At 73.4% G+C, this 55,589-nt stretch carries 55 protein-coding genes and 3 pseudogenes (2 of these 58 running past the window's edge); 36 read left to right on the top strand and 22 right to left on the bottom strand.

Annotation, left to right across the window (positions count from 1 at the left end):
* The 7 genes from allB to FIV43_RS11810 form a co-directional block, all read right to left on the bottom strand.
* Positions 1-1,242, bottom strand: partial view of an allantoinase AllB gene (gene allB / locus FIV43_RS11840; protein ID WP_231123107.1) — the 5' portion only. 141 nt of this gene lie to the left of the window's left edge; the window shows 1,242 of its 1,383 coding nt (coding positions 1-1,242); the start codon lies at positions 1,240-1,242; its stop codon lies beyond the left edge, outside the window.
* Positions 1,239-2,126, bottom strand: coding sequence for a factor-independent urate hydroxylase (gene pucL, locus FIV43_RS11835; RefSeq protein ID WP_141014297.1), 888 nt, complete (start codon positions 2,124-2,126; stop codon positions 1,239-1,241). The genes allB and pucL overlap by 4 nt, the downstream gene beginning before the upstream one ends.
* The gene (locus FIV43_RS11830; protein ID WP_231123101.1) at positions 2,123-2,443 is read right to left on the bottom strand and encodes a hydroxyisourate hydrolase; all 321 of its coding nucleotides are present in this window, start codon (positions 2,441-2,443) and stop codon (positions 2,123-2,125) included. Before FIV43_RS11830 ends, pucL begins: the two co-directional genes overlap by 4 nt.
* The gene (gene uraD / locus FIV43_RS11825) at positions 2,440-2,976 is read right to left on the bottom strand and encodes a 2-oxo-4-hydroxy-4-carboxy-5-ureidoimidazoline decarboxylase (RefSeq protein ID WP_141014296.1); all 537 of its coding nucleotides are present in this window, start codon (positions 2,974-2,976) and stop codon (positions 2,440-2,442) included. Before uraD ends, FIV43_RS11830 begins: the two co-directional genes overlap by 4 nt.
* A gap of 105 nt (positions 2,977-3,081) precedes the next feature.
* Positions 3,082-4,176, bottom strand: a complete 1,095-nt coding sequence (locus FIV43_RS11820) for an amidase family protein (protein WP_231123958.1) — start codon at positions 4,174-4,176, stop codon at positions 3,082-3,084.
* A gap of 88 nt (positions 4,177-4,264) precedes the next feature.
* Positions 4,265-5,338: an acetamidase/formamidase family protein gene (locus tag FIV43_RS11815; RefSeq protein ID WP_141014295.1), complete on the bottom strand. Its 1,074-nt coding sequence runs from the start codon at positions 5,336-5,338 to the stop codon at positions 4,265-4,267.
* A gap of 76 nt (positions 5,339-5,414) precedes the next feature.
* Positions 5,415-6,455 carry a hypothetical protein gene (locus tag FIV43_RS11810; protein ID WP_141014294.1) on the bottom strand — a complete coding sequence of 347 codons (1,041 nt, stop codon included), beginning with the start codon at positions 6,453-6,455 and terminating at the stop codon, positions 5,415-5,417.
* Between the two features lie 41 nt (positions 6,456-6,496).
* Between FIV43_RS11810 and FIV43_RS11805 the strand changes: the two genes are divergently transcribed.
* The 7 genes from FIV43_RS11805 (at position 6,497) to FIV43_RS11775 (ending at position 12,615) form a co-directional block, all read left to right on the top strand.
* Positions 6,497-6,793, top strand: a complete 297-nt coding sequence (locus tag FIV43_RS11805; protein WP_141014293.1) for a hypothetical protein — start codon at positions 6,497-6,499, stop codon at positions 6,791-6,793.
* Positions 6,794-6,803: 10 nt separating this feature from the next.
* Positions 6,804-7,736, top strand: a complete 933-nt coding sequence (gene mshB / locus FIV43_RS11800; protein WP_141014292.1) for an N-acetyl-1-D-myo-inositol-2-amino-2-deoxy-alpha-D-glucopyranoside deacetylase — start codon at positions 6,804-6,806, stop codon at positions 7,734-7,736.
* A 14-nt stretch (positions 7,737-7,750) separates the two neighbouring features.
* The gene (locus tag FIV43_RS11795) at positions 7,751-8,338 is read left to right on the top strand and encodes a hypothetical protein (RefSeq protein ID WP_141014291.1); all 588 of its coding nucleotides are present in this window, start codon (positions 7,751-7,753) and stop codon (positions 8,336-8,338) included.
* Entirely contained in the window at positions 8,293-9,969 is a 1,677-nt protein-coding gene (locus FIV43_RS11790; RefSeq protein WP_181407464.1) for a VanW family protein, read from the top strand. Before FIV43_RS11795 ends, FIV43_RS11790 begins: the two co-directional genes overlap by 46 nt.
* A 46-nt stretch (positions 9,970-10,015) precedes the next feature.
* Positions 10,016-10,867: an esterase/lipase family protein gene (locus FIV43_RS11785; RefSeq protein WP_141014289.1), complete on the top strand. Its 852-nt coding sequence runs from the start codon at positions 10,016-10,018 to the stop codon at positions 10,865-10,867.
* 102 nt (positions 10,868-10,969) lie between these two features.
* The gene (locus tag FIV43_RS11780) at positions 10,970-11,425 is read left to right on the top strand and encodes a Zn-ribbon domain-containing OB-fold protein (protein ID WP_141014288.1); all 456 of its coding nucleotides are present in this window, start codon (positions 10,970-10,972) and stop codon (positions 11,423-11,425) included.
* Positions 11,425-12,615 carry a lipid-transfer protein gene (locus tag FIV43_RS11775; protein WP_141014287.1) on the top strand — a complete coding sequence of 397 codons (1,191 nt, stop codon included), beginning with the start codon at positions 11,425-11,427 and terminating at the stop codon, positions 12,613-12,615. The genes FIV43_RS11780 and FIV43_RS11775 overlap by 1 nt, the downstream gene beginning before the upstream one ends.
* Before the next feature lie 22 nt (positions 12,616-12,637).
* On the opposite strand, the gene FIV43_RS11770 is transcribed toward FIV43_RS11775, so the two are convergent.
* Complete coding sequence (locus FIV43_RS11770; RefSeq protein WP_141014286.1) at positions 12,638-13,456, bottom strand: DUF1206 domain-containing protein; 819 nt, start codon at positions 13,454-13,456, stop codon at positions 12,638-12,640.
* 164 nt (positions 13,457-13,620) lie between these two features.
* Here FIV43_RS11770 and FIV43_RS11765 point away from each other — a divergent pair, with 164 nt between their 5' ends.
* From FIV43_RS11765 to FIV43_RS22385, 4 genes and pseudogenes are all read left to right on the top strand, one after another.
* Positions 13,621-15,081, top strand: a complete 1,461-nt coding sequence (locus FIV43_RS11765) for a cytochrome ubiquinol oxidase subunit I (RefSeq protein WP_141014285.1) — start codon at positions 13,621-13,623, stop codon at positions 15,079-15,081.
* A gap of 24 nt (positions 15,082-15,105) precedes the next feature.
* Positions 15,106-16,140 carry a cytochrome d ubiquinol oxidase subunit II gene (gene cydB / locus FIV43_RS11760; protein WP_141014284.1) on the top strand — a complete coding sequence of 345 codons (1,035 nt, stop codon included), beginning with the start codon at positions 15,106-15,108 and terminating at the stop codon, positions 16,138-16,140.
* Between the two features lie 3 nt (positions 16,141-16,143).
* On the top strand, positions 16,144-17,328 hold the full coding sequence (locus FIV43_RS22390) for an ABC transporter transmembrane domain-containing protein (protein ID WP_231123099.1): 1,185 nt from the start codon (positions 16,144-16,146) through the stop codon (positions 17,326-17,328).
* A pseudogene (locus tag FIV43_RS22385) lies at positions 17,229-17,618 on the top strand (ATP-binding cassette domain-containing protein); the annotation flags it as partial. The gene FIV43_RS22390 and the pseudogene FIV43_RS22385, both read left to right, overlap by 100 nt.
* 140 nt (positions 17,619-17,758) lie before the next feature.
* Here FIV43_RS22385 and FIV43_RS22380 read toward each other — a convergent pair.
* On the bottom strand, positions 17,759-18,079 hold the full coding sequence (locus FIV43_RS22380; protein ID WP_231123097.1) for a hypothetical protein: 321 nt from the start codon (positions 18,077-18,079) through the stop codon (positions 17,759-17,761).
* Between FIV43_RS22380 and cydC the strand changes: the two are divergent.
* Positions 17,982-19,403 (top strand): annotated as a pseudogene (cydC, locus tag FIV43_RS22375) (thiol reductant ABC exporter subunit CydC); the annotation flags it as partial. The gene FIV43_RS22380 and the pseudogene cydC overlap by 98 nt on opposite strands.
* A gap of 142 nt (positions 19,404-19,545) precedes the next feature.
* Positions 19,546-20,193 (top strand): response regulator, encoded by a 648-nt coding sequence (locus FIV43_RS11750; protein ID WP_141014283.1) that lies wholly within the window; start codon positions 19,546-19,548, stop codon positions 20,191-20,193.
* Between the two features lie 21 nt (positions 20,194-20,214).
* Here FIV43_RS11750 and FIV43_RS11745 read toward each other — a convergent pair whose 3' ends face one another.
* Entirely contained in the window at positions 20,215-21,816 is a 1,602-nt protein-coding gene (locus FIV43_RS11745; protein ID WP_141014282.1) for a GAF domain-containing sensor histidine kinase, read from the bottom strand.
* Between the two features lie 46 nt (positions 21,817-21,862).
* Positions 21,863-22,240, bottom strand: a complete 378-nt coding sequence (locus tag FIV43_RS11740; protein ID WP_141014281.1) for a pyridoxamine 5'-phosphate oxidase family protein — start codon at positions 22,238-22,240, stop codon at positions 21,863-21,865.
* 129 nt (positions 22,241-22,369) lie between these two features.
* Here FIV43_RS11740 and FIV43_RS11735 point away from each other — a divergent pair, with 129 nt between their 5' ends.
* The 9 genes from FIV43_RS11735 (at position 22,370) to FIV43_RS11695 (ending at position 31,245) form a co-directional block, all read left to right on the top strand.
* Positions 22,370-23,821 (top strand): MoxR family ATPase, encoded by a 1,452-nt coding sequence (locus FIV43_RS11735; RefSeq protein WP_141014280.1) that lies wholly within the window; start codon positions 22,370-22,372, stop codon positions 23,819-23,821.
* A gap of 4 nt (positions 23,822-23,825) precedes the next feature.
* Positions 23,826-25,862 carry a vWA domain-containing protein gene (locus tag FIV43_RS11730; protein ID WP_141014279.1) on the top strand — a complete coding sequence of 679 codons (2,037 nt, stop codon included), beginning with the start codon at positions 23,826-23,828 and terminating at the stop codon, positions 25,860-25,862.
* Positions 25,863-25,925: 63 nt separating this feature from the next.
* Positions 25,926-26,465: a hypothetical protein gene (locus tag FIV43_RS11725; RefSeq protein WP_141014278.1), complete on the top strand. Its 540-nt coding sequence runs from the start codon at positions 25,926-25,928 to the stop codon at positions 26,463-26,465.
* Complete coding sequence (locus FIV43_RS11720; RefSeq protein WP_141014277.1) at positions 26,456-26,785, top strand: hypothetical protein; 330 nt, start codon at positions 26,456-26,458, stop codon at positions 26,783-26,785. Before FIV43_RS11725 ends, FIV43_RS11720 begins: the two co-directional genes overlap by 10 nt.
* Entirely contained in the window at positions 26,782-28,632 is a 1,851-nt protein-coding gene (locus FIV43_RS11715) for an alpha/beta hydrolase (RefSeq protein WP_141014276.1), read from the top strand. Before FIV43_RS11720 ends, FIV43_RS11715 begins: the two co-directional genes overlap by 4 nt.
* A complete protein-coding gene (locus FIV43_RS11710; RefSeq protein WP_141014275.1) occupies positions 28,625-29,404 on the top strand; it encodes a TSUP family transporter in 780 nt (259 codons plus the stop codon). The genes FIV43_RS11715 and FIV43_RS11710 overlap by 8 nt, the downstream gene beginning before the upstream one ends.
* Positions 29,405-29,463: 59 nt before the next feature.
* On the top strand, positions 29,464-30,225 hold the full coding sequence (locus FIV43_RS11705) for a VOC family protein (protein WP_141014274.1): 762 nt from the start codon (positions 29,464-29,466) through the stop codon (positions 30,223-30,225).
* On the top strand, positions 30,222-30,740 hold the full coding sequence (locus FIV43_RS11700) for a DinB family protein (protein ID WP_141014273.1): 519 nt from the start codon (positions 30,222-30,224) through the stop codon (positions 30,738-30,740). Before FIV43_RS11705 ends, FIV43_RS11700 begins: the two co-directional genes overlap by 4 nt.
* Before the next feature lie 160 nt (positions 30,741-30,900).
* Positions 30,901-31,245 (top strand): GNAT family N-acetyltransferase, encoded by a 345-nt coding sequence (locus FIV43_RS11695; protein WP_231123096.1) that lies wholly within the window; start codon positions 30,901-30,903, stop codon positions 31,243-31,245.
* On the opposite strand, the gene FIV43_RS11690 is transcribed toward FIV43_RS11695, so the two are convergent.
* Positions 31,229-32,587, bottom strand: coding sequence for an ABC1 kinase family protein (locus FIV43_RS11690; protein ID WP_141014271.1), 1,359 nt, complete (start codon positions 32,585-32,587; stop codon positions 31,229-31,231). The genes FIV43_RS11695 and FIV43_RS11690 overlap by 17 nt on opposite strands.
* Before the next feature lie 40 nt (positions 32,588-32,627).
* Positions 32,628-33,247, bottom strand: a pseudogene (msrA, locus tag FIV43_RS11685) (peptide-methionine (S)-S-oxide reductase MsrA).
* 69 nt (positions 33,248-33,316) lie between these two features.
* On the opposite strand from msrA, the gene FIV43_RS11680 reads away from it, so the two are divergent.
* The 4 genes from FIV43_RS11680 (at position 33,317) to ilvA (ending at position 38,656) form a co-directional block, all read left to right on the top strand.
* Entirely contained in the window at positions 33,317-34,489 is a 1,173-nt protein-coding gene (locus FIV43_RS11680) for a cystathionine gamma-synthase (RefSeq protein WP_231123095.1), read from the top strand.
* 73 nt (positions 34,490-34,562) lie between these two features.
* Positions 34,563-35,990, top strand: coding sequence for a glutamate mutase L (locus FIV43_RS11675; protein ID WP_141014270.1), 1,428 nt, complete (start codon positions 34,563-34,565; stop codon positions 35,988-35,990).
* 10 nt (positions 35,991-36,000) lie between these two features.
* Positions 36,001-37,434 carry an AI-2E family transporter gene (locus FIV43_RS11670; protein WP_231123091.1) on the top strand — a complete coding sequence of 478 codons (1,434 nt, stop codon included), beginning with the start codon at positions 36,001-36,003 and terminating at the stop codon, positions 37,432-37,434.
* Positions 37,427-38,656 carry a threonine ammonia-lyase gene (gene ilvA, locus FIV43_RS11665; protein WP_231123090.1) on the top strand — a complete coding sequence of 410 codons (1,230 nt, stop codon included), beginning with the start codon at positions 37,427-37,429 and terminating at the stop codon, positions 38,654-38,656. The genes FIV43_RS11670 and ilvA overlap by 8 nt, the downstream gene beginning before the upstream one ends.
* Before the next feature lie 39 nt (positions 38,657-38,695).
* Here ilvA and greA read toward each other — a convergent pair whose 3' ends face one another.
* Complete coding sequence (greA, locus tag FIV43_RS11660; protein WP_141014269.1) at positions 38,696-39,208, bottom strand: transcription elongation factor GreA; 513 nt, start codon at positions 39,206-39,208, stop codon at positions 38,696-38,698.
* A 260-nt stretch (positions 39,209-39,468) separates the two neighbouring features.
* Complete coding sequence (locus tag FIV43_RS11655; protein ID WP_181407463.1) at positions 39,469-39,879, bottom strand: DUF4307 domain-containing protein; 411 nt, start codon at positions 39,877-39,879, stop codon at positions 39,469-39,471.
* Between the two features lie 41 nt (positions 39,880-39,920).
* Between FIV43_RS11655 and mca the strand changes: the two genes are divergently transcribed.
* From mca to FIV43_RS11640, 3 genes are all read left to right on the top strand, one after another.
* The gene (gene mca / locus FIV43_RS11650) at positions 39,921-40,826 is read left to right on the top strand and encodes a mycothiol conjugate amidase Mca (RefSeq protein WP_141014267.1); all 906 of its coding nucleotides are present in this window, start codon (positions 39,921-39,923) and stop codon (positions 40,824-40,826) included.
* A 63-nt stretch (positions 40,827-40,889) separates the two neighbouring features.
* Positions 40,890-41,138: a hypothetical protein gene (locus tag FIV43_RS11645; protein WP_141014266.1), complete on the top strand. Its 249-nt coding sequence runs from the start codon at positions 40,890-40,892 to the stop codon at positions 41,136-41,138.
* Between the two features lie 10 nt (positions 41,139-41,148).
* A complete protein-coding gene (locus FIV43_RS11640) occupies positions 41,149-41,796 on the top strand; it encodes a LysE family translocator (RefSeq protein WP_141014265.1) in 648 nt (215 codons plus the stop codon).
* Here FIV43_RS11640 and FIV43_RS11635 read toward each other — a convergent pair.
* Complete coding sequence (locus FIV43_RS11635; RefSeq protein WP_231123087.1) at positions 41,781-42,389, bottom strand: TetR/AcrR family transcriptional regulator; 609 nt, start codon at positions 42,387-42,389, stop codon at positions 41,781-41,783. The two genes, FIV43_RS11640 and FIV43_RS11635, sit on opposite strands and share 16 nt — an antisense overlap.
* Positions 42,390-42,466: 77 nt before the next feature.
* Between FIV43_RS11635 and FIV43_RS11630 the strand changes: the two genes are divergently transcribed.
* A complete protein-coding gene (locus FIV43_RS11630; RefSeq protein ID WP_141014264.1) occupies positions 42,467-43,741 on the top strand; it encodes an oxygenase MpaB family protein in 1,275 nt (424 codons plus the stop codon).
* A 172-nt stretch (positions 43,742-43,913) separates the two neighbouring features.
* Here the strand turns inward: FIV43_RS11630 and FIV43_RS11625 are convergent, their stop codons facing one another.
* Positions 43,914-44,804: a 3-hydroxybutyryl-CoA dehydrogenase gene (locus FIV43_RS11625; protein ID WP_141014263.1), complete on the bottom strand. Its 891-nt coding sequence runs from the start codon at positions 44,802-44,804 to the stop codon at positions 43,914-43,916.
* A 127-nt stretch (positions 44,805-44,931) separates the two neighbouring features.
* A complete protein-coding gene (locus FIV43_RS11620) occupies positions 44,932-45,333 on the bottom strand; it encodes a hypothetical protein (RefSeq protein ID WP_141014262.1) in 402 nt (133 codons plus the stop codon).
* A 174-nt stretch (positions 45,334-45,507) separates the two neighbouring features.
* Between FIV43_RS11620 and FIV43_RS11615 the strand changes: the two genes are divergently transcribed.
* A complete protein-coding gene (locus tag FIV43_RS11615; RefSeq protein ID WP_141014261.1) occupies positions 45,508-45,885 on the top strand; it encodes an MmcQ/YjbR family DNA-binding protein in 378 nt (125 codons plus the stop codon).
* A 36-nt stretch (positions 45,886-45,921) separates the two neighbouring features.
* Here the strand turns inward: FIV43_RS11615 and FIV43_RS11610 are convergent, their stop codons facing one another.
* Positions 45,922-46,404, bottom strand: coding sequence for a MarR family winged helix-turn-helix transcriptional regulator (locus FIV43_RS11610; protein WP_141014260.1), 483 nt, complete (start codon positions 46,402-46,404; stop codon positions 45,922-45,924).
* Between the two features lie 26 nt (positions 46,405-46,430).
* Between FIV43_RS11610 and FIV43_RS11605 the strand changes: the two genes are divergently transcribed.
* The 3 genes from FIV43_RS11605 to FIV43_RS11595 all read left to right on the top strand — a co-directional run bounded on the left by FIV43_RS11605 (position 46,431) and on the right by FIV43_RS11595 (position 50,702).
* The gene (locus FIV43_RS11605) at positions 46,431-47,855 is read left to right on the top strand and encodes a chloride channel protein (RefSeq protein WP_231123084.1); all 1,425 of its coding nucleotides are present in this window, start codon (positions 46,431-46,433) and stop codon (positions 47,853-47,855) included.
* 74 nt (positions 47,856-47,929) lie between these two features.
* On the top strand, positions 47,930-49,960 hold the full coding sequence (locus tag FIV43_RS11600; RefSeq protein ID WP_141014259.1) for a thioredoxin domain-containing protein: 2,031 nt from the start codon (positions 47,930-47,932) through the stop codon (positions 49,958-49,960).
* Positions 49,953-50,702: a matrixin family metalloprotease gene (locus FIV43_RS11595; RefSeq protein WP_141014258.1), complete on the top strand. Its 750-nt coding sequence runs from the start codon at positions 49,953-49,955 to the stop codon at positions 50,700-50,702. The genes FIV43_RS11600 and FIV43_RS11595 overlap by 8 nt, the downstream gene beginning before the upstream one ends.
* Before the next feature lie 39 nt (positions 50,703-50,741).
* Here FIV43_RS11595 and FIV43_RS11590 read toward each other — a convergent pair whose 3' ends face one another.
* Complete coding sequence (locus FIV43_RS11590; protein WP_141014257.1) at positions 50,742-51,437, bottom strand: ZIP family metal transporter; 696 nt, start codon at positions 51,435-51,437, stop codon at positions 50,742-50,744.
* A gap of 47 nt (positions 51,438-51,484) precedes the next feature.
* Between FIV43_RS11590 and FIV43_RS11585 the strand changes: the two genes are divergently transcribed.
* Together FIV43_RS11585 and rlmC are read left to right on the top strand one after the other, a co-directional pair.
* A complete protein-coding gene (locus tag FIV43_RS11585; protein WP_141014256.1) occupies positions 51,485-52,987 on the top strand; it encodes an aldehyde dehydrogenase family protein in 1,503 nt (500 codons plus the stop codon).
* A complete protein-coding gene (gene rlmC / locus FIV43_RS11580) occupies positions 52,984-54,183 on the top strand; it encodes a 23S rRNA (uracil(747)-C(5))-methyltransferase RlmC (protein WP_141014255.1) in 1,200 nt (399 codons plus the stop codon). The genes FIV43_RS11585 and rlmC overlap by 4 nt, the downstream gene beginning before the upstream one ends.
* Positions 54,184-54,211: 28 nt before the next feature.
* Here the strand turns inward: rlmC and trhA are convergent, their stop codons facing one another.
* Together trhA and FIV43_RS11570 are read right to left on the bottom strand one after the other, a co-directional pair.
* Positions 54,212-54,940, bottom strand: a complete 729-nt coding sequence (gene trhA, locus FIV43_RS11575; RefSeq protein WP_141014254.1) for a PAQR family membrane homeostasis protein TrhA — start codon at positions 54,938-54,940, stop codon at positions 54,212-54,214.
* Between the two features lie 139 nt (positions 54,941-55,079).
* Positions 55,080-55,589: the 3' portion of an AIM24 family protein gene (locus FIV43_RS11570; protein WP_231123082.1), read on the bottom strand. 747 nt of this gene lie beyond the right edge of the window; 510 of the gene's 1,257 nt are visible here — the last part of the coding sequence; the start codon falls outside the window, past its right edge; it ends in the stop codon at positions 55,080-55,082.

Here is a 55,589-nt window from a genome sequence, read left to right as displayed (position 1 = left end):
GAGCGCCCGAGCGTCGACGCTCCAGGCCGCCGCCGTGTCGTAGACGGCGAGGTCCGCGTCCGCCCCGACCTCGATCCGGCCCTTGGCCGTGAGGCCGACGAGGTCCGCGGTGCGACGCGACATCCAGTCGCTCACGGCGTCCAGGCCGATGCCGCGCGCGGCGGCCTCGGCGGCGACCGCGGTGAAGCCGACCTGCAGCCCGGCGATGCCGCCCCAGGCCTGCTGCAGGTCGCCGTCGCCGGCCTGCTTCATCTCCGCGGTCGCCGGGGAGTGGTCGGAGACGACCACGTCGATGACGCCGTCGCGCAGGCCGTCCCAGAGCGCGTCGCGGTTGCCGGCGTCGCGGATCGGAGGACAGCACTTGAACTCCGGTGCCGCGTCGGGCACGTCCCCGGCGTCGAGGCAGAGGTAGTGCGGGCAGGTCTCCACGGTGACCGGCAGCCCCTCGGCCCGGGCCGCGGCCAGCGCCTCCAGCGGCCGGGCGCTGGAGAGGTGCAGCACGTGCACCCGGCACCCGGTCTCCTGGGCGCCGTCGAGCACGGACCGGATGGCTGCGCTCTCCGCCTCGGCGGGGCGGCTGAGCAGGAAGTCGGCGTAGGCCCGGCTCGGCGGGTGCGGCGCCGCCTCCAGCACCGCGGCGTCCTCCGCGTGCACGATCAGCAGGCCGTCGAACCCGGCGATCTCGGCCATCGCGGACCGCAGCTGCGGACCGTCGAGGTGACCGAACTCCGCCACGCCGGACGGTGCCAGGAAGCACTTGAAGCCGTAGACGCCGGCCAGCCACAACGCCTCCAGCGAGCCCAGGCTCTCCGGCACCGCCCCGCCCCAGAAGCCGACGTCCACGGCGAGCTTGCCGGCGGCCGCCCGCTGCTTGGCCTGCAGCGCGGCGACGGTGGTGGTCGCCGGCACCGAGTTGAGCGGCATGTCGATCAGCGTGGTGACCCCGCCCAGTGCGGCCGCGGCGGTGGCCGTGGCGAACCCCTCCCACTCGGTGCGTCCCGGCTCGTTGACATGGACGTGGGTGTCCACCACCCCGGGCACCAGGTGCGCGGTGTCGGGGAGGTCGAGGAGGTCGAGCGTGGGCACCTGCTGGTCGGGCCGGTACGGGTCGATCGCGGTGATCCGGCCCTCGCTGATGCGCAGCGTCGCCGGGGTGAAGGCGCCGTCGACCAGCACCCGGCGGGCGCGGACGGCGCTGGGTGTCGACGTCGCGGCGCGCGGCGTCGACGACACGGTGCTCACCCGATCCCCACCCAGGCGGCCGGCTCCGCCGCGTCCCGCGACACGGTGGCCGAGATCAGGCCGTAGGGACGGTCGGCGGCGACGAAGACCTCGCCGGGGTTGTCCAGGCCGAACGGCTCGAGATCGACCAGGAAGTGGTGCTTGTTGGGGCAGCTGATCCGGATCTCCGCCATCTCCGGCACCGCGTCCAGCGCGGCGGTGGCCATCGCCTGGATGGTCTGCTGCAGCGCGAGGCTGTGGGTGACGGCGAACGCCTCCACCATCGCCGCCCGGGCGGCGGCGTGCAGGGCGTCCCCGTCCGTGCCGGCCCGCTCCTCGGAGCCGGTCGCATACCGCCAGGTGGCGGTGACGCTGGTCGCCAGGATCCGGTCGTCGGTCTCGGCCAGCGTGGTGTAGCGGTCCCGGGGGAACCCGTGGAACTCGCTGCCGGTGGACTTCAGCACGACCAGGTCGGTCAACCCGGCCAGCACGAACGTGCGAGGTCCGTCGGTCTGCACCCAACAGGTCCGGGTCTCCGGACCGCTCCGGGAGAACGCGTGGCCGTCGGCGCCGATCCGCTGCCACCCGTGCTGCTCGGCGCTGAACCAGGTGCCGGTCACCCACGGCTGCTCGCGCCAGTGTGCGGCCAACCGCAGCAGGAACGCCTCCGGCGTGGCGACGCCGTGCTCCCGGGCGAGCGCGAACACGGTGTTCTTCTGGGTGTCGGTGGCGTGCACGTGGCCGTTGTCGCCGTCGGTGTAGGCCGCGGCGAAGTCGCCGCGCAGCCGGGTGCTCACCGTCAGGTCGTGCAGCACGTGCTCGGGTCCGTCGCGGTCCACCTTCACCAGGCGGCACTCGGCCTTCCCGTGCTCGAGGCCGGAGAGGACGTACGGCGTCTGCGTCATTCAGCTACCTCGGTAGGTGGTGTAGGAGAAGGGCTCAGCAGGAGTGCGACGTGGTAGTGCTCGTCGTCGGCGTCGATCGCGAAGGCGACCCGGATCTCGGGATAGAAGGTGGCCCGGCCCCGGTCGGCGAACCACGGCCCGGTCCGGAAGCTGATCGCACCGGTGCCGACCCCGACCGCCGACTCCAGGCGCAGGCGGCCGTCGACGTCGGTGGCTCCGGTCGTGGTGCTGCCGTCGGGCAGCTCGAAGGCGACCGCGATGCCGGCCGCGGGGCGGCCCCGCTCGGCGTCGAGGACGTGGGTGGACAGCGTGCTCATCGGGGCTCCTGCGGCGCGGTGGCCGGATCGGGTGCGGGGGCGGTGAGCAGGTCCTCCAGCCGCAGCAGGGCGATCTCGGCCAGCTGCTCGTGGGTGACCCGCTGCTCGGTGGCGGGGTCGTGCGAGAGCCGCTCCTCGAGCAGCCGCAGCAGCTCCGGGCCGCTGCGACCCTTGGCGCGCACCAGGTAGATCCGCCCGAAGCGCTCCTCGTAGCGCTCGTTGCCGGCCCGCAGCCGGGCGGCCAGGTCGGCGTCGGCCGGGTCCAGACCCGCCTGCTCGCGCGCGGAGTGCGCGGCGCCGGCCTGACCCCGGTCCGCACGCTCGCCGATCCGCGGATGACCGGCCAGCGCGTCGTCGACCTCCGCGGCCGACCAGGTGCGGGACTCGCCGCGTGCGGCGGCGCGCAGGGCGTCGGCGTCGCCGTACGGGCGGCCGGCGAGGAGGGCGGCCACCCAGGAGTCGATGTCGACGCAGGCGCGCAGGGCGGCGGCGGCCTCGGCCTCGGCGAGTGCGTCGAACTCCTCGATCGACATGGACGACGCCTCCCTCCTCCGGTTGCCGGCACCGGTCGACTGTCCCGGTGCCTGAAACCTAGGTGCCGGGTGTAACGGAGGACCGGAACTGCTGTTTCAAGGACATTAATCTCCGCAGCAGAGCTTTGTCGCCAGGTCGAGCAGTGCCCGGTCGTGTCCGGGGGCGGCGACCAGGCAGACACCGCAGGGCAGGCCGTCCGCGGTGCGCAGCGGGAGGGTGATCGCCGGCAGACCGCCGATGCCGGCGAGGCAGGTCAGGGTCAGCGTCGCCTCGCGGGTCGCCTGGAGCCGTGCGGCCAGGCCGGGGCCGAGGCGCGGGGGCACCGCCGGGGCGGCCGGGAGCGCCAGCACCTCGCCGCCGACCAGGTCGCGGATCTGCTCGCGCGCGTCCTGCAGCAGGGCCCGCGCGTGGTCGGCGTCCTCGGTGGTGATCGTGCGCGCCCGTTCGAACCGGGCCCGGACGTCCGGGCCCAGGATGTCGAGTCGCTGGCGCAGGCGCAGGCCGTGCTCCTGCCAGGCCTCCCACGCCTGCAGTACGACGAACGCCTCCCGCCAGTGCGGCAGGTCGGGCAGTCGCCGGTCCACCAGGTCGTGCTCGGCCGGCAGCCAGCCGGCGATCGCGGCGGCCACGTCCGGATCCGCCATCCCCACCAGCTCCGGTACGACGAACACCGACTCCCGCCCCAGCGCCGGCCGGTCCGCGTCCGCGGGCAGCAGCACGTCACCGACCCGCGCGAGCAGGTCGGGGTCCCGGGTCAGCCAGCCGACGGTGTCGAAGGTGGGCGCCAGCGGCACCAGGCCGTCGCGCGGCACCAGGTCGTGGGTGGTGCGGATGCCGAACAGCCCCTGGTAGGCGGCCGGGACCCGGATCGACCCGCCGGTGTCGGTGCCCAGCCCGATCGTCGCGGTCCCGTGGGCCACCGCGCTCGCCGAGCCGGAGGACGAGCCGCCGGGGATCCGGTCCGGCGCCGCCCGGTTCGGCGGAGTGCCGTAGTGGTGGTTGGTCCCGGCCAGTGAGTAGGCCAGCTCGTCGGTGTGGGCGATGCCCTGCACCGACGAGCCCGCCGCGACCAGCCGGGCCACCGCCCAGGCGTGCCGGGCGGCGGGGACCGCCTCGTCCAGCAGCTCCGGGTTGCCGGCGCCGACCGGGAAGCCGGCGACGTCGTAGAGGTCCTTGACGGCGGTGCTCTCGCCGAGCAGGCGGGCGTGCGGGCCCGGGGTCCGGGCGCGACCAGCGGCTCGCCCCAGGTGCGCCAGATCCGGGGGTCGGCGAGGCCGGTGGTGACGGTCATCGCGGCGCGGGCAGGTCGCTGGTCCGGATCCGCGCGTGCACGCCCTTGACCACGTCGACCACCTGCGAGATGTCGAAGTCGGTGGCGGCGCTGAGATACGCGTAGGCCAGGTGCGGTGCCATCCCGTAGCGCGCCCCGAGCAGCGCGATGGCGGCGCGCACACAGTTCTGCATCGCGACGTCGAGGTCGGGGTCGAGCCCGGTGGGCACCAGGTGCTCGGCGGTCTCGGCGAGCGGACCGGCCAGCTCGCCGAAGCGGCGTACCGCCTCCTCGCGGCCGACCACGTCGAGCCGGACGGTGGCCCGCAGCGGGGCCTCGAGCGCGGTGAGCGACACCTCGCCGCCGCCCTGGGCGAAGTGCGGATCGCCGACGTAGGCAAGGGCGCCGGCCACCTGCACCGGCAGGTAGAGGGTGGCGCCGACGGTCAGCAGGTTGATGTCGAGGTTGCCGCCGTGCGCGCCGGGCGGCACCGAGTGCGGCCGCTCCCGGGCGGCGGTCGCCACGCCCATCACGCCGAGGAACGGCGCGATCGGATAGCGCACCACCTGCTCGCCCCCCTCGACCAGCGGCAGGGTGGCGTGGCGGCCGTCCGCGGTGAGCCGGGAGAAGACCGAGACCGTGTGCTCGCCGGCCGGGTACTCGCCCGGCAGTGCGCCCTTGCCGTGCCGGTTCGAGATCACGCCGTAGGGGACCCGGGGCAGCGTCTCCAGCACCGTCATCGCGAGCAGGTCGCCGGGACGGGCGCCGCTCACGTGCACCGGCCGGGAGACCACGTGCGGGCCGTCGACGCCGAAGACGTGCGGCGTTGCCGAGGCGGCGAGTGCGACGGCGTCGTCGAGCACCTCCTCGGCCTCCACCCCGTGGCGGGCGAAGAAGGCGCGCGGGTCGCGACCCTGGTCCTCCAGGACGCCCTCGTGGCTGATCGTGTCGAAGGTGACCTCGGTCCCCGGGTCCACGGTCAGCACCGGCTCGTCGGCGGCGCTGGGGAGCCGGCCCCACAGCAGGTGGTCGGTCTCGGCGGTGAGGTAGTGCTTCGACCGGATCGGACCGGTCGCGGACTGCAGGATCACGCGGCGCAGCCTAGGAACGGGATGAGTCAGCCAGGTTTCGTCCCGGACACGGTTCAGGTCCCGCGGGAGGGGTGGGTCAGGCGCGGAACGAGCTCGGCCGCATCGAGAAGATCCACCGGCGCCGCGGGTGCTCGCTGACCGACCACAGCGACCCGGTCTCCGGCCACCAGACCAGGTCCTCGGGTCCGATCGGGGTGGCGAACCGGTGCTCGGTCAGGTCACCGGGCCGGCCGACGAAGACCGCGCCGGGCCGGCGGGCGCTGCGCGAGGAGGAGATGTAGTAGGTGCCGTCCACCACGGCGACCCCCTGCATCCGGTCCTCGCCGCGCTCGTCGACCTCGGGGACCGCCCGGCCCTGCTCGTCGCCGCTGGGCAGACCGGTCGCGGCGTCGATCGCGAGCCGCGCGATCCGCCGGGTCTGGCCGGGGGCGGCGTACTCGCCGACGAGCAGCGCCGGCTCCGGTCCGGAGCGGTCGAGGGTGAAGAAGGAGAACCGGAGCCGCTCCACGCCCTCGTCGCCGGCGCCCCGGTACGCGAACCGGACCGGCAGCACGTACCGGTGACCGAACGTCTCGAGCTCCGACCCGGCCGGCACCCGCAGCACGTCGTCGGTGCGGCAGGTGGCGAAGCCGCGGCCGGTGGCGGCCACGTGCAGGAAGTCACCGTGCCAGACGATCCCGCCCGCGTGCACCCGCAACGGCTCCAGCCCGGGGACGCCGTCGCGGAGGGTCGGCGTGACCAGCAGGACGTGCGCGTAGCGCTGCCGCACCAGGTCGACGACGCTGATCCGGGAGCCGGCGCCGGACCTGGCGTACCAGGAGGTCGCCAGCACGTCGTGGCCGTGGCGGTCGGCGAAGCCGGTCATCGCCGAGGTGGTGATGCCCTGCGGCCACCACTCGGGGTCGCGCCGGTCCGCGGCCTCCCAGGTGTAGGCGCGGTCGACCTTCAGGCCGAGCAGCCGCGGGTGCGGCGCCCGGGTGCGGCGCAGCTCGCAGGTGAGGTCGTCCATCACCGCGTCGACGCCGACCCGGCCCCCGCCGTCGGCGGCCAGGGCCGCGGCGAGCGCGTCGATCGCGGCGCCGTCCTCGGCGGTTCTCCTCAGGTGCAGGCCGACCACGGCGGTCACCGTAGCCGAGGGCCGTGCGCGATGATGGAGCCATGCGCGGGATCTTCTTCGACGAGGACGAGGCACGGATGGCGGCGCTCTCCCTGGTCCGCGGCGGGTTCGCCGCCGAGGTCGCCCGCGAGCGTCTCGCCGGGGAGGACGACGAGGAGGGCCACCCCTGGGCGGTCGTCACCGACGCCCCGCAGGTCGTCCTCGAGCTCCTCGTCGAGTCCTACGACGGCTGGCTGGACCTCGAGGAGCCGGACGCCACCCACGTCGAGCTGCCGCCCGCACCGATGCCGCTGCCCGAGCAGCCGAAGCGGATCAAGCGTCCCGGGGCGGGTCACTAGGCTGAGGCCCATGACTTCCACGCCGGGGCACCGGCTGCTCCTCGTGCACGCCCACCCCGACGACGAGTCCATCGGGCAGGGCGCCACGATGGCCAAGTACGTCGCCGAGGGGCGCGGCGTCACCCTGGTCACCTGCACCGCCGGGGAGATGGGCGAGATCCTGGTGCCCGAGCTGGTGCACCTCGCCGCCGACCGCGACGACAAGCTCGGCGAGCACCGGGCCGGGGAGATCGCCAACGCGATGGCCGCGCTCGGGGTCACCGACCACCGCTTCCTCGGCGGCCTCGGCACCTACCGCGACTCCGGGATGGCCTGGCACGCCGACGGGCACGCGGTCGGCGACCCGGAGGTCATCGCGAAGCACCCGAACGCCTTCTGGAACGCCGACCTGACCGAGGCCGCGTCGCACCTGGTCGCGGTGATCCGCGAGGTGCGGCCGCAGGTGCTGGTCACCTACGACGAGTTCGGCGGCTACGGCCACCCCGACCACATCCAGGCCCACCGGGTGGCGATGTACGCCGCGCAGCTGGCCGCCGCGCCGTCGTACCGGAGGGACCTGGGGGAGGCCTGGGAGATCGCGAAGATCTACTGGGGTGCCATCTCCGAGACCCGGATCCGCGACGGGCTGCGCAAGCTGCGCGAGGCCGGCGACACCACCAGCTTCGAGGGGATGGACCCCGACGGCGACCTGCCGCCGATGTTCCGGTCGGACGAGGACATCACCGCCGAGGTGGACGCCTGCGCCCACCTGGACGCCAAGATGGACGCGCTGCGCGCCTACCCCACCCAGATCACCACGGACGGCCCGTTCTTCGCGCTCTCCAACAACGTCGGCGCGGAGGCGTTCGGTCTCGAGCAGTTCACCCTGGTCAAGGGGGCCGCCGGGCCGACGGGCCCGAACGGCTGGGAGGACGACCTCTTCGCCGGCATCGCGCCGTCCTGAGGGCGGGCACGGACGTGGCCGGTCGGCTACTGGGGCGGGCGGTGATCGCCTGCCTGACCGCCCTCCTCGGCGTCGGGGTGGGCATCTGCACCGTCGGCGTGCACGCCACCGGCTGGGGCCTGGTGCTCGGCCTGGCCGCCACAGCGGCCACCCTGGTGGCCCTCGGTGGAGGCTGGTGGCGCCGGTTCGCCTTCGCGACCGGGTGGAGCGCGGCGGTCCTCGTGCTGTCGGCGTCGCGCACCGAGGGGGACTACCTGGTCGCCGGCGACCTGGTCGGCTACGGGCTGCTGATCGCGGTCCCGCTGGTCTTCGTGGGGGCCTGGTGGGGCTTCGGCACCGCCCCGACCCGGACCCGGTCGCCGGCGACCGTCGCGTTCACGATTCAGGGTCGGGGGCCCCGGTTTCCTAGGATGCCGGACGTGAGCTTCTGGCAGCAGGACGCAACCGAGTCCACGCGCGAACGACCCGGCGGTCGTCTCGTCGTCGTGCTCGTGGTCCTGCTCGTCCTGCTGCTGGCCGGCGCCTACGTCGGTGCCTACGCGCTCGCGGGGACAAGGTGCCCCGCGGCACCACGGTCTCCGGGGTGGAGATCGGCGCGATGACGCCGGACGAGGCGACCGAGGCGCTGCAGGACGAGTTCGAGCCGCGGGCCGAGGAGCCGATCGAGCTCTCCGTGGGCCGTGCCGACGGGGACCCCGACGACCGCACGGTGACGGTGGAGCCGGCCGACCTCGGCCTGGCCGTCGACTACGCGGCGACGGTCGACGAGGCGGGCGCGGAGCAGAGCTGGAGCCCGGCGCGCCAGTGGGACTACTTCACCGGCGGCGGCGAGGTCGACGCGGTGGTCGAGTACGACGAGGCCGCCCTCGACGACACGCTGACCGAGCTCTCCGACGGTCTCGGCACCCCGCCGGTCGACGGCGCGGTGCGGTTCACCCGCAGCGGCGTCGAGACCACCGACCCGGTCGCCGGGGAGGCGATCGACCCGGACGCCGCGCTGGACGCGATCGAGGCGGCGTTCCTGGGCGAGGAGGAGACCGCGGAGCTGACCGTGGTCGAGGCGGAGCCGGAGATCGACGACGCCGACCTCCAGGAAGGGCTCGACTCGTTCGCCAACCCGGCGATGAGCGCCGCGGTCACCCTGCGCTTCGGCAGGTCCGACGTCCGCCTGCAGCCCCGGCAGTACGGTCCGGCGCTCTCGATGGTGCCCGAGGACGGTGAGCTGGTCGGGCAGGTCGACCAGAAGAAGCTCGCCAAGCTGGTCCGTGGCGCCACCACCCGCGGGGAGCCGGTGGACGCGACGGTCGAGCTGGTCAACGGCAAGCCGAAGGTGGTCCCGGCGAAGCCGGGCGTCGAGTTCGACCCCGACGACGTGAGCGAGGTCTTCCTGGAGCTGGTCGCCGCTCCCGAGGGGCAGCGCTCGGGCAAGGTCGCCGCGACCGTGGTCGAGGCCGACTTCACCACGGCCGACGCCCGCGACCTCGGCGTGCGGCGCAAGGTCTCCTCGTTCACCACCTACTACCCGCACGCGGACTACCGCAACGTGAACATCGGGCGCGCCGCCGAGATCGTCGACGGCACCCTGCTCAAGCCGGGCGAGACCTTCTCCCTCAACGACACCGTGGGGGAGCGCACCGTCGAGAACGGGTTCACCAGCGGCTACATCATCTCCGACGGCATCCTCAAGCAGGACCTCGGCGGCGGCGTCTCGCAGATGGCGACGACGCTGTTCAACGCGATGTTCTTCGCCGGGCTGGAGGACGTCGAGCACAAGCCGCACTCGTTCTACATCGACCGCTACCCGGTCGGCCGCGAGGCGACGGTTGCCTGGCCGACGGTCGACCTGCGGTTCAAGAACGACACCGACCACGGCGTCCTGATCCACGCCAAGGTCACCCCGAGCACCTACTCCTCCCAGGGCGTCGTGCTGGTCGAGATGTACTCCACCAAGGTGTGGGACATCGAGTCGCGCCAGTCCGACCGCTACAACTACCGGTCCCCGGCGACCCGGACGCTCACCAGCCCGGACTGCGAGCCGCACACCGGGTGGTCCGGCTTCGACATCGACGTGACCCGGGTCTTCCGCGAGCCCGGTCAGGACGACGTCCACCACACCGAGAAGTTCCACACCGCCTACACCGCGTCCGACTCGGTGGTCTGCGAGCAGCCGAAGCCGGCCGGCGGCAACAACCGCAACAACCGCGGCGGCAACGGCGGCGCCGACAACGGCTGAGCACGACCACGCGTGACCGCGGTCATGCTCGGCCGTTGGGCAGGGCATGCGCCCCGTGATCGCCTGGCCGCTCGCCGTCCTCGCCTCGCTCGCCGTCCTGCTCTCCCTGGCCCCGGCGTCGCCGGCGGCGGCCGGTGAGACCGTCCTGCCCGAGCTGCCGACGGCCCCCGAGGGTGACGTCGCCGGCGTCAACGACTGGACGTGCGCCCCGACCGCCCGGCGCCCGACGCCGGTGGTGCTGGTGCACGGCACGTTCGGCGACCGGCGGCACCTGCTGGAGCCGTTGTCGGCCGCCCTGCTGGCGAAGGGCTTCTGCGTCTTCTCGCTCGACTACGGCAACCGGGGCACCGACGACGTGGTCGCCTCCGCCCGCCAGCTGAAGCGGTACGTCGCCCGCGTCCGCCGGGCAACCGGGGCCGCGAAGGTCTCCTTGGTCGGCCACTCCCAGGGCGGGATGATGCCGCGCTACTACCTGAAGTTCCTCGGCGGCACCCGGTACGTCGACGACCTGGTCGGCATCGCCCCGTCCAACCACGGCACCGCACTGCTCGCGCCGACCCAGGCGCTCACCGACCGGCTGATCGGCCTGATCTGCGTCTCCTGCCAGCAGCAGACGGCGGGCTCGGCGTTCCTGGAGCGGCTCAACGCCGGGGACGAGACGCCCGGGCGGGTCAGCTACACCCAGATCACCACGCGCTACGACGAGGTCGTCGTTCCGCACACCTCCGGCTATCTGAAGCCCGGCCCGCGGACCACCAACGTCACCATCCAGGACAAGTGCCCCGCGGCGTTCTCCGAGCACCTGCTGATCCCGACCGACCGGGTGACGATCGCCCTCACCCTCGGCGCGCTGACCCGACGCGGACCGGCGGCGAAGGCGTTCCGGCCGGCCTGCTGAGCGTGGTGCGGTCCGTGTCCGCTGGGCAGGACATCCGCCCACAGCGGCGCGGATTGGATCTACGGTGCAACGAGTTCTAGTCCGGGAGAGTCAGGGAGAGAGATGACCGCCACGCCCGCCGTCGACGGCTGGTTCACCACGGGGGAGGAGCCCACGCTCCTCGCGTCCCGCTGCACCGACTGCGCCAACCTGGTGTTTCCGCCGGTGTCCTCCGACGCCGCGAGCTTCTGCCGGAACCCGGCCTGCTCGGGGACCGAGAACGAGACCGTCCCGCTCTCCCGCCGGGGCGTGGTGTGGTCCTACACCGACGCCCAGTACCAGCCGCCGGCGCCGTTCGTCCCGGCCACCGATCCGTTCCAGCCCTTCGCGCTGGCCGCGGTCGAGCTGCCCGAGGGCCTCGTCGTCCTCGGCCAGGTCGCCGACGGCTTCGGCGTGGCCGACCTGAAGGTCGGCGACGAGGTCGAGGTGGTCGTGGAGACCCTGAACACCGACGAGACCGGCGAGCGCAGCATCTGGCGCTGGAAGCCGGTCTCGGACGAGCAGGCGGAGGTGGCCTGATGAGCAACGCGATCGCCGTGGCCGGCGCGGGCATGCACCCGTGGGGCAAGTGGGGCCGCAACTTCGTCGAGTACGGCGTGCACGCCGCCCGCGCGGCGTTGAGCGATGCCGGCGTGGCCTGGTCCGACGTCGACTTCGTGGTCGGCGGGGAGACCGTCCGCAACGGCTACGCGGGCTACGTCGCGGGCTCGACCTTCGCGCAGGCACTGGGCTGGAACGGCGCGCGGATCGCGACGTCGTACGCGGCCTGCGCGACGGGTGCGCAGGCCATCGACACCGCCCGCACCCGGATCCTGGCCGGGCTGAGCGACGTCGCGCTGGTGGTCGGGGCGGACACCACGCCCAAGGGCTTCCTGGCGCCGAACGCCGGTGAGCGGTGGAACGACCCGGACTGGCTGCGGTTCCGGCTGCTCGGGATGACCAACCCGGCGTACTTCGCGCTCTACGCGCGCCGCCGGATGGACCTCTACGGCGCGACCAGCGAGGACTTCGCCCAGGTGAAGGTGAAGAACGCGCGCCACGGCCTGGAGAACCCGAACGCGCGCTTCCGCAAGGAGTCGTCGGTCGAGGACGTCCTCGCCTCGCCGGTGGTCTCCGACCCGCTGCACCTGCTCGACATCTGCGCTACCTCCGACGGCGCGGCCGCGGTGGTGCTGACCAGCCTGGACTACGCCGAGAAGCACGGTCTGGTGGACCCGGTGCGGGTGGAGGCGGTCTCCACCGTCACCCCGACGTTCCCGAACACGGTGATCGACATGCCGTTGCTGTCCACCGACTGCTCGGCGGTCACCGGCGCGAACGACCTCACCTTCAAGGAGTCGATCGCCCGGGCCGCCTACGAGGAGGCCGGGATCGGGCCGACGGACGTGGACGTGGCGGAGGTCTACGACCTCTCCACCGCCCTCGAGCTGGACTGGATCGAGGATCTCGGGCTGTGCGGGCGCGGCGAGGCCGAGGCTCTGCTGCGCGCCGGCGAGACCACCATCGGTGGCCGGATCCCGATCAACCCCTCGGGTGGCCTGGCCTGCTTCGGCGAAGCGGTGCCCGCCCAGGCGATCGCGCAGGTCTGCGAGCTCACCTGGCAGCTGCGCGGGCAGGCGACGGGCCGTCAGGTGGAGGGGGCCAAGGTCGGCATCACCGCCAACCAGGGCCTCTTCGGGCACGGCTCGGCCGTGCTCCTGGCGCGCTGAGGCGAGCTGGAGCCCGGGCGCGCTACCGCGTGAAGTAGCGCGCCTGGGCCAGCGCGAAGAGACCGTAGGAGCCGATCCCGGCGGCGATCAGGCACAGCAGGGCCGGGCCGAACGGCTGGTCGAGCACCTCGCGCAGCGCCTGGTCCAGTCCGCCGGACTCCTTCGGCTGGTGCTGCACCGCCGCGTTGACGAAGAGCACCCCGACGATCCCGAAGGCGACACCCTTGGCGGTGTGGCCGACCCGGCCCAGGCCGACCGCGATCCGCCCCGCGGTGCGGGTGCCGGACGCGGAGAGGTCCTCGGGCACCTTGTCGGACCATCCCCGCCAGACCAGGTAGCCGCCGAACCCGATGATCGCGACGCCGACCGCCCCGACCATCAGCTGGCCGCCGGGGGCGTCCATCAGCTTCGCGGTCATCGAGTCGGTGCCGCCGCCACCACCCCCTCCGGAGCCGGACGCGATCTGCACCCCGGTGACGCCGAGGAACCCGTAGACCAGCGCCTTCCCCGCGGCCGCCACGCGGTGCCGGACGCGCTCCAGGCCGTCCTCGTCGCGGAAGCCGACAGCGGCCTCCAGCGCCTGCCAGAGCACGAGCAGGAACAGCCCGACGACGACGATCCACAGGATCAGCTTCCCGAAGGGCTGCTCGGCCAGCGCCTGCAACGCGCCGGTGGCGTCGGAGGAGCCGGAGCGGTCGCCGAACGCCAGCTGCACCGCCAGCACGCCGATCACCAGGTGGACGACGCCGTAGGCGACCAGCCCCGCCCGGGCGGCGCGATCGGTCCAGTCGCTGCGGTCTGCCTGCCGGCCGAGTCGCCCGGCCTCCTCGGAAACGCCCATCGATGCTCTCCCTCGTCCGGTGTGGTGGTGGCATCATCGCTGACGTTGATGCGTGGCGAAGAGTCCCGAGGGACTGCTGCAAGAGTCCCTGAGGGACCAAGGTCACACGACCACAGGTCCTGCGGACTTATGCACAAGCAGACTTTGAGAATAGATTCACAAAGGTGGATCCCTTGGACATCGCACGTTGGCAGTTCGCGATCACGACCGTCTACCACTTCCTCTTCGTCCCGATCACGATCGGGCTCTCGGCGATGGTGGCGGCCTACGAGACGGCATGGCTCCGCACGCGCAAGCAGGAGTACCTCCGCCTGACCAAGTTCTTCGGCAAGCTGTTCCTGATCAACTTCGCGATCGGCGTGGTGACCGGGATCGTGCAGGAGTTCCAGTTCGGGATGAACTGGAGCGACTACTCCCGCTTCGTCGGTGACGTCTTCGGGGCACCGCTGGCCATCGAGGGCCTGCTCGCCTTCTTCCTGGAGTCCACCTTCCTGGGCCTGTGGATCTTCGGGTGGGACCGGCTCCCCGGCAAGCTCCACGCCGCCTGCATGTGGATCGTCCACATCGGCACGCTGATGTCGGCGTACTTCATCCTGGCGGCCAACTCCTGGATGCAGCACCCGGTCGGCTACGCGTTCAACCCCGAGACCGGGCGCGCCGAGCTGACCGACATCGTCGCCGTGCTCACCAACAAGGTGCAGATGGTGACCTTCCCGCACACCCTCTTCGCCGCCTACATGACCGCCGGGGCGTTCGTGGTCGCGGTCGCCTTCTGGCAGCTGATCCGCAAGCGCGGTGCCGAGGCCCCGGCCACCCTCGACGAGGACGGCCCGATGTATCGCAAGGCGCTGCGCAGCGGTGCCTGGGTGGTGCTGATCGCCGGGCTGGGCGTCGCGGTCAGCGGCGACTTCCAGGGCAAGGTGATGACCGAGGTGCAGCCGATGAAGATGGCGGCCGCCGAGGCGCTCTACGAGACCGAGCAGCCGGCCTCGTTCTCCTGGCTGACCGTCGGTACGCCGGACGGCAGCGAGGAGAAGTGGGCGATCACCTCGCCGCACCTGCTCTCCTTCCTGGCCACCGGCACCTGGGACGGCGAGGTCGAGGGGATCAACGACCTGCGCGAGCAGTACATGGAGACCTACGGGCAGGATCCCGGGGCCACCTACTACTCGCCGGGTGACTACACCCCCTACATCCCGCTGACCTACTGGACGTTCCGCTGGATGATCGGCCTCGGCGTCGCCGGAGCCCTCGGTGCGGCGGCGATCCTCTGGGTGACCCGCAAGGGCCGGACCCCGAAGGGCAGGTTCTGGCTGCCGGTGGCGGTCGCGCTCCCGCTGATGCCGCTCTTCGCCAACTCGATGGGCTGGATCTTCACCGAGACCGGGCGCCAGCCGTGGGCGGTGTTCGGCCTGATGACCACCGAGCACGCCGTCTCGCCGGGCACCACGACCGCCGAGGTGCTCACCTCGCTGATCGTCTTCACCCTGCTCTACGGCGCCCTCGCGGTCGTCGAGCTGAAGCTGCTGTTCACCTACATCCGCAAGGGCGCGGAGCCGTTCGCCGAACCCGAACGACGCGACGACGACAGTGATCCCGACCGGCCGCTGGCCTTCGCCTACTGAGCCGACGGAACGGAGAAAATCACCATGGAACTCACCACTGTCTGGTTCATCGTCATCGCCTTCTTCTGGATCGGCTACTTCTGCCTGGAGGGCTTCGACTTCGGCGTCGGCATGCTGCTGCCGGTGCTCGGCGGCAAGAGCTCGGAAGCGCCCGAGCGCCGGGTCATGATCAACACCATCGGCCCGATCTGGGACGGCAACGAGGTCTGGCTGCTGGTCGCCGGCGGCGCGACCTTCGCGGCCTTCCCGGAGTGGTACGCCACGCTCTTCAGCGGCTTCTACCTGCCGCTGCTGCTCATCCTGGTGGCCCTGATCGTGCGCGGCCTGGCCTTCGAGTACCGCGCCAAGCGCGACGACCCGACCTGGCGCAAGCGCTGGGACATCGCGATCTTCTTCGGCTCCGTGGTCCCTGCGTTCCTGTGGGGCGTGGCCTTCGCCAACATCGTGCACGGCGTGAAGATCGACGCGGACCTGGAGTACGTCGGCGGCTTCTGGGAGCTGCTGAACCCCTACGCGCTGCTCGGCGGACTGACCACGCTCAGCCTCTTCCTGGTGCACGGCGCGCTGTTCGTGGGCCTCAAGACCGACGGACCGATCCGGCTCGAGGCGCGACGCCTGGCGTTGCGCCTGGGTGCGGTGGCCGCGGTGCTGGCCGTCGCGTTCCTGGTCTGGACCCAGGTGGACAGCGGCAGCGCCGGATCGGCGGTGCTCTTCGTGCTGGCCGCCCTGGCGCTGGTGGGCGGACTGCTCGCCGCGGCGCAGGGCAGGGAGGGCTGGGGCTTCCTGGGCACCTTCCTGGCGATCGGGATGGCCGTCGCGGGCCTCTTCGTGGCGCTCTTCCCGGACGTGATGCCGACGACGCTGGCCGACGGCACCTCGCTGACCACCACCAACGCCGCGGCGACCGCCTACACGCTGAAGATCATGACCTGGGTCGCGGTGGTCTTCACGCCGCTGGTGCTGCTGTACCAGGGCTGGACCTACTGGGTCTTCCGCAAGCGGATCGCGGTGCACCACATCCCGCAGGCCACCCTGGCCGCCGGCCCGGCCGACGGCTGAGGCGTGGCCGACAGCACGAGGTCGTCCAGCGGCGCCGTGCGTCCCACCGACCCGCGGGTGCTGCGCCAGCTGCGCAGCGCCCGCGGGGCGCTGGTCGCGCTGCTCGGGTCGGCGGTGGTCTCCGGGGTCCTGGTCATCGTCCAGGCCTGGGTGATCACCGGCCTGATCGTCGCTGCCCTCGACGACGCGACCGCGACCGGGACCGTCGGCGGCTGGGCGCTGGCGGTGGTGGCGCTGCTGGCCCTGCGGGCCGGTGCCGGAGCACTGACCGACACCGCTGCGGCCCGTGCGGCCGCCGCCGTCTCCGGTGACCTGCGCCGCCGCGGCGGGTCGGCGCTGGCCAGGCTGCGCGCGCACGGCGCCGACGTCGGCAGCACCGGTGCCGCCGCGACCCTGCTCGGCCGCGGCGTGGCCGCCGCCGAGCCCTACCTCACCCGCTACCTCCCGGCGCTGGTGCTGGCCGGGGTGGTGCCGGCCCTCACCGTGGTCGCGATCGCCACCCAGGACCTGCTCAGCGCGTTGATCGTGGTGCTCACCCTGCCGCTGGTCCCGGTCTTCGCGGCCCTGGTCGGACTGGCCACCCGGGACCGTGCCGCAGCGCAGTGGCGCGCGATGGAGTCGCTGTCGGGGCACTTCGTGGACGTCGTACGGGGTCTGCCGACGCTGGTCGGCTTCCGCCGCGCCCGCGCCCAGTCGCCCAGGATCGGCGCCCTGACCGACCGCTACCGGGTGGCCTCGCTGGGCACCTTGCGCACCGCCTTCGCCTCCTCGGCGGTGCTCGAGCTGGTCGCCACGCTGTCGGTGGCGCTGGTCGCCGTCACCGTCGGCGTCCGGCTCGCCGGTGGCGGGTTGGAACTCTCCACGGCTCTGGTGGTGCTGCTGCTCGCCCCGGAGGCCTACTGGCCGCTGCGCCGGGTCGGCGCCGAGTTCCACGCCAGCGCCGAGGGTGCCGAGACGTTCGCGGCGATCGGCGACCTGGAGGAGCGGGCGGCAGCGGTGACCGGCACCGGCGGTGCCGTCGGGGATCGGGGGATCCCACCGCCCCGCTGGCGGTCGACGGGGTGTCCGTGCTGCGCCCGGGACGGTCCGTGGCCGCGCTCGACGGCGTGCACGCGGTGGTGCCGGCCCGCGGGCTCACCGCCCTGGTGGGTCCGTCGGGGTGCGGCAAGTCGACCCTGCTCACCGTGATCGCCGGACTGCTCGAGCCGACCGGCGGACGGCTGCTGCGCGACGGCACCCCCGTCGGCGGCGAGGCCTGGCGCCGCGACATCGCCCTCCTCCCGCAGCGACCGGTCTTCCTCCCGGGCAGCATCGGCGCGAACCTGCGGGTGGCGGAGCCCGACGCGACGGACGAGCGGCTCTGGCAGGTGCTGGGGAGGGTCGCCCTCGCCGACCGGATCCGGGCGCTGCCCGCCGGCCTGGACGCACCCCTGGGGGAGGACGGTGCCGACCTGTCCGCGGGGGAGCGCGCCCGGCTGGCGCTGGCCCGGATCGTGCTCGCCGACCGCCCGTGGGTGCTGCTCGACGAGCCCACCGCGCACCTGGACGAGGAGACCTCCGCGGTGATCGCCGAGGTGGTCACCGGGCTGGCCGAGGACCGTGCGGTGGTCGTCGTGGCTCACCGGCCCGAGCTGGTCGACCGTGCCGACCACGTCCTGGAGCTGAGCCCGCACGCGCCCCTGCCGGCCGGTGCGGCCGGTGCCGCCGCTCCGGTTCCGGTGGCGGCGCCGGAGCGGGCGCGCACCGCGCAGGACCCGGACGAGCCGGACAGCACCGATCCGCGCCGCGGCCTGTGGGGCGCGACCGTGCTGGGCGGGCTGGCCTCGGTCTGCGGCGTCGCGCTGACCGCGACCGCCGGCTGGCTGATCGTGCAGGCGTCCACCCACCCGCCGGTGCTCACCCTGCTGGTCGCCGTGGTCAGCGTCCGCGCGTTCGGCATCGGCCGGCCGGTCCTGCGCTACGTCGAGCGGCTCTGGTCCCACGACGCCGCGCTGCGGCTGCTGGCCCGCCGCCGGGTGGAGATGTACGACGCCCTCGTGCCGCTCACCCCCGGCGCGCTCGGCCGACGCCGCGGCGACCTGCTGGCCGGGGTGGTCGACGACGTCGACGTGGTGGTGGACGAGGAGATCCGGGTGCGGATCCCGGTCCGCGGCTACCTGATCACGGTGGCCGTCGCGATCGCCTTCGCCGGGTGGGTGCTGCCCGCGGCGGCCGTCGTGGTGGCGGTGGGGGCCACGGTCCCGCCCGCGGCCGCCTACCTGCTGGCCCGGGCGGCCTCGGCCCGCGCCGAGCGGGACGCGGTCGCCGCGCGCGCCCGCGTCTCCGAGGCCGGGGTGACCCTGCTGGAGACGGCGAGCGAGCTGGAGATGTGGCAGCGCACCGACCTCGGTGTGCGCGCCGTCGCCCGGGCCGGGGACGCCTGGGCGGCTGCGGTCCGGTCGGCGACGCGCGGCCTGGCGGTGGGCCGGGCGCTGGTGCTGCTCGGCACCGGCGCCGCGGTGGCCGGCGTCGCGTTGATCGCCGGCGACGCCCACGCCGAGGGCACGCTGAGCGGACCCCTGGTCGGGTTGCTGGTGCTGCTGCCGTTGGCTCTGGGCGAGGTGGCCGCCGGGCTGCCCGAGGCCGGTGCGCTGGCCGCCCGCTGCGCCGCCGCCCGGGAGCGGCTGGCCGCGATCGAGCAGACCCCACCGCGGGTCACCGAGCCCGCCGAGCCGTCGCCGGCGCCGGACGGCAGCCGGCTCGACCTCGAGGACGTCGCCGTCGGGTGGGGGGAGCGACCGGCCGTGGTCGGCCTGGACCTCACCCTGGCGCCGGGCGAGCGGGTCGCCCTGGTCGGTCGCTCCGGGTCGGGGAAGAGCACGGTTGCCGCGGCGGCGATGCGCTACCTGCTGCCGGAGCAGGGCACGCTCAGGCTCGGCGGGGTCGACCTGGTACGGCTGCCGGGGGACGTCGTACGGGAGCGGGTGGGGCTGGTCGACGACGATCCGCACGTCTTCGCCAGCACCGTGGTCGAGAACGTCCGCCTGGCACGACCTTCCGCCACCGACGAGGAGGTCGCCGGCGCGCTGCGCTCGGCCCGGCTCGGCGACTGGTTGGACGCCCTCCCCGAGAGCCTGCACACCTGGGTCGGCGACGGTCATGCCGACGTCTCCGGCGGGGAGCGGGCACGACTGGCCATCGCCCGGTGCCTGTTGGCCGAGCAGCCGGTGCTGGTGCTCGACGAGCCGGTGGCCCACCTCGACCACGCCACCGCCGAGCAGATCGCGGCCGAGGTGCTCACCGGGCCGGCGGAGCGCGCCGTGCTGTGGATCACCCACGACCCGGTCGGGCTCGACCGGGTGGACCGGGTGGTGGACCTCGGCCCCGGCGCGGGGCCCTGGCCGGCGCCGGTGAGAGGGTGGGGAGATGAGCACGCCGATCACGGTCTTCCTGCTCGACGACCACGAGGTGGTCCGCCAGGGACTCCGGTTCCTGCTCGAGGCGGGCGGCGACATCGAGGTGGTGGGGGAGGCCGGCACCGCGGCCGAGGCACGCGCCCGGATCCCGGCGCTGCGGCCGGACGTGGCGGTGCTCGACGGTCGGCTCCCGGACGGCTCGGGCGTGGAGGTCTGCCGCGCGGTGCGCGCGGTCGATCCGGGGATCCAGGCGCTCATCCTGACCTCCTACGACGACGACGAGGCGCTCTTCGCCGCGATCATGGCCGGCGCCGCGGGCTACGTGCTCAAGGAGATCAAGGGCAACGACCTGGTGAACGCGATCCGCCAGGTCGCCGCCGGTCATTCCCTGATCGACCCGGCGCTGACCGCCCGGGTGCTCGACCGGGTGCGCAACCCGACGAGCCGCGCCCCCGAGCTCGCCGCCCTGACCGAGCAGGAGCTGACCCTGCTCGGCCTGATCGCCGAGGGCCTGACCAACCGGCAGATCGGGGAGCGGATGTTCCTGGCGGAGAAGACCGTCAAGAACTACGTCTCGGTGCTGCTGGCCAAGCTCGGGCTGGAGCGGCGCACCCAGGCCGCGGTGCTCGCCACCAGGCTGCTCGGCCCCGGCCACTGAGGCCGGGCGGGCGGCACCACCTCACCGCAGCGGCACCCACCAGCGCAGCACGGTGCCGCCGCCGTCGGCCGGGCCGACGGTGCAGGCACCGGCCAGCGCGTCGGCCCGTCTGCGGGCATTGGCCAGCCCGCTCTCGCACCGGGGTCCCGGGGGGAGCCCGACCCCGTCGTCCGTCACCTGCGCCACCAGCCGGTCGGCATCCACGTCGACCGAGACCCGCACCCGGGTCGCCCCGGCGTGCCGGGCCACGTTGGTCAGCGCCTCGCGCAACACCGCGAGCACCGGCTCGGCGAGGTCGTCCTCGACCAGGGTGTCGACCGGCCCGCTCACGGTGAGCTCGGGCACCAGGCCCAGGGTCGGCTCGAGCTCGCGCACCAGCGCCCGGACGGCCGCCTGCAGGGACTGTGCGGGCGGGCGCCGCAGCTCGAAGATGGTGCCGCGGATGTCGCGGATGGTCTGGTCCAGGGCATCGACCGCCTGCTCCAGCTGGGCCGCCACCTGCGTCGGCGCGGCGATCGCGGTGCCCTGCAGCTGCAGTCCGGTCGCGAAGAGCCGTTGGATCACCAGGTCGTGCAGGTCGCGCGCGATCCGCTCCCGGTCCGAGAGCACGGCCAGCTCGGCGCGGTCGGCGAGCGCGCGCAGCCGGTCCAGGGTCAGGGCGGCGTGGTCGGCGAAGGAGAGCAGCAGGTCGCGCCACTCGTGGTCGCCCGGCTCGATCTGCGGGTCGATCACCACGAGCGTGCCGCCGTCGGCCAGGTGCGGTCGCAGCGCCAGCTGCACCACGAGGTGTCCCTGCACCTCGTGCTCGACCAGCTCGGTCCCGTCCGCATCCGGCACCGGTGGTACGACGCCCAGCAGGCGCTCCACCCACGCGCGGTCGGCCTCGGGGGCGGCCACGGTGGGGACGGCCGCCGTCGGTGCCGGTGCGGGTGCGCCCGCCGGGGCGGGGCGGAGCGCGGCGGCCCGGGCGCGTGCGCCGGCCTGCGCGGCGGCGGCGATCTCCTGCACGGCGGCGCTCGTCGTACCGTCCGGGTCGACCACCGCGGTGACCCGGGCCGATGCCTCCAGCCAGCGGCGGCGCTGCTCGCTGCGTCCGTAGGCGTGCGCGTGCTCGATCACGAAACCGGCGACGTCGGCCAGGGCGGTCACCAGGGTCTCGTCGTCGGCGTCGAACGCCCGGCCGCCGGCCTTCTCGGTCAGGTAGAGGTTGCCGAAGACGGACCCGCGGACCCGCACCGGCACTCCGAGGAAGCTGGTCATCGGCGGATGGCCGGGCGGGAACCCGACCGAGTCCGGGTGCCGGGAGAGGTCGGGCAGCCGGAGGGCGGTCGGGTGCCGGATCAGGTGGCCGAGGATCCCGCGACCACGCGGCAGCTCGCCGATCCGGGCGGCCTCCTCGGGGGTCAGGCCGGTGGTGACGAACTCGATCAGCCCCTCCTCGGGCCGGGGCGCGTCGAGGACCCCGAGCGCGCCGTACCTGGCGCCGGTGAGCTCGGCCGCGGAGCGGATGATCCGCTCCAGCACCGAGGGCAGGTCGAGATCCGCCGAGATCGCCAGGATCGCGTCCAGCAGTGCGCCGGTGGAGGCCGGCAGTGGCGCCGGTCGGCTCGGGTCGGTGGGCACGGGTGTCAGTGTGCGTCACCGGGTCGCACGCCGACGAGCCTCCCGGTCAGCTCACACTCCTCGAGCAGGAGCCGCAGGAAGAGGGGCGGGAGCCGCCGGCCCACGGCTGCAGGCCCAGGGACCGGATCCGGGCGACGGCGGAGGCGTCGGTGACCGGGTGCGCTCGCCCGCGGACCACCACGCTCCACCCGGAGCGGGTGGTCTCGTCCACGTCGTCGACCTCCAGCGCCACCATCGCGTCCCGGCCGTAGGTGCCGAGCACCGAGTAGGGCGTGGTGGCGAAGGCGAGCGAGGTCCCGTCGACCAGGTGGGTGACCGGGATCTGGTGCGGGCCGGACGGCGTGGTGACCGCGACCCGGGCATGGGCCCGCAGGCCGAGACGACGGGCGCACTCGTCCCGGTCCAGCTCGACGGTGCCGGTCATGGTCTCCTCCTCCGGCGGCGACACCGGGGTCGCCGGCCTGCGCTCCCCATCGTCGTCGCACCCGTGGCCGACCTCCAGGGACCTTGGTCACCACCGCCAGGGGCTGGCGTCGCGCAGTAGCGTGGAGTGGTGACCTCTCCGCACACCGTCGCACCTGCCGCGCCCGCCCCACCCGACCTGGCCACCCTCGGCCAGCTCCGCGCCTCCGGCCACGTCCTCAAGCCGTTGCGCGCCGAGCTGCGCGACAACCTGCTCGCCAAGCTCGCCGCGGGCGAGGACCCGTGGCCGGGCCTGCACGGCTTCGAGGACACCGTCGTCCCACAGCTGGAACGGGCGTTGATCGCCGGCCACGACGTGGTGCTGCTCGGCGAGCGCGGGCAGGGCAAGACCCGGCTGCTGCGCACCCTGGTCGGGCTGATGGACGAGTGGACCCCGGTGATCTCCGGCTCCGAGCTCGGCGAGCACCCCTACGAGCCGATCACGGTGCAGTCCAAGGCCGCCGTCGCCGAGCACGGCGAGGACCTGCGCGTCTCCTGGGTGCACCGCTCCGAGCGGTACGCCGAGAAGCTGGCCACCCCCGACACCAGCGTCGCCGACCTGATCGGCGACGTCGACCCGATGAAGGTCGCCGAGGGACGCTCCCTCGGCGACCCGGAGACCATCCACTTCGGGCTGATCCCGCGGTCGCACCGCGGCATCGTGGCGATCAACGAGCTGCCCGACCTCGCCGAGCGGATCCAGGTCGCGATGCTCAACGTGATGGAGGAGCGCGACATCCAGATCCGCGGCTACGTCCTGCGGCTGCCGCTGGACGTGCTCGTGGTGGCCAGCGCCAACCCCGAGGACTACACCAACCGCGGCCGGATCATCACCCCGCTCAAGGACCGATTCGGGGCGGAGATCCGGACCCACTACCCGACCGAGCTCGAGGCCGAGGTCGCCGTGGTGCGCCAGGAGGCGGACCTCCTCGACGGGCTGGTCGAGGTGCCGGACTTCCTGGTCGAGATCCTGGCCCGGTTCACCCGCAACCTGCGGGAGTCCTCCTCGGTCGACCAGCGCTCGGGTGTCTCCGCCCGGTTCGCGATCGCCGGGGCGGAGACCATCGCCGCGGCCGCGCTGCGCCGGGCGACCCTGCACCGGGAGGAGCACGCGGTGGCCCGGGTGGTCGACCTGGAGACCGCGGTCGACGTGCTGGGCGGCAAGATCGAGTTCGAGACCGGCGAGGAGGGCAGGGAGGCGGAGATCCTGACCCACCTGCTGCGCACCGCGGTCGCCGAGACCGTGCGCGGCACCTTCCGGGGCCTGGACTTCGCGCTGCTGGTGGAGGCGATCGAGGAGGGCGCGACCGTGGTGACCGGGGAGCACGTGACCGGGCACGACGTGCTGGCCGGTCTGCCGGTCCTCGGCGAGTCCGAGCTCTACGACGAGATCTGCGAGCGGGTGCTGGGGCCCGGCGGTGGCGAGAACGACGGCCAGCGCGCGGCGGCGATCGAGCTCGCCCTCGAGGGACTCTTCCTGGCCCGCAAGATCGGCAAGGACACCCAGTCCGGCGAGCGCGGCACCGAGACGGTCTACGGGTGAGCTGATGGCGGACCTGACCCGCTTCAAGCGGTACGACGGGGGCGACCCCCTCGCGCCGCCGGTCGACATCGCCGAGGCGCTCGACGCGATCGGCGAGGACGTGATGGCCGGCTACAGCCCGGAGCGGGCGATGCAGGAGTTCCTGCGTCGTGGCGGCCAGGACCAGGCAGGTCTGGACGACCTCGCCCGCCGGGTCGCCGAGCGGCGCCGGGAGCTGCTCGCCCAGCACAACCTCGACGGCACCCTCAACGAGGTCAAGGAGCTGCTCGACCGCGCGGTGCTCGCCGAGCGCCAGCAGCTCGCCCGCGACCCGATGATGGACGAGGGGGACCGTGCGTTCCGGGAGATGCGGATGCAGAACCTCCCGGACTCCCCGGCGGCGGCCGTCACCGAGCTGGGTGACTACGACTGGACCTCCGCGGAGGCCCGGGAGGCCTTCGAGCAGATCAAGGACCTGCTCGGACGGGAGATGCTCGACCAGCGCTTCGCGGGGATGAAGAACGCCCTGGAGAACGCCACCGACGGCGACCGGGCCGCGATCAACGCGATGCTCTCCGACCTCAACGACCTGCTGGAGAAGCGGGCCGCGGGCACTGACACCCCCGAGGACTTCGCGGAGTTCATGGCCAAGCACGGCCAGCACTTCCCCGAGGACCCCCGCGACCTGGACGAGTTGTTGGACACCCTCGCCGAGCGCTCCGCGGCCGCTCAGCGGATGCTCAACTCGATGAGCCCCGAGCAGCGCCAGGAGCTGATGGAGCTCTCCGCGCAGGCGTTCGGCTCGCCGGCGCTGATGGAGCAGCTCGACCGGCTCGACCAGAACCTGATGGGCCTGCGGCCCGGCGAGGACTGGAACGGTTCCCAGCAGTTCGGCGACGGCGACCAGGGACTCGGGCTGGGTGACGGCACCGGAGTGCTGCAGGACCTCGCCGACCTGGACGCGCTCGCCGACCAGCTCTCCCAGTCCTACGGCGGCGCTCGGCTCGACGACGTCGACCTGGACAAGCTGGCCCGACAGCTGGGCGACCAGGCCTCCGTCGACGCCCGCAAGCTGCAGGAGCTGGAGCGGGCGCTGCGGCAGTCCGGGGCGATGGAACGGGGCTTCGACGGCGAGCTGCGGCTGACCCCCAAGGCGATGCGCCAGCTCGGCAAGGCGCTGCTGCGCGACGTCGCCGAGCGGATGTCGGGCCGTCAGGGCCAGCGCGACCTGCGCCGCGCCGGCGCCGCCGGTGACCTCTCCGGCGCCACCCGGTCCTGGGAGTTCGGCGACACCGAGCCGTGGGACATCCCGCGCACCATGGTGAACGGGATGATCCGCCGTGCCGGCGACCCGACGGGCCCGCGGCTGTCGGTGGAGGACATCGAGGTCGCCGAGACCGAGGCGCGCACCCAGGCGGCGGTGGCGCTCTGCGTGGACACCAGCTTCTCGATGGCGATGGACGGTCGCTGGGTGCCGATGAAGCAGACGGCCCTGGCGCTGCACACCCTGATCGGCAGCCGGTTCCGGGGCGACGACCTGGAGCTGATCGGCTTCGGCCGTCATGCGGAGACGATGCGGATCGAGCAGCTGACCGCGCTGGACGCCCGGTGGGCCAAGGGCACGAACCTGCACCATGCGCTCCTCCTCGCCAACCGTCACTTCCGCAAGCACCCCAACGCCCAGCCGGTGCTGCTGATCGTCACCGACGGCGAGCCGACCTCGCACCTGGAGCCGGACGGCCAGGTCTACTTCGACTACCCGCCGCACCCGATGACGATCGCGCTGGCGGTCCGCGAGCTCGACAACGCGCGGCGGCTCGGGGCACAGACCACCTTCTTCCGTCTCGGCGAGGATCCGGGGCTGGCCCGGTTCATCGAGCAGATGGCGCGCCGGGTCGACGGATCGGTGATCGCGCCGGAGGCCGACGACCTCGGCGCCGCCGTGGTCGGCTCCTACCTCGGCTCCCGGGGACGCGGCCGCCCGGGTGGCTCCGGAGGTGCCGGAGGCGGCCCCGGCAGCTACGGCGACTGGTTCGGCGGACGGGGTTTCTGGGTGGGCTGACCCCGCCTGTGGAGGGGGAGCGGGCCCGGTTTCGCCGCCGGGGGCGTCGGGCACCCGCGCTGCATGGACCCAGCAGCCACGAACCCAGCAGCAACGTACCCAGCAGCAGAGCCCGGCCCCGACCCCTTCTGGGCGACGGTACGACGACGCCACCCTGACCTCGATCTCGTCCTGCTCCCCGGCGGCGCCGGCCCGCGCCCGGTCGCCACCCTCGCCGAGGCCCGGGAGCAGATGGCGGCGATCGTCGACGCCTGGGACCGGGTCTCCGCCCTGCTGCCCGGTCCCGAGGCGACCCTCGGGTGGCGCGGTGCCGGTGACCGCCACCGTTTCGTGGTGCAGGCGGCCGTGCCCGGGGTCGGGCGGGGGAGCGGCACGCGGCTGCTCCGCGAGATCGCGGTCGCGGCGGACCGCGTCGGCTGGCACCTGGCCGCCGCCGAGCGTCGCGGCGCCTGCCTGCTCCGGGGCCGGTGCGACCGGCCGCCGATCGAGCTGCGCGCGGAGGCGGGGCTCGGCGCCACCGTGGTGCGCCTGCGCGGAGCCCCGCTCCACCTGGCCGGTGGCGACCTCTCCCGGGTGGTGGCGGAGGCCGCGACATGGGCGTGACATTGGACGTCCCCTTCACCGAGCTGGTCCAGGCCGAGGCCGAGTGGGGCGACGCCGGCGCCGAGCTGGGTGGCGGCTGGCGTCGCCTGGAGGGGGCGTCGGCCGAAGGGTTCGCGCCGGCCGTCGCCACCGCGGTCGAGGGGTTCCGGGAGTCGTGGGTCGAGGAGCTCAAGCGTCTCGCCGACACGGCGACCGAGCACGGCCTCGACCTCGCCGTCTATCGGGCCACGCTGCTGGCCACCGACGTGGTGCGCGCCGAGGCCATCCGGGCGCTGCTGCCCTGGCGGCTCCACGACGCGCGGGTCGAGGAGACCCGGTGACCGGGGTGGGCCTGCCGGCCCCGGTCGGCCCCTTCGCCGAGCTGCGCTCGACCCCGGCGCGCGCCGCCGCCCTCGCCCACGAGCTGCGTGCGGTCGCGGTCGGGGTCGAGGACGTCCAGGCGTGGGCCGCGGGCAGCGGCGCACCGAGCTGGACGGGGCGGACCCGGGACGCCCACGACCACGCCCGCACCCGGTTCGGCCGGCGGCTGGACCGCGCCGAGGCGGCGCTGGAGCGAGCGGTGGTCGCCACCGACCGGTTCGCCGACCGGCTGCGCCGGCTGGCGATCGCCCGGACCACCCTGGAACGTGAGCGGACCGACCTGAACGAGCAGATCCGACAGCTCCGCGCCGAGCTCCGCGCGGCGGCCGTCGCCGATGCCCACCTGCAGCAGCGGGCCCGAGGTGTCGAGCAGCGCGCCAGCGCGCTGCGCGGGGCCATCGGCGAGTGGGCAGCGGAGGCCGACGACGCCGAGGCCGACGTCGTGGCCGCCCTCAGCGGCGTCGACACGGTCACCGAGGGCCTCGCCGCGGCCGAGGATCCCCGACGGGTCGACGTGACCGCGTCGGTGCGCCGGTTGACCGATCTGGCCGGGGACCCGGTCGCGGTCGCCGCCTGGTGGGCCGCGCTGACCCGGGCCCAGCGGCAGGGCCTGATCACCGAGCGTCCCGACCTGGTCGGCCGCACCGGGGGCGTGCCGGTCCGGGCACGTGACGAGGCCAACCGGGCCGCGGTCCGTCACGATCTGGATCGACTCGGCCGCCGCGATCCCGACCGGCTGAGCGAGACCGAGCGGCAGCGCCTGGAGAACGCACGGCGGGTCCACGAGGCGATCGAGAGCCTCGGGGGCAAGGTCGATCCGGTGACCGGGGAGGAGCTGCTCCGGGTGATCGGCTACGGGCCAGCCGACCACGACGGCGACGGCGGCGTCGTGGTCGGTCTCGGCAATCCGGACACGGCCGACCACGTGGCGGTCACCGTGCCGGGCCTGACCACCGAGACCGACAGCCTGCCGGGCCAGCTCGACCACCTCGAGGACCTCTACGACGCCGCGGTCGACCACGACCGCGGCTCGGTGGCGTGCGTCTACTGGGCCGACTACGACGCGCCGAGCGGACCGACCACGGACCCGCTGGACTACCTCGGCGTCGCGACCGACGCCAGGGCCGAGCAGGGCGGGGAGCGACTCAGCGACTTCCTCGACGGGCTCGCCGGCTCGGACCGCGGCGACCCGTCCCACCTGACCGCCATCGGTCACAGCTATGGCTCGACCACGCTCGGTCACGCACTCCAGGACGGCGTCGACGTGGACGACGCCGTCCTGCTCGGCAGCCCGGGCGTGCCGTCCGGCACGGCGGCCGGGCTGACCGGGGCCGAGGTGTGGGTGGGCAGCATGGACAACGATCCGGTCACCCTCCTCGGTGAGCACGACGGCGGTGGGGTCGGAGCGCTCGGCCGCGACCCCGCCAGCGACGACTTCGGCGCGCAGCGCTTCGCCACCGGTGACGGCTCGCCCCGCTTCGAGGACCTGCTGGACAACCACGGCGCCTACTTCGAGGATGATGCGCTCGCCAACATCTCCCGCGTCGTGGTGGACGACGACGCCGCGGTGTCCTTGCAACCGCGACGTGGCGACCCCGGCGGGGCCTACCTCCCCTCGAGCTGCTGCTGGCGAGGTCGGCGCGCGACGGGGTCGCCGGGTGGTTGCTGGAGCGCGGCGCGGACCTGCTCGACGCGGTGCGGTGACTCCCACCGATTCCCACCGACTCCCGGCACCACCGGCTGCGCGACCGGTTCGACCCGGACCGGGTCGACCAGGAAGGATGGCGCCGTGATGGCGGGTGAGTGACCTCAGCGTCGAGGTGGTGCTGCTGCTGGCGCTGGCCGCCCTGGCGGCCGGCTTCGTCGACGCCGTGGTCGGTGGGGGCGGACTGATCCAGCTGCCGGCCCTGCTGCTGGGCCTGCCGAGCGCCAGCCCGGTCCAGGTGCTGGCCACCAACAAGCTCGCCTCGATGTGCGGCACGGCCACCAGCTCGGTGACCTACTACCGCCGGATCCGCCCGGACCCGGCGACGTTCCTGCCGCTGATGGCCCTGGCCCTGGTCGGCTCCTTCGTCGGCGCGCTGGGCGCCTCCCACCTGCCCAAGGAGGCGTTCGAGCCGATCGTCCTGGTCGTCCTGATCGTGGTCGGCGCCTACGTGCTGCTCCGGCCCGACCTGGGCGAGGAGACCGCGCTGCGCTTCTCCGGCCACCGGCACCGGTTCGCCGCGATGGCCGTCGGCTTCGTCATCGGCGTCTACGACGGCCTGCTCGGCCCCGGCACCGGCAGCTTCTTCGTGTTCGCGCTCGTCGGGCTGCTCGGCTACGACTTCCTCCAGGCCTCGGCCAAGGCCAAGCTGGCGAACTTCGCCACCAACCTCGGTGCGCTGCTGCTCTTCATCCCGACCGGTGCCGTCCTCTGGGACGTCGGACTGATGATGGGGGCGTGCAACCTGATCGGCGGCTACCTCGGCGCCCGCACCGCCGTCGCCCGCGGCAGCGGGTTCGTCCGGGCGTTCTTCATCGTGGTGGTCAGCGGCTTCATCATCAGGATCGGCGGCGGGCTGCTGGGGGTGTGGTGAGTGGCGGCGACGCCGGAAACCGACCTGCGGCGCACCGCGGCGTCTCCTAGGTTGGACCAGTGAGCTCACCGACCGCGCCGTTCTGGGTGTCCGCGTTCCTGGACCTCGCGCCCGACCACCACGCCGAGGGTCTCCTCTTCTGGTCCGTGCTCACCGGCTATCCGGTCTCCGCGCCGCGTGGCGCCGGCGAGGAGTTCGCCACGCTGCTCCCCGCCCACGGCGATGCCTACCTGCGGGCCCAGCGTCTCGGCACCGGACCGGGCCGGATCCACCTGGACCTGCACGTGGCCGACCCGCGCGCCGCCGCGGACCACGCGATCACGCTGGGGGCGGCCGAGGTGGTCGACCATCCGCAGTGGCACTACGTGGTGATGGCCAGCCCGGCGGGGGTGCCCTTCTGCTTCGTCAGCCACCCCGCGACCGAGCGTCCCGAGGCGACGCGGTGGGGAGGACACACCTCGCGGCTCGACCAGGTGTGCCTGGACGTGCCGCCGGCGTCGTACCGGACGGAGGTGGGGTTCTGGTCGGCGCTCACCGGGTGGCAGACCCGGGCCTCTCCGGTGTCGGAGGGGTTCACGTCGCTGGTGCGACCGTCCGGGCAGCCGCTCCGCTTCCTGCTGCAACGGCTGGACGGAGCCGGCGACGTCCCCGGTGCACACCTGGACTGGGCCACCGACGACCGTGCCGAGGAGGTCGCCCGGCACCGGGCGCTCGGCGCCGAGGTGGTCGCCGAGCACCCGGTCTGGACGGTGCTGCGGGACCCGGTCGGCCGGGTCTACTGCGTCACCGACCGCGACCCGGCGACCGGAGTGCTGCGATGAGCGTGCCGCGGACCGAACCGCCGCGGGCGGCGGACGAGACCACGATGCTGCGCGCCTTCCTGGACTACCACCGCGCCACCCTGCTCCGTCAGGCGGAGGGCCTCGACGCCGAGCAGCTCGGCCGGTCGCTGCCGCCGAGCACGATGACCCTGGGCGGCATGCTCAAGCACCTCGCGTTCGTCGAGGACTGGTGGTTCAACGTCACCCTGCTCGGCGACGAGCCGGCGCCACCGTGGGACACCGTCGACTGGGAGGCCGACGGCGACTGGGACTGGCACAGCGCGGCGCACGACACCCCCGACGGGCTGCGCACGCTGCTCGCCGGGGCGATCGCCCGGTCCGAGGAGATCCTCGGCGACCGGCCGGACCTCGAGCGGGTCGCCGTCCGGCACCGCCCCGGGCGCAGCCCGGTCACCCTGCGGTGGATCCTGGTGCACATGATCGAGGAGTACGCCCGCCACTGCGGCCACGCCGACCTGATCCGGGAGTCCGTCGACGGAGCGACCGACCTGTGAGCACGATCCGGCCGGCCACGCACCAGGACTGGGCGCAGATCCACCCCTTCTGGCAGCGGATCGTCACCGACGGCGAGACCTACGCCTACCCGAGGACCTGAGCAGCGACCAGGCCCGGGCGCTCTGGTACGACGGCAGCGACCGTCCCGACACCGAGGTCGTGGTGCTGGAGGAGGACGGCCGGATCCTGGGCAGCGCCAGGATGGGTCCCAACCGGCCGGCCCGCGGGTCCCACATCGGCACCGCCTCGTTCATGGTCGACGAGGCCGCCCGCGGCGCGGGTGTGGGCCGCCGCCTCGGCGAGCACGTGATCGGGTGGCACCGCGCGCACGGCTTCGCGGGCATCCAGTTCAACGCGGTGGTGGAGACCAACACCGGCGCCGTACGGCTGTGGCAGCGGCTCGGCTTCGAGATCGTCGGCACGGTGCCCGGCGCCTTCGACTCCCGCCGCCACGGCCGGGTGGGCCTGCACGTGATGTACCTGGACCTCACTCCGGAGGGCTGAACCCCGGGAGGAACTCGGTCATCAGGGCTCGGAACGGCGCCTCGGCCTCGAGCTGGCTGAGCACGCCGACGCCGCCGAGCCAGGTGCGGTGGATGAGCAGGTACTGCGGCGGCAGGTTGAGCTTGACGGTGATCGCGTAGGCCGGGTCGCGGGGGTCGTTGAGCCGCTGGAACTGCTCGCGCATCCACTCCCGGGAGAACCGGAACCGCTCGGTCAGCGTCGGCTCGACGAAGGGGGCCAGATAGTCGCGCAGCAGTTGCGGGTCGACCCGGATCCGGTCCTTGAGGAAGCCCTCCTCGCGCAGGCCGTCGAGCAGTGCGTCGCCGTCCCCGTCCGCGCAGAGCGAGATCAGCCGGCCCATCGACGACGGCAGACCGTGCTGCGGGAGCCGGGCGACCGCACCGTAGTCGAGCACGCCGAGCCGCCCGGGCGACCCGTCCTCGGCGGGGATGATCCGGAAGTTGCCGGGGTGGGGGTCGGCGTGGAGCAAGCCGGTGCGGGCCGGGCCGGAGAAGAGGAACCGGGCGAAGAGCTGCCCGTAGTGGTCCCGCTCGGCAGGGCTGCCGGTGGCGATCACGGTCGCCAGCGAAGTGGCGGAGTCGAGCCACTCGGTGATCAGCACCCGCGGTCCGACGGCCACCACGTCGGGCACCACGATGTCGGGGTCGTCGGCGAACGCGGCGGCGAACGTCCGCTGGGCCTGCGCCTCGAGGTCGTAGTCGAGCTCCTCGCGCGCGCGGGCCTGCACCTCCTCGACCAGCGGCTTGACGTCCAGGCCGGGCACCAGAGGACCGATCGCCCGGGCGGCACGGGCCAGCGTGCGCAGGTCGGACTGGAGGGCGTCGCCGGCCTCCGGATACTGCACCTTCACCGCCACCCGCCGCTCGGTCCCGCTCGGGTCGTCGGGGTCGCGCCACCGGCCCTCGTGGACCTGCCCGATCGACGCCGCCGCGGTCGGTGCGCCGTCCAGCCAGACCAGTCGTCGCTTCCAGTCCGCGCCGAGGTCGGCGGTGAGGATGTCACGCACCGTCTGGGTGGGCATCGGCGGCGCCGAGTCCTGCAGGCGGGTGAGCTGCGCGCGGTAGGGGGCGGCGAGCTCCTCGGGCAGCGCGGACTCCAGCACCGAGAGGGCCTGCCCGAACTTCATCGCGCCGCCCTTCAGCTCGCCGAGTGTGCGGAAGAGCTGCTCGGCGGTCCGCTGCTGGACCTCGCTCATCACCGCCTCGGCGGGTGCACCGCCCAGACGCTTGCCGAACCCGAGGGCGGTCCTGCCGGCATAGCCGAGCGGCAGCGCGGCCAGTCTGGCCGTCCGCGCTGCCGCCTTGCGGGGGAGGTCCGCCATGCCTCCATTGTGGCGGGTTGGTGCAACCGGGGGCGTCAGGTCACGCGGGGAAGGCGATCCCGGTGTTGGCGTGGCACCGGTAGCCGTTCGGCACCTTGTGCAGGTACTGCTGGTGGTGCGGCTCGGCGTAGTAGTACGCGCCGGCGGGGGCGATCTCGGTGGTGATCTCGCCGTAGCCGCGAGCCGCGATCTCGTCGCCGTACACCTTGGTCAGCTCACGCGCGGTCTGCTCCTGCTCGGGGAGTGGACGTAGATCGCCGAGCGGTACTGGGTGCCGACGTCGTTGCCCTGGCGCATCCCCTGGGTGGGGTCGTGCACCACGAAGAACTGCTTGACCAGGTCGGCGTACGAGACGCGGCTGGGGTCGAAGACCACGCGGATGGCCTCGGTGTGCCCGGTGCGGCCGGAGCACACCTCCTCGTACGTCGGGTGCGGGGTGAAGCCGCCGGCGTACCCGACCGACGTCGACCAGACGCCGGGGACCTGCCAGAAGATCTCCTCCGCGCCCCAGAAGCAGCCGAGACCGAACTCGGCGATCTCGAACCCGTCGGGGATGTTGCCGGCGTCGGTGACCAGCGGGGTGTGCAGCACCTCGTGCAGCGCCGGGAGGGGAGTGGGTGGCTGCTCGCGGCCGGGCAGGGCCGCGGCGGGGTCGACCATCTGGGTCTTGCGGGATGCGAACATGCCTCCATTCTCCCCGCAGACACAAGCCCTGAGTAGTCTCGAAGGGTGAGCGACGCAGACCTGAGCAGCCACCTGAACGACGCCGGCTTCGAGACCCGCGCCATCCACGCCGGGTATGCGCCGGACCCGACCACCGGAGCGGTGATCCCGCCGATCTACGCGACCTCGACCTACGCCCAGGACGGCGTCGGCGGGTTGCGCAACGGCTACGAGTACAGCCGCTCGGGCAACCCGACCCGGACCGCGCTGGAGTCCACGCTGGCCGCGCTCGAGGGCGGCAGCCACGGGTTCGCCTTCGCCTCCGGCCTGGCCGCGGAGGACACCCTGGTCCGCGCGCTGTGCCGGCCGGGCGACCACGTGGTGCTGCCCGACGACGCCTACGGCGGCACCTTCCGCCTCTTCGACAAGGTCGAGCAGGCCTGGGGGCTGACCCACAGCCCGGCCTCGGTCGCCGACCCGCAGGCCGTCGCCGCGGCGATCCGCCCGGGCGAGACCACGCTGGTCTGGGTGGAGACGCCCACCAACCCGCTGCTCTCCATCGGCGACATCGCCGCGCTCGCCGAGGTGGCCCACGCCGCCGGGGCGCTGCTGGTCGTGGACAACACGTTCGCCTCGCCCTACCTGCAGCAGCCGCTGGCGCTGGGCGCCGACGTGGTCGTGCACTCCACCACCAAGTACGCCGGCGGCCACTCCGACGTCGTCGGCGGGGCGATCGTGGTCGACGACGCCGGGCTCGCGGAGAAGGTCGGCTACCACCAGAACGCGATCGGCGGGGTCGCCGGCCCGTTCGACTCCTGGCTGGTGCTGCGCGGGTTGAAGACGCTGGCGCTGCGGATGGACCGGCACTGCGACAACGCGGAGCGGATCGTCGACTTCCTGGCGGGCCATCCCGCGGTCAGCGAGGTGATCTACCCCGGCCTGGAGTCCCACCCGGGCCACGAGGTGGCGCGCCGCCAGATGAAGCGGTTCGGCGGGATGGTCTCGTTCCGGGTCACCGGCGGTGAGGAGCAGGCGCTCGCGGTCTGCGCCGCCACCGAGGTCTTCACCCTCGCCGAGTCCCTCGGCGGCATCGAGTCGCTGATCGAGCACCCGGGCCGGATGACCCACGCCAGCGTCGCCGGCACCGACCTCGAGGTGCCCGCGGACCTGATCCGGCTGTCGGTCGGGATCGAGACCTCCGACGACCAGGTCGCCGACCTCGCCCGCGCGCTTGGCTGAGCCCGCGCGCTTGGCTGAGCCCGCGCGCTCGGCCGAGCCCGCGCGCTCGGCAGAGCCCGGGTCGGACCCGCCCGTGACCGGGCTGGTGCTCTGCGTCGACATCGGCTCGACCTTCACCAAGGTCCTGGCCGTGGACCTCGACACCGCCGAGGTGGTCGCATCGGTCGCCCACCCGACCTGGGCCAGCGGCGATGTCGCCGACGCCGTCGCCGCGGCCCGTGCCCGGCTCGCCGGCGCCGACCCCCGGGCCGACCGGGCGCCGGTGATGGCCTGCTCCAGCGCCGGCGGTGGCCTGGGGATCGCCGTCCTCGGCAACGAGGAGCTGGTGACCGCCGAGGCCGGCCGCCGGGTCGCGCTCTCCAGCGGCGGACGGGTGGTCGGTGTCGTCGCCACCGGCGAGGCAGCCGGCCTGGTCGACCGGGTCGACGCCGCCCTGGCCGACGCGGACGTGGTGCTGCTGACCGGGGGCACCGACGGTGGCAACCCCGACGCGCTGGTGCGCGGCGCCACCACGCTGGTCGACGCCGGATGGTCCGGACCCGTCGTCGTCGCGGGCAACGTCGAGGCGCGGCAGCGGACCCTGGAGACGCTGGCCCGCGCCGCCGGCATCGCCGCCGTCGCCGTGGACAACGTGGTGCCGCGGATCGGCGTGCTCGCCCCGCACGGCGCCCGGGTCGCGATCCGCTCGATGTTCCTGGAGCACGTCATCGGCGGCAAGGGACTCTCGGCAGACCCGGACCTGCTCGCCGCCGTGCACGGCGCCACCCCCGACATCGTGCTGCGCGGCGTCGAGATGATCGCAGCGGTGGTCGGGGAGGTGGCGGTGGTGGACGTCGGTGGCTCGACCACGGACGTCTACTCGGTGCGCCCGCCCGACCCCGAGGACGCCGGGCTGGCGCGCGAGGTCGTCGCCACCGCGGCGGCCGCCCGCACCGTCGAGGCCGACCTGGGCATGCGGCACTCGGCGTCGGGCGTGCTGGCGGCCGACGACCCCGCCGCCCGCGCCACCCGAGCGGTGCTCCCGCCCGACGGCACGGGGCCCGGTGAGGCAGTGCTGGCGGGCGGCGCCGAGCGGCGTCGTACCGAGCCGGGGTGGGTGGTGCCGCCGGCCGCGGACGGCAACGGCGAGTGGGCGGTCGAGGCCGAGATCGCACGGCGTGCGGCCGGCACCGCCGTACGACGCCACGCCGGGCGGTCGACCGTGGTGCTGGCTCCGGACGGACGGGTGGTCGAGCGGACCGGGGTCGACCTGCGCGAGGTCGGGCTGCTGGTGGGGTCCGGCGGCGTGCTCCGGCACGGTCCGGCCGGCCTCGCCGAGCGGGTGCTGGGCGGGTTGGTGACCGGGCACGACCCCGACGGCTGGCAGCTGCCGGGTCGGGCTCGGACGGTGGTCGACCACGACTACCTGCTGGTGGCGATCGGGCTCCTGGCCGAGGTCCGTCCCGACGTCGCGCGTCGGCTCGCCGACCGGATCGCTTCGGCGTCGGGACGCACCATCTAGAGTCCAGGGAGTGAACCCCGAGGACCGCGACGAGCCCGTCGGCGAGGAGCCGAACGGCACGGCGGACGACCACCGACCGGATGACGACGCGGTGCGCCCCGATGCGGACGCCGCGTCGGCGGCGGACGTCGAGGACGGCGACGATCGCCCCGCCGCACGGCCCGGTCACTGGCGTCGCCGCCGGTCACGCCCGCACGGGCGGCCCGGGGCGGAGGACGAGACGCCGGAGGAGCGTGCCGAACGCCTGCACGAGGAGACCCTGCTGCGTCGGTTCGCGCAGCAGTGGGCCGTGGTGCGCGAGGAGCGCCGGGCCGAGCCCGCGCCGATCTCCACCGGCCCGTCCAACTTCGCGCAGGCGCAGGTGCCGTGGGGCCTGGACCTGGCCGCCGGGTGGGCCTGGCGACTGCTGCTCATCGGCGCCGCCGGCTACGGCGTGCTCTGGCTCTTCGGCTTCTTCTCGGTGGTCACCGTGCCGCTGGCGGTCGCGCTGCTGATCAGTGCCCTCGCCGCGCCGTTCGTCGGCGGCCTCGCCCGGCTCGGACTACCCCGCGGCCTCTGCGCGCTGCTGGTGGTGATCGGCGGCTTCGCTCTGGTCGGCGCCTTGCTCACCTTCGCCGGGCAGCAGGTGGCGACGGGGGCCTCCGACCTCGCCGACTCGACCGTCGAGGGCCTGGGCCAGATCAGGTCCTGGCTGCGCGACGGGCCGCTCAACGCCAGCGACTCCCAGATCAACGAGTACATCGCCAGCGCCCAGCAGATGATCCAGGACCGCTCCCAGGACGGGGAGGTGATCACCCAGGTCACCGAGGTCGGCTCGGCGGTGACGCACGTGGTCGCCGGGTTCTTCATCGCCCTCTTCGCGACCTACTTCTTCCTCGCGGACGGTGACCGGATCTGGTCCTGGCTGGTGCGGATCGCGCCCCGTGCGGCGCGGGAGCGGGTCGACTCCTCGGGCCGGGTCGCCTGGCTGTCGCTGGTCCAGTTCGTCCGGGCCACCGTGATCGTGGCGCTGGTCGACGCGATCGGCATCGCGCTGGGCGCCGCGATCCTCAACGTGCCGTTCGTGCTGGCGATCGGCGTCCTGGTCTTCCTCGGCGCGTTCGTGCCGATGATCGGTGCCACCGTCGCCGGCACTGTCGCCGTCCTGGTGGCACTGGTCGACCAGGGCCCGATCACCGCGCTGCTGATGGCCGCCGTGGTGATCGGTGTCCAGCAGCTCGAGGGCCACGTGCTGCAGCCGTTCCTGCTCGGCCGCTGGGTCTCCCTGCACCCGCTCGGCGTCATCGTCGCGATCGCGGCGGGCGTCCTGGTCGCCGGCGTGGTCGGCGCGCTGGTCGCGGTGCCGCTGGCAGCGGCGACCAACGCGGTGGTGCTGCACCTGGCCGACCGGGCGGAGCCGCCGGAGGAGATGGCGGAGGCGATCGAGGAGGCCGGCGGTGACTGACCCGACGGAGGTCTTCGACCCGGAGCTGATCGCCGGCGCCCGGTCGCTGGTGGACCAGGTCGCGGTGACCACGCCGCTGATCGAGTCCCGCTGGCTGACCGGCCGGTTGGGGCGCCCGGTGCTGCTGAAGTGCGAGAACCTGCAGCGCACCGGCTCGTTCAAGGTCCGCGGGTCGGCGGTCCGGATCGCCCACCTCGATCCCGACGCCCGGGCGCGCGGCGTGGTCGCTGCCTCGGCCGGCAACCACGCCCAGGGGGTGGCCCTGGCCGCCCAGCAGCACGGCATCGACTGCACGGTGTTCATGCCCGACGGTGCGCCGATCAACAAGGAGCGCGCCACCCGCAACTACGGCGCGGACGTCGTCTTCGCCGGTCGCACCCTGGAGGACGCGCTCGCCGCCGCGGAGGATCGGGCGGCGCAAACCGGGGCGACCCTGATCCACCCCTTCGACCACGCCGACATCGTGGCCGGGCAGGGCACGGTCGGGCTGGAGATCCTCGAGCAGTGCCCCGAGGTCGGCTGCGTCGTCGTACCGACCGGCGGGGGAGGGCTGCTGGGCGGCATCGCCGCCGCGGTGCGCCACGCCCGCGACGACGTCCGGGTGATCGGGGTCCAGGCAGCCGCCGCGGCGGCGTTCCCGGCCTCGCTGGAGGCCGGTCGGCCGATCAGGCTGACCGAGATGGCCACCATGGCCGACGGGATCGCGGTCGGCCGGCCCGGCGAGCTCACGCTCGCGCTCGTGCAGGCCTACGTGGACCGGATCGTGACCGTCGCCGAGGAGTCGCTCTCCCGTGCCCTGCTGGCCCTGGTCGAGCGGGAGAAGCTGGTGGTCGAGCCGGCCGGCGCGGCCGCGGCCGCGGCATTGGCCGACGGGACGATCGACCCGGCCGCCCTGCCCGACGGACCCGTCGTGGTGCTGCTGTCGGGCGGGAACGTCGATCCGCTGCTGCTCGGCAAGGTGATCCGGCACGGACTCGCCGCGGCCGGCCGCTACCTGGCGCTGGAGGTCACCATCCCGGACCTGCCCGGCGGCCTGGTGCGCCTGCTCGCCGAGGTGGCCGATGCGGGGGCGAACGTGCTGGAGGTGGTGCACGAGCGGACCACGCCGGGGCTGCACCTGAACGAGGTCGCGGTGCACCTGCAGCTGGAGACCCGCGGAGACGAACATGCCGCAGCCGTTCTGGAACGGCTGCGGCAGCACGGCTTCGTCACCGGTCGGTGACCTCGGCCCTGGAGGACCGGGGCACCGACCGGGACGGCGTCAGGACTGGAAGGGCTTCGCGTCGAGGATGATGACGGTCTGGGTGCGACCGTTCACCTCGTAGGAGACGGTGTCGCCCTTGCTCTTGCCGTTGATCGCGGCGCCGAGCGGGGCCTCCGGGGTGTAGACGGTCAGACCGTCGCTGGGGGCCTCGCGCGAGCCGAGCAGCAGGAAGGTCTCCGCCTCGTCGTCGTCATCGCCCTCGAACTTGTAGGTGACCACCATGCCGGGCTCGACCACCCCGTCGTCCGGCGGGGTCTCACCGATCTCGGCGCGGCGGATCATGTCCTCGAGTTGCGCGATCCGGGCCTCGTTCTTGCCCTGCTCCTCGCGAGCGGCGTGGTATCCGCCGTTCTCCTTCAGGTCACCCTCGTCGCGGGCAGCGCTGATCTCGGCCACGATCTCCTGACGGCGGGTGCCCTTGAGGTGATCGAGCTCGGACTGCAGCTTGTCGAAGGCATCCTGGGTCAACCAGACGGTGTTCTGGCCGCCTGCCTGCTCGGTCTGCGTCATGGCTACTCCTGAGTGCTACTCGGGTTCGGGGTACTTCGGGGTGTGCGTACTACGGGGTTTCCGCGCCCTCCGGCGCAGTGATGCCGTCCGACGCCTGGCTGATCGGCCATCAGGTCTGGACGTGCGCCACGTCTCCGTGGCGGCCTGCGTGCGGAGCACGCTAGCGGTCTCAGAGCGCGTCGTGGACGGCAGAACGCCCACCTTAGCAACCGAGGCGCGACTGCGCAGAGTCGGTGACCGGGGTCACCGGGGCGATGCGGTCACTGGGGACGCGGTTGGCCCTCCGCGGTGCACCCCACCCAGTCCACCGCGGTGGCGAGCCGGTCGGTGTTGAACTCGAAGGTGTGGTCGGGCCCCTCGTCCGGGTCGGGGTGGACGGTCACCTCGCCCACCACGACCTTGTCGTGGGCGATCGCGCGCACCAGGCACGAGGTCTCGACCGGCCCGTCGCCGTACTGAAGGCGCACCGTGACGGTGGCGGTGTGGTCGTCGAGGACGTCGTTGGCGATCATCTCCGACTTGACCGGCGGGTCGGCGTTGAACACGGTGGCCCAGCCGAGCCAGACGAGCCCGGCGAGCACGATCGCGCCGCCGATCACCGTGACCAGGATGCGTCCGGTCAACGAGGGCGCGCCGTAGCGATCCTTCAGGGAATCCTCGCGCGTGCTCACCGGTTCATGATCCCATGGCGCCACTTCCTACGATGGTCGGCATGTCCGCTGACCGCTCCGCCGGTGCACCCGCTCACACCGGCCTCCGTCTGATGCACGTGCACGCCCACCCCGACGACGAGTCGAGCAAGGGCGCCGCCTCCACCGCGCGGTACGTCGCCGAGGGCGTGGACGTCCACGTGGTGACCTGCACCGGCGGCGAGCGCGGCTCGGTGCTGAACCCGAAGATGGACCGGCCCGACGTCCTGGCCAACATCACCGAGATCCGGCGCCAGGAGATGGAGCGGGCACGGGACATCCTGGGCGTCACCCAGGACTGGCTCGGGTTCGTCGACTCCGGCTGGCCCGACGGTGACCCGAAGCCCCCGCTGCCCGAGGGCTGCTTCGCCCTGGAGCCGCTGGAGGTGGCCACCGAGCGGCTGGTGCGGCTGGTGCGCTCCTTCCGCCCGCAGGTGATGACGACGTACGACGAGCGCGGCGGCTATCCGCACCCGGACCACATCCGCTGCCACGAGGTGAGCGTCGCTGCGTTCGAGGCGGCCGCCGATCCCGAGCGGTTCCCGGAGGCGGGGGAGCCGTGGCAGGTCAGCAAGCTCTACTACCACCACTCCTTCAACCGGCCGCGGATGCAGGCGATCCACGACGCGATGATCGAGCACGGGTTGGAGTCGCCCTGGGCCGAGCGGCTGGAGAAGTGGGAGAAGGAGCCCGAGTGGGACGCCCGGATCACCACCCGGGTGCCGTGCGCGGACTACTTCGGTGTGCGGGACCAGGCGCTGCTCGCCCACGCCACGCAGATCGACCCCGACGGCTTCTGGTTCGCCATCCCGCGCGAGCTCCAGGAGAAGGTCTGGCCGACCGAGGACTACGAGCTCGTGGTGAGCCACGTGGAGAGCCAGCTCCCGGAGGACGACCTGTTCGCGGGGATCACCGCCGACCCGGCGTGACCGGAATCCGCCCGACCCGACGCCGACTCGGCCTCCTGTGCCGCGCAGTGGCAGTATGGATGCATGTTGGCCGGAATAGCCCCGCTCCTGACGCCCCTCGTCGAGAAGGCGCCTGACGCGAACGACGTCGTCGCCGGGTGGATGGGCTTCGCGGTGTTCATCGGCCTGATCCTCGCGGTGGTCGTGCTCGGGTGGAGCCTGGTCAGGCAGCTGCGCAAGACCGACAAGGCCGCCGCCGACGGGGTGTTCGGCGCCGAGGCCGCCGAGAAGGTGGCGAGGGCGCGGGGCGGCTCGGCCGCCGACGAGCGCTGACCCGGCGCCGATGCCGGTCAGCCCCGAGCAGCTGCTCGGCTTCGGGGTCGCCGCCCTGGTGCTGATCGTGATCCCCGGGCCGAGCGTCGTCTTCACCCTGGGCCGGGCGATCACCTACGGCCAGCGGGTCGCGCTGGCCACCGTGGTCGGCAACACCGCCGGCCTCTTCGTGGTGATGAGCCTGGTCGCGGTCGGGCTCGGTGCCGTGGTGGCGCGCTCGATCGTGGTGTTCACCGTGATCAAGCTGGTCGGCGCGGCGTACCTGGTGTGGCTCGGGATCCAGGCGATCCGGCACCGTCGCGCGCTCCGGGTCGGCGCGGCCGCGGGCGGTCCGCTGGGAGCCGGGCAGGCGGTCCGTCAGGGCTTCGTGGTCGGAGTGACCAACCCGAAGGGCTTCATGATCTTCGCGGCGCTGCTCCCGCCGTTCGTGGACCGCGGCGCGGCGGCGGCGTCGGTGCCGACGCAGATGTTCGTGCTCGGCCTGGTCGCCGTGGTGCTGGGCTTCGTCTGCGACTGCGTGTGGGCGGTGGCCGCCGGCAGCGCGCGTGACTGGTTCGTCCGCTCACCGCGACGTAGCGAAGGCCTCGGCCTGCTGGGCGGTACGTCGATGATCGGGCTCGGCGTGGGTCTGGTCTTCACCGGTCACGCGAGCAGGTAGCCGCCGACCAGCACGACCACCTCGTCGAGCACCCGGTCGCGGTCGAAGCCGGGACGGTCCAGCGACCACCGCAGCGCGACGTTCTGCACCGCCATCACCAGCACCCAGGCGGCCAGGTTGACGTCGGGGCGGCGTGAGGACTCCGGTCGCGCGGTGAGGTAGGTGACCAGCACGTCCCGGATCCGCTGCTCGAGGGCCTGACGGCGCTCCCGGTTCGCGACCTGGGGCAGCTGCTCGGTCAGCACCCGCAGCAGCGCGGGGTTGCCCTCCAGCGCCGAGAACAGCGCGTCGATGATGGAGCGCACCACGTCCGGCCCGATCGCACCGGGGCCGATCCGATCGTTGAGCGAGGCAGCGACCTGCTCGGCGACCTCGTCCCAGTAGCGGTCGATGACGATGGTGAGGATGGCGTCCTTGTCCGGGAAGTACTGGTAGAGCGATCCCGGGCTGACGCCGGCCACCGCGGCGACCCGGTTGGTCGAGAACGCGTCGTAGCCCTGCTCGGCGAGCACCATGCGTCCGGCGTCGACGATGCGCTCGACGGTCTGCCGGGAACGTTGCTGCCGGGGGCTCTTCCGCATCTCGTTCCGCATCCGGTCAGTCTTCCATCCGGGGAGCCGGGATGGAACGCGACTTGAAGACGAGCAAAGACTCGTTTCATGCTGGAGGCATGACCGCGACCGCAGATGTCCCCGGCTCGACCGCCCGCTACCCGACGCGATTCCGCGAGGCCGAGGAGCGCTCCCGCCGACTCGGACGACCCCTGCGGATCTTCGGGCGGATCGACGACTCCGGAGTCGACGAGGGGCTGATGGACCGCATCGGCCGTGGCTTCTTCGAGACCGATCGGCTCGGCGCGGGGCTGGCCGAGGCGATGCGGATGCGAGCCGGGGCGCCCGGGAGGGTCCGGATGGACGAGTTCCGCGCGGCTCTGGCGGGTGGTGTCGCGGCGGTCCCGGACCCGGCCCCGGCGCTGGTGGAGTTCTTCGAGGAGGTCGAGCGGGTCCCGGCGTGGGTGGACTGGGGGCTGGTCGACGAGGGTGCCGCGGTCTTCCGGCGCCTGGGCCAGAACGCGGCCGACGTACTGCTCCAGCTGGCGCTGATCGGCGGCTACCGGTTCGGAGGACCGATCGACCTGCTGGTGGCGACGGGAGGGTTGACCGGGGACATGACCCGGCGCCGGCTGGCCGAGACGCAGAAGTGGGGCGACAGCCTGGCCGACCCCGGAGCCCTGCGACCGCCGCGCGACGGGCGGCCCGGTGGGGAGGGGTGGCGCCTGACCGTGCACGTACGGGCGATGCACGCCCTGGTGAACGCCGGCTTCGCCGAGCAGTGGGACACCGAGCGGTGGGGTCTCCCGATCAACATGTCCGACCAGGCCTCGACCCTGGGCCTCTTCGACGGGGTCCTGATCATCGGCTGCCGCGCGCTCGGCGTCCCGGTCGACGGCCGCGACTCGCGCGCCCTGATGCACCTGTGGAAGTACGTCGGATGGCTGATGGGCGTGCACGAGGACTTCCTCGTCGACGACGAGTGGGAGCGCCACCGGATCAGCTATCACGTGCTGCTCGCCCAGGCCGGGATGTCCGACGCCGGCCCGCAGCTCACCCAGGCGATCGTGGCCGCCCAGGGACGGCGGGCCTTCCCGCGGTGGCCGGCCGCGCTGCTGCCGTGGCGCCGCCGGTTCGAGACCGAGCGGCTGCTCAGCATGCTGACCGTGTTCCTCGGGCCGGAGTCGATGCGGGAGTTCGGGCTGCCGCTGCGCCCGCCGTGGGCGCACCTCTACATCGGGGTGCTCAACACCGTCCGCTACCGCCTGGTCGCCCGCCTGCCCGGAGGGGAGCGACGCCTCCGCGCCTGGGGCAAGCGGCGCGGACGCGAGGTGGTGGAGAGCTATTTCGCAGGGGAGGCGGAGGGGCTCGGGGAGTTGCGCGGCGGTCGCTGAGAGGTCGGTCGCGCCCGGTCGAGAGGTCGCGGGCGTGCGGTCGAGAGGTCGGTCGCGCCGGGTCGAAGGGTCGGTGAGGCGCGGGCGAAGGGTCGCCGAGGAGCGGGCGAAGGGTCGCCGAGGAGCGGGCGAAGGGTCGGTGAGGCGCGGGCGGCCTCACCGACCGACGCGGTCAGCCGTAGGTGTAGAAGCCGCGCCCGGCCTTGCGGCCGAGGAGGCCGGCGTCGACCATCCGGGCCAGCAGCGGCGGGGGAGCGTAGAGGGGCTCCTTGAACTCCTCGTAGAGCGACTCGGCGACGGCCTTGGTGGTGTCCAGGCCGATCAGGTCGGCCAGCGCCAGCGGGCCCTGCGGGTGCGCGGCACCCCGGACCAGGCCGGAGTCGATGTCCTCGGCGCTGGCGAACCCGGACTCGTACATCCGGATCGCCGAGAGGATGAACGGGATCAGCAGCGCGTTGACCACGAAGCCGGCGCGGTCCTGGCAGTCGATCGCGTGCTTGCCCAGGCCGTCCTGGACGAAGGAGCGGGCGCGCTCGGTTGTCGCCTCGGCGGTCATCAGCGACGGGACGAGCTCGACGAGCGACAGCACGGGCACCGGGTTGAAGAAGTGGATGCCGAGCACCTGCTGCGGGCGCGAGGTGGCGACCGCCAGCTTCATGATCGGGATGGAGGAGGTGTTCGAGGCCAGGATCGCGTCCGGGGCGGCCACGATCTTGTCGAGTCGCGCGAACAGCTCGGTCTTGGCGTCCTCGTTCTCCACGATCGCCTCGACCACGAGGTCGCGGTCGGCGAGTGCGTCCAGGTCGGCCGAGAACCCGATGCGTCCGAGCACGCCTTCGGGGTCCTCGAGCTTGCCGCGCTGGGCGGCGCGCTGCAACGACTTCTCGATCCGGGCCCGCGCGGCGTCGGCGGCGGACTGGGTGGCTTCGGCAACGACGACCGAGCGGCCGGAGCGTGCCGCGACCTCGGCGATGCCGGATCCCATCAGTCCGCCGCCGACGACGCCGACCTTCTCCAGCCCGCCGTCGATGGTGTTGGTGGCGTCCTCGCCCGTCGCGGTCATCTGCGCATTCCTTCCGTCGTGGGCCTCCCACCGTAGTCTCAGGCCCACGACGGCCGGACGGGCCTCCCCGCCCGATCGGATCTGCCGGGTCAGGTCGGCAGGGTCAGGTCGGCTCGACGGGTCGCGCTCAGTCGAAGAGGCGCTGGTAGTAGTTGATGGTCCGGCGCATCTCGGCGAGGTCGGCGTACCACTGGTTGACCTCGGCGCGACAGCGCGCGCGACGGAAGCGCTTGTCATACTCCCCGCACTCCGCCATCGCCTCGGAATCGGTCGGCGGGTATTCGGTGGTGCCGTCCAGGCGCTGGATGGAGAAGCCGTTCGCGGCGCTGCCGGACACCTCGACGATGGTCTTGCCGGCGAGGCGGGCGGGGGCGCGGGTGTCGGTCTCGGCAACGCTCGGCACGGTCAGCGCGGCGAGCGTGCCGACCGTGGGGCCGAGTACGGCGAGCAGCGTCAGGGCGACGCGGCGCCGGCCGGTGCGCATCGGGGTGGTCGGGGTGGTCGGGGTGGTCGGACTGATGGTGGTCATGGGGTCTCCTCCCGAGACTCGGTGCCGGGCTCTCCGGCCTCGCCGACGCTAGGAAGTCCGCGGCGCTCGGATCGCGATCGCGCACGGCCCTGTGGAGGGTCGGCCCAGCGCCCGGCACTGGGGACGGCGGGTGGGCCGGATCGCGTTGTCGGTGACTCCTGGGATGCTGCGCGGATGGCTCGACGTGTGCAGCGCCCCGACGTACCGCTGGTCTGGGTGGAGAGGCTCCGCGGCATCCTTGCGGAGCTGCCGCGCTGCGAGGAGGAGGCCGCATGGACCGGGGTGCGCTGGCGGGTCGGCAACGCGACCGTGGCCCACGTCTTCGGCGGCGAGGACCAGCTCTTCCGGATCACCTTCCGGGCCGAGGCCGGTGAGGTGATGGCCTTCGCCCATCTCGGCGAGCCCTACTTCCGGGTGGGCGGCAACGCGGTCGGGATGGTTCTCGACGAGGAGACGGACTGGGTCGAGCTGACCGAGCTCCTCACCGACTCCTACTGCATCCAGGCACCCGAGCGCCTGGCGGCGCAGGTGGCGCGCCCGGGGCCGGTCTGACCAGACCGATCGGTCCGACCGTCCCGGACGAGTCAGTCACCAGCCGAGCCGGCCGGCGTCCTCGGCGGCGAGCGGTTCGCCCGCCGCCTCGGCGAATGCGAGCAGCGCCCGGACCAGGTGGCGGCGCTGTGTGGTCGGCATCTGCTCCACGATCGTCGCGATCGCCGTACGACGTCGCCGGGTGACCTCGTCGACCAGCTCCGCGCCGGAGCCGCTCAGGGTGATCGCGACCTGGCGCCGGTCCTCGTCGCTCGCGCGCCGTTCGACGAGGCCGGCGGTGGCCAACCGGTCGACGGAGCGCATCGCGGTGGAGGAGTTCACGCCGAGCCGGGTGGCCAGCTCACGCAGGGTGCTCGCACCCTGGGAGCGCAGCACCACCAGGGTGCGGAACTGGGCCAGCGAGACGGACTCCTCGACGTCGGCCAGCGATCGGGCCGAGACGCCGACCAGTGCCCGGGAGGCGGTCAGCAGCAGAGCGACGAGATCCTCGCGGTCGTCGTCGGGCGCCTTGGCTTGCATCGAGCAATCATTGCATAATGCAAGGCATGTCCGACGCTGCGCCGCCCGAACCCCCGCCCGATTCGCAGCCCGATTCGCAGCTCGGCCAGATGTCCGGCTCCTCACGGTTCGCCGAGCGATGGCAGCGGACGCTCTCCTCCGACGTCGGGATGCTCCTGCTGGCTGTCGGCGTCGGCGCGGTCGCCGCTCTCTGCGCAGTGGTCTTCCGCTGGCTCATCCTCACCTTCACCCGGCTGTTCAGCGGCTACGACGACTACGCCGCCGTCGCCGGCGAGGGTCACGGCCGTTGGGAGTCGGTCGGCCCGTGGTTCGTGGTGCTCGCCCCGGTGCTGGCCGGGCTGATCTACGGGCCGCTGGTGCACCGCTTCGCCCCGGAGGCCCGCGGGCACGGCGTGCCCGAGGTGATGGACGCCGTCGCCCGGCGCGGCGGACGGATCGCGCCGACGGTGGTCGCGGTCAAGGCACTGGCCTCGGCGCTGTGCATCGGTGGGGGCGGCTCGGTGGGCCGCGAGGGACCGATCGTGCAGATCGGTGCGGCCGCCGGCTCGACGCTGGCCCGGATCGGTCGGCTCCCGGTCGCGCGCGTGCGGCTGCTGGTCGCCTGCGGTGCGGCGGGCGGCATCGCGGCCACGTTCAACGCGCCGCTGGCCGGCGCGTTCTTCGCCGTCGAGCTGATCCTCGCCGACTTCGTCGCCCAGGCGTTCGGGATGGTGGTCGCCGCCGCGGTGACCGCGTCCGCGCTGGGCCGGGCGCTGATGGGCGACGAGCCGTTCCTCTCGCTGCCGGAGTTCCGCGTCGACCACGCGGCCCAGTACGGCCTGTTCGTGCTGCTCGGTCTGCTGGCCGGCGTCGTCGGCGTCGTCTTCGCGAAGGTCCTCTACGCCGTCGAGGACGCCTGCGACGCGCTCTGGCGCGGGCCGGAGTGGGCGCGACCGGCGGTGGGCGGACTGGCCCTGGGCCTGGTGCTTCTCCTGCTCCCGGAGATGTACGGCGTCGGCTACCCGGTCCTCGACCACGCCGCGATGGGGGACTACGCCGTCGGCTTCCTGCTGCTGCTTCTGGTCGGGAAGATGCTGGCCACCTCGTTGACCATCGGGATCGGCGGCTCCGGGGGCGTCTTCGCCCCGAGCCTGTTCATCGGGGCGATGCTCGGGGCCGCTTTCGGAGCGGTGATGCACCAGCTGGTGCCCTCGGTCGCCGGCTCGGTCGGCGCCTACGCCCTGGTCGGGATGGGCGCGGTCTTCGCTGGCGCCGCCCGCGCCCCGATCACCGCGGTGATCATCCTGTTCGAGCTGACCGGGCAGTACTCGATCATCCTCCCGCTGATGGCCGCGATCGTGATCGCCACGGGCGTCAGCCACCGGCTCTCGGGGGAGACGATCTACAGCCTCAAGCTGGTGCGTCGCGGGGTCGTGCTGCCACGGCGCGAGACGGTGCTCGACGTCGGCTGATGCGAACGGGGACCCGGCGCGCGGGCGCCGGAGGTGCCGGTCACCCACGCCCGCCGGCGTGCCACGCTGGTGCCATGGCCAACCGGCTCGACGCAGCGACCAGCCCCTACCTCCTCCAGCACAAGGACAACCCCGTCGACTGGTGGGAGTGGGGGCCGGACGCCTTCGCCGAGGCGCGCCAGCGCAACGTCCCGGTGCTGCTGTCCGTCGGGTACGCCGCCTGCCACTGGTGCCACGTGATGGCGCACGAGTCGTTCGAGGACGAGGCCACGGCCGCACAGATGAACGCGGACTACGTGTGCATCAAGGTGGACCGTGAGGAGCGGCCGGACGTGGACGCGCTCTACATGCAGGCGACCACCGCGATGACCGGCAACGGCGGGTGGCCGATGACCGTGGTGGTCGACCACGACGGCGCGCCGTTCTTCGCCGGCACCTACTTCCCGGACCGACCCCGGCACGGGCAGCCCGCCTTCCGTCAGGTCCTGGCTGCGTTGTCCCAGGCGTGGCGGGAGCGCGGCGAGGACGTACGGGCCACCGCCGGCCGCGTGGCCGAGCACCTGGCGCGGGAGGTGACCCTGCCGTCGTACCCGATCGATGCGGGACGGATCGGGGCGGCGGTGGAGGCGCTGGCCGGCGACTTCGACCCGATGGCCGGCGGGTTCGGCGACGCGCCCAAGTTCCCACCCACGATGGTGCTGGAGTTCCTGCGGCGCGCGGTGGCGACGCCCGGGCTGCTCGACGACGAGCGGCGGCGTCAAGCGGCGCACATGCTCGCCCGCACCACCGCGGCGATGGCGGGCAGCGGCATGTACGACCAGGTCGGCGGCGGGTTCGCCCGTTACGCGGTGGACCGCGGGTGGGTGGTGCCGCACTTCGAGAAGATGCTCTACGACAACGCTCAGCTCGTCGGGCTCTACGCCCGCCTCGGCACCGAGGACGGCGAGCGTGTGGCCGTCGAGACGGCCGACTTCCTGCTCCGGGAGCTGCGCACCCCGGAGGGTGGTTTCGCCTCGGCGCTCGACGCCGACAGTCCGGTCTCGGCCGGTGGTCCGAGTCGTGAGGGCGCGTTCTACGCCTGGACGCCGTCGCAGCTGACCGACGCCCTCGGGGAGGAGCGTGGCTGGTGGGCGGCCGAGCTGTTCGGCGTCACCAACGAGGGCACCTTCGAGGAGGGTGCGTCCACCCTCCAGCTGCGGCACCGGCCGAACGGCGCCGACGACCTGCGACGGCTGGCCGAGGTCCGTGCCCGACTCCGCGACGCGCGCGAGCAGCGGCCCCGGCCCGCCCGCGACGACAAGGTGGTCGCCGCCTGGAACGGGCTCGCGATCAGCGGCCTGTGCGACGTCGGTCGGCGCACCCGGCGACCGGAGTACGTCGACGCGGCCCTCGCCGCCGCCGAGCTGCTCGAGCGGGTGCACCTGCAGCCGGGAGGGCGGCTGCTGCGCGTCTCCCGCGACGGTGCCGCCGGTCAGCACGCCGGTGTGCTGGAGGACTACGGGTGTGTCGCCTCGGGCTTCCTCTCCCTGGCCGCGGCGACCGGCGACCCGCGCTGGTTGCGGCACGCGACCGCGCTGCTGGACACCGCGCTGACCGGCTTCGCGGCACCGGACGGCGGCTTCTACGACACCCACGCCGACGCCGAGGCGCTGCTGGCCCGCCCGCGCGACCCCGGCGACAACGCCTCGCCCAGCGGCTTCTCCAGCCTGGTGCACGCGCTGGTCGAGGCGCATGCGCTGACCAGCGAGGGTCGTTTCCGCGACGCGGCCGAACGGGCGCTGGCCACCGCGTCGCTGCTCGCCGAGAAGGCGCCGCGGTTCGCCGGGTGGAGCCTGGCCGCGGCCGTCACGCTGCTCGACGGACCGCTCGAGGTCGCGATCGTCGGCCCCGCCGGGGCCGACCGGGACGCCCTGGAGCGGCGGGCGCTGCGGCTGCCCGGCGCGGTGGTGATCACCGCGGAAGGCCCGGTGGACGGGATCGGCCTGCTCCAGGGGCGCACGGCGGTCGACGGGCGGGCGGCGGCGTACGTGTGCCGGGGACAGGTCTGCGAGCGGCCGGTCACCTCACCCGACGAGCTGCCCGACGGCGGTTGGGCCGATGGGTGATCGGTGGCGCTCCGGCCTGGTCCTGCTGCTGAGCGTCGTGCTCTTCGCCGGCGTCGTCCTCTTCGCGCCGGGCAGCAACCTCTCGGCGGTACGTCGGCTCCTCGGCCTCCAGGCACCCCTGGGCATCCCCGCCAACGTCCCCGACGAGGGCACCTACGCCTTCTTCGCCACCCAGCCCGGCGACCCCGCCGAGCCGGTCGCCTGGGACCCGTGCCGCGAGATCCACTACGAGGTCAACCCCGACGGCGGACCGGCCGATGCGGTCCAGGTCGTCGCCGAGGCCCTCGACGAGGCGTCCTCGATCAGCGGTCTGCAGTTCGCCTACGACGGCGAGACCGACCGCCGTCCCGTCTGGGAGTCCCGCTTCGTGCCCGGGTTCGGGCGGGCCGAACCGGTGCTGTTCGCCTGGTCGGACGAGGACGAGGTGGCCGAGCTGGGTGGTGACGTCGTCGGGCTCGGCGGCGCCGGCTCGATCGAGGAGTCCGGCGGGTGGAGCCGCTACGTCACCGGAGCGGTCACCCTGGACACCGACGACCGCGCCGACCTCGCGGCCGCGGGCAGCGGCGTCGACCCCGATGCCGTGCGGCGTGCCACGCTGCTGCACGAGATCGGTCACCTGCTCGGCCTCGACCACGTCGACTCGGTGAACGAGCTGATGCATCCCTCCAACGGCCGCCTGCTCGACTACGCCGCCGGCGACCGGGCGGGCCTGGCCGCGCTCGGATCGGGGCGGTGCGGCTGAGCGTCGTCCAGCGGTCGAGACGCTCAGCCGCCCCGATGCTCAGCCACCCAGCGCGAACGCGGTGAGGAAGCCGAGCGCGGTGGCGATCCCGACCCACCAGCCGCCGTCGCGGTAGGCGGTCGGCATCAGCGAGTCGGCCAGCACCGCGATGGTGGCACCGCCGGCGACCGCCTGGGTCGCCGCGATGGTGCCGGTCGAGATCGTGGTGGACAACGCCTCGGCCGCCGGCACGGTCAGCGCCAGGGCCACCGCGGTCGCGGTCCACATCGCCATCCCGCGCCGCGGTCCGATCGCGTGGTCCTCGCGCATCGAGGCCGCGCCGGCGACCGCCTCGGGCATGTTGCCGACCGCGATGGCGACCAGCAGCACCAGCCCACCCTCGGTGAGGGAGACGCCGAGGGCGATGTTCTCCGGGACCCCGTCGAGCAGCGCCCCGAGCATCAGCGCGGGTCCGAGGGCCGCGGGACCGAGCCGGGTCTCGACCAGGCGGTCGGCGACGACGTACACCAGGGTGCCGGCCATCAGCGCCATGCCGGCGGGGAGCAGGCCGAGCTCGTCGAAGGCCGGCTGGAACAGCTCGGTCGAGACCGCGGCGAGCATGGTGCCGGCGCCGAACGCCATCAGCGCGGCCAGCAGCCAGCGGGGCAGGTCGTAGCGCAGGCCGACGGCAGCACCGATCAGCAGCGGGAGCGCGGTGCCGATCCCGTAGAGCCACGGCTCGAGCGCGGAGTTCACCGGCCCACCCTATTCAGCGACGCGCGCTGTCGGAGTAGGTTCGGAGGGTGACCAGCACCGATGCCGCCGCACCGACCTCCAACGCCAGCTTCGACTCGCTCGACCCCGCCACCGGTGAGGTGGTCGGCACCCACCCGATCACGGGTGAGCAGGAGGTCCGTGACGCCGTCGAGCGGGCCCGCCGGGAGGCCACCTGGTGGGAGTCCCTCGGGTTCACCGGCCGCAAGAAGCAGCTCGCGCTGTGGCGCGGGGTGATCGCCCGGCGGATGCCGGAGCTGGCCGACCTGACGACCGCCGAGACCGGCAAGCCGACCGGGGACGCACTGCTCGAGATCTCCCTGGGCGTCGACCACCTGCACTGGGCAGCCGCGCACGCCGGCAAGGTGCTCGGCCGGCGCAGCGTCTCGCCTGGCCTCCTGATGGTCAACCAGGCCGCCAGCGTCGGCTACCGCCCGCTCGGCGTGATCGGCGTGATCGGGCCCTGGAACTACCCGGTCTTCACCCCCCTCGGCTCGATCGCCTACGCGCTCGCCGCCGGCAACGCGGTCGTCTTCAAGCCCAGCGAGTACACCCCCGGTGTCGGGCGCTGGCTGGCCGACACCTTCCTCGAGGCGGTCGGTCGCCCGGTGCTCCAGGTCGTCACCGGGTACGGCGAGACCGGCTCCGCGCTGTGCCGCGCAGGTGTCGACAAGGTGGCCTTCACCGGCTCGACCGCGACCGGCAAGCGGGTGATGGCCGCGTGCGCGGAGACGCTCACCCCGGTCGTGATCGAGGCCGGCGGGAAGGACGCGCTGCTGGTCGACTCCGACGCCGACCTGACCGAGGCAGCCGAGGCCGCGCTGTGGGGTGCCTGCGGCAACGCCGGCCAGACCTGCGCCGGCGTCGAGCGGGTCTACGTGCACGAGCGGGTCTACGACGCGTTCCTCACCGAGATCGTCGACCAGGCGCGTCAGCTCCGGTCCGGACCGGGGGAGCAGGTCGGGCCGATCACCATGCCGAAGCAGATGGACGTGATCCGCCGCCACATCGACGACGCGCTGGCCGGCGGCGGACGGGCGCTCGTCGGAGGCCCGGACGCGGTCGGTGAGCGCTACGTGCAGCCGACGGTGCTGGTCGACGTCCCCGAGGACTCCTCGACCCAGCAGGAGGAGACCTTCGGGCCGACCGTGACCGTCGCCAAGGTCCGGGACATGGACGAGGCGGTGCGGCTGGCCAACGGCACCCGCTACGCACTGGGCTCCACGGTCTTCTCCGCCAAGCGCGGCATGGAGATCGCCGAGCGGCTCCGGGCCGGGATGACCGCGATCAACTCGGTGATCTCCTTCGCCGGGATCCCGACCCTGCCCTTCGGCGGCGTCGGCGACTCCGGCTTCGGGAGGATCCACGGGGCCGACGGACTCCGTGAGTTCACCTACCCCCACGCCATCGCCCGGCAGCGCTTCAAGCCGGCGATGGCGCTGACCACCTTCGCGCGCACGGAGAAGTCCGAGCAGCAGTTGATGAAGGTGGTCGGCGCCCTCTACGGCCGTGCCGGCAAGGACAAGTCCTGAACGCTCGGGTCAGCACGGGCACCCTCGACTGTGCCCACCACCGGGCCGGCGAGTGCCGGTCCTGCACCTGGCTCACCACCCCGTACGACGACCAGCTGGCCGCCAAGGACACCGCAGCCCGCACGGCCGTCGCGTCAGCCTCCGACGCCGCGACCGCCTGGCTGGCACCCCGGCCCAGCGCGCCCGCCGGGTTCCGCAACAAGGCGAAGATGGTGGTCACCGGCACGGTCGCCGACCCGGTGCTCGGGATCCTCGGCCCCCGCGGGGGGAGCCGGTCCGTGGGCGCCGGTGGGGTCGACCTGCAGGACTGTCCGCTGCACACGCCCGGGATCCAGGAGGCGCTCCCGGCGCTGGCCGCGTTCGTCACCCGGGCGGCGCTCGAGCCCTACGACATCGCCACGCGGCGCGGCGAGCTCAAGCACGTGCTGGTCACCGAGTCGCCCGACGGCGAGCTGATGGTGCGGTGGGTGCTGCGTTCGACCGAGGCGCAGGCCCGGATCCGCAAGCACCTCGACGGGCTGCACGAGCAGCTGCCGGCGCTGCGGGTGGTCACCCTGAACGTGCAGCCGGCCCACGCCGCTCTGCTGGAGGGTGAGCGGGAGATCGTCCTCACCGAGCAGGCGACCCTGCCGATGCGCCTCGGCGACCACACGCTCCACCTGGGGCCGCGCAGCTTCTTCCAGACCAACACCGCGGTCGCCGCCGCGCTCTACGCCCGGGCCCGGGACTGGATCGCGGACGCGGCGCCGGCCACGCTCTGGGACCTCTACTGCGGGGTCGGCGGGTTCGCCCTGCACGCCGCGGCCCCGGACCGCGCCGTGACCGGCGTCGAGATCAGCGGCGACGCCGTCGCGGGCGCCGAGCGCAGCAGGGACGAGGCGGCGGCCCGGGGCCGCCCGCTCGGGCGGTTGCGGTTCCTCGCGGCCGACGCGACGTCGTACGCGATCGGGAGCGGGGTGGAGCAGCGTCCCGAGATGGTGGTGGTCAACCCGCCGCGACGCGGGCTGGGGTCCGACCTGGCCGACTGGCTGGAGGGGTCCGGCGTGCCGCAGGTGCTCTACTCCAGCTGCAACCTGGTCACGCTGGGTCGGGATCTGGAGCGGATGGGCGCCTACCGGGTGGCCCGGGGACAGACGTTCGACATGTTCCCGCAGACCGCGCACGCGGAGGTGCTGGTGCTGCTCGGGCGGCGCTGACGCCGCCGGGCTCAGCCGGCGACCACGCTCACCGCAGCGAGTAGGTGGCCATCGAGACGCCGACGTAGTGCACGATGAAGGCGGCCACGGTGAAGCCGTGGAAGATCTCGTGGAAGCCGAAGGTGCGCGGCCAGGGGTTGGGCCACTGGGTGCCGTAGACCACGCCGCCGGCGGTGTAGAGCGCGCCACCCACGCAGATCAGCACGAAGATCGCGATGCCGATGCCGAGGCCCAGCTCGAGCGCGCCGTCGAAGAACGCGGGGATGAAGAAGATCGCGGCCCAGCCGAGCGCGATGTAGATCGGCGCGGACATCCACCGTGGTGCGCCGGGCCAGAACAGCTTGAACGCGATGCCGAGCAGGGCGCCGGTCCAGACCACCGAGAGCATCACCACGCGGGAGGTGCCCTCGAGCAGGATCAGCGCGAACGGCGTGTAGGAGCCGGCGATGAAGAGGAAGATGTTGGAGTGGTCGAAGTTCTTCAGCAACCGCCACATCCGCGGTGACCACGTCCCCCGGTGGTAGGTCGCCGAGACTCCGAACAGCAGCAGCGCGGAGACGACGTACAGCGCCGAACCGACGCGGGTGGCCGCGGTCGGGGAGAGCGCGATCAGCACGATCCCGGCGGCCAGGACCAGCGGGGTGCTTGCCAGGTGCAGCCAGCCGCGCAGCTTCGGCTTGACCTCGGCGATCGTCTCGTGGATCTGTTCGAGGCCAGCACGAACGCTGTCACCCGCGTTCTGGAAGGCCTGGTTCATGGTGTTCAGGCTACAGAAGTGTTGTTACATCCGATGAGCGGACGCTGAGCGTTCCCTGAACTGGGGGAGGCCCGCGCCGGGCTCGGCCCCGCCTCCTGGGGCGGGGCCGACCGGCGACTCGTGCGCCCGGGCGTTCGCGTCAGTGGGTGTGCGGAGCGACGACCCCACCCTCCGCGGGCTGCACGATCACGAAGCCGTGGCCGCTGAACGCGACCTGGAAGGCCTCGCCCGAGCCGCGACCGACCAGTGAGCCGGCGGTGAAGGTGGAGCGGATCGAGGTCTGCAGCTGGGTCGACCAGGCCACCAACGCGTTGGCGTCGGCGAAGGTCGGCGCGTCCGCGGCGTTGAGCACCACCGGCTCGCCGTCGGTGGTGACCGCGACCCAGCCGGTGCCGCGCAACGTCGTGTTGAACAGCCCACCGGCCGCCATCGACCCGCCCTTGACCCGCTCCACGTTCCAGTCCAAGGAGGCGGAGAAGGCCAGCACGCTCTTCCCGTTGATGGAGAGCCCGGCGTTGGTGAGCCGGAGGATGTGCACGTGCTTGGCGCTGTCGGCGAAGAACACGTCCCCGCGCCCGTCGACCCGCATCAGGGAGAGTCCCTCGCCGGTGAACGCCTTCTTCAGGAACTTGCCGGCGCCGCCGCCCTG

The sequence above is a fragment of the Nocardioides sambongensis genome (assembly GCF_006494815.1).
Lineage (GTDB): Bacteria > Actinomycetota > Actinomycetes > Propionibacteriales > Nocardioidaceae > Nocardioides > Nocardioides sambongensis.
This window is presented reverse-complemented; position numbering and strand designations above follow the sequence as displayed.

Excerpts from the sequence above, each read along its gene's own strand:
- trhA (WP_141014254.1), bottom strand. The coding sequence starts at position 54,940 with ATGAACCAGGCCTTCCAGAACGCGGGTGACAGCGTTCGTGCTGGCCTC.
- FIV43_RS11615 (WP_141014261.1), top strand. The coding sequence starts at position 45,508 with ATGGCTCGACGTGTGCAGCGCCCCGACGTACCGCTGGTCTGGGTGGAG.
- cydB (WP_141014284.1), top strand. The coding sequence starts at position 15,106 with ATGGAACTCACCACTGTCTGGTTCATCGTCATCGCCTTCTTCTGGATC.
- FIV43_RS11645 (WP_141014266.1), top strand. The coding sequence starts at position 40,890 with ATGTTGGCCGGAATAGCCCCGCTCCTGACGCCCCTCGTCGAGAAGGCG.
- FIV43_RS22380 (WP_231123097.1), bottom strand. The coding sequence starts at position 18,079 with ATGCCGAACGCGCGGACGCTGACCACGGCGACCAGCAGGGTGAGCACC.
- mshB (WP_141014292.1), top strand. The coding sequence starts at position 6,804 with ATGACTTCCACGCCGGGGCACCGGCTGCTCCTCGTGCACGCCCACCCC.
- FIV43_RS11635 (WP_231123087.1), bottom strand. The coding sequence starts at position 42,389 with ATGCGGAACGAGATGCGGAAGAGCCCCCGGCAGCAACGTTCCCGGCAG.
- uraD (WP_141014296.1), bottom strand. The coding sequence starts at position 2,976 with ATGTCGATCGAGGAGTTCGACGCACTCGCCGAGGCCGAGGCCGCCGCC.
- FIV43_RS11805 (WP_141014293.1), top strand. The coding sequence starts at position 6,497 with ATGCGCGGGATCTTCTTCGACGAGGACGAGGCACGGATGGCGGCGCTC.
- FIV43_RS11740 (WP_141014281.1), bottom strand. The coding sequence starts at position 22,240 with ATGACCGGCACCGTCGAGCTGGACCGGGACGAGTGCGCCCGTCGTCTC.
- FIV43_RS11625 (WP_141014263.1), bottom strand. The coding sequence starts at position 44,804 with ATGACCGCGACGGGCGAGGACGCCACCAACACCATCGACGGCGGGCTG.
- FIV43_RS11775 (WP_141014287.1), top strand. The coding sequence starts at position 11,425 with ATGAGCAACGCGATCGCCGTGGCCGGCGCGGGCATGCACCCGTGGGGC.
- FIV43_RS11690 (WP_141014271.1), bottom strand. The coding sequence starts at position 32,587 with ATGGCGGACCTCCCCCGCAAGGCGGCAGCGCGGACGGCCAGACTGGCC.
- FIV43_RS11640 (WP_141014265.1), top strand. The coding sequence starts at position 41,149 with ATGCCGGTCAGCCCCGAGCAGCTGCTCGGCTTCGGGGTCGCCGCCCTG.
- greA (WP_141014269.1), bottom strand. The coding sequence starts at position 39,208 with ATGACGCAGACCGAGCAGGCAGGCGGCCAGAACACCGTCTGGTTGACC.
- FIV43_RS11600 (WP_141014259.1), top strand. The coding sequence starts at position 47,930 with ATGGCCAACCGGCTCGACGCAGCGACCAGCCCCTACCTCCTCCAGCAC.
- FIV43_RS11785 (WP_141014289.1), top strand. The coding sequence starts at position 10,016 with ATGCGCCCCGTGATCGCCTGGCCGCTCGCCGTCCTCGCCTCGCTCGCC.
- FIV43_RS11700 (WP_141014273.1), top strand. The coding sequence starts at position 30,222 with ATGAGCGTGCCGCGGACCGAACCGCCGCGGGCGGCGGACGAGACCACG.
- FIV43_RS11630 (WP_141014264.1), top strand. The coding sequence starts at position 42,467 with ATGACCGCGACCGCAGATGTCCCCGGCTCGACCGCCCGCTACCCGACG.
- FIV43_RS11605 (WP_231123084.1), top strand. The coding sequence starts at position 46,431 with ATGTCCGACGCTGCGCCGCCCGAACCCCCGCCCGATTCGCAGCCCGAT.
- FIV43_RS11780 (WP_141014288.1), top strand. The coding sequence starts at position 10,970 with ATGACCGCCACGCCCGCCGTCGACGGCTGGTTCACCACGGGGGAGGAG.
- FIV43_RS11620 (WP_141014262.1), bottom strand. The coding sequence starts at position 45,333 with ATGACCACCATCAGTCCGACCACCCCGACCACCCCGACCACCCCGATG.
- FIV43_RS11595 (WP_141014258.1), top strand. The coding sequence starts at position 49,953 with ATGGGTGATCGGTGGCGCTCCGGCCTGGTCCTGCTGCTGAGCGTCGTG.
- FIV43_RS11725 (WP_141014278.1), top strand. The coding sequence starts at position 25,926 with ATGGACCCAGCAGCCACGAACCCAGCAGCAACGTACCCAGCAGCAGAG.
- pucL (WP_141014297.1), bottom strand. The coding sequence starts at position 2,126 with ATGACGCAGACGCCGTACGTCCTCTCCGGCCTCGAGCACGGGAAGGCC.
- FIV43_RS11730 (WP_141014279.1), top strand. The coding sequence starts at position 23,826 with ATGGCGGACCTGACCCGCTTCAAGCGGTACGACGGGGGCGACCCCCTC.
- FIV43_RS11750 (WP_141014283.1), top strand. The coding sequence starts at position 19,546 with ATGAGCACGCCGATCACGGTCTTCCTGCTCGACGACCACGAGGTGGTC.
- FIV43_RS11720 (WP_141014277.1), top strand. The coding sequence starts at position 26,456 with ATGGGCGTGACATTGGACGTCCCCTTCACCGAGCTGGTCCAGGCCGAG.
- mca (WP_141014267.1), top strand. The coding sequence starts at position 39,921 with ATGTCCGCTGACCGCTCCGCCGGTGCACCCGCTCACACCGGCCTCCGT.
- FIV43_RS11770 (WP_141014286.1), bottom strand. The coding sequence starts at position 13,456 with ATGGGCGTTTCCGAGGAGGCCGGGCGACTCGGCCGGCAGGCAGACCGC.
- FIV43_RS11830 (WP_231123101.1), bottom strand. The coding sequence starts at position 2,443 with ATGAGCACGCTGTCCACCCACGTCCTCGACGCCGAGCGGGGCCGCCCC.
- FIV43_RS11610 (WP_141014260.1), bottom strand. The coding sequence starts at position 46,404 with ATGCAAGCCAAGGCGCCCGACGACGACCGCGAGGATCTCGTCGCTCTG.